Origin of the sequence: Pedobacter psychrotolerans (genome assembly GCF_004340665.1) — a bacterium.
GTDB classification, from domain to species: Bacteria; Bacteroidota; Bacteroidia; order Sphingobacteriales; family Sphingobacteriaceae; genus Pedobacter; species Pedobacter psychrotolerans.
In genome coordinates, this window is record NZ_SLWO01000003.1 from 230,686 (window position 1) to 288,356 (window position 57,671).

A 57,671-nucleotide genomic window follows, 5' to 3' on the forward strand; every position below is an offset into this window, starting at 1 on the left:
AAGCATAAGTTCCATTTCCGCCACTCGGTACAGAACCTGTTAGCAGCGCTGCTGCACCGCCTATACAAATGGTTTGATCTGCAGTAATGGTATTATTGGTTAATGCAGGTAAAACAATAACCTCAACGCTATTGCTTTCTGATGTACAGATATTACTATTAACCAATCTCCGGTAAAAAGCAGAGGCTGTAACATTTAATGTTAAATCTTTATTTGTTGCGTTTGATATATTCGACCATACCATTCCATCAGTACTGTTTTGCCATTGATAATTATACGTGTCATTTCCTCCGGTTGGCACACTGCCCGTAATTGTTGCACTTTGACCAAAGCAAACAGGTGTGGCTGATGTAGAAATACTATTGGTTACAGGTGAAAAATAGGTAACAGTCATCTCAGATACTGATGGCGGACAAGATTGAAATCCACTGATCGTCCATCTAAATCGATAAGTTTGTCCAGGAACTAATCCTGTTACAGTGGTATTAAATAAGGTTGGGTCTGAAATGATCACATCACTTTGCCCGGAAACCAAAATCCATAAGCCAGTATTGGGCGCTGGATTGTTCCCGCTTAAGGCAACGGTATTGCCACTACATAAATTTTGATTTGCACCTGCATTTGAAACTACAGTAGCTGGATTAATGGTAATAGTGGTTTCTGATGATTGAACTTCCGAACAAGGAAAACTTTGAACAATAGCCCTGAATTTAGAGGTTACCGTAAGATTTGAAAAAACATATGGGTTTGCCCTTGAACTTAAGCCTGCCCATGTTACGCCATTATCTATAGACATTTCCCATCTTAAGATATCACCAACTTGCCCTGTTAAATTTATAGTGCCATTATTCGCTCCGGCACACAATGTTAAATCATTACCTGTTGTGCCGCCAACACTTGGGAGATTTACCCTGATCACTACATCATCACTGCTATTGCTACAAGTCTGATCACTGATGGTCCACCGTAAAGTATAACTGTTACCGGCAACTAAATCAGATATCACTGCGTTGTTTTTGGTATCGTCATCAAAAGTAATGGGAGTCGGCGCAGAAACCACTGTCCATTTTCCTGATCCAACCACCGGAATATTCCCTTTTAAAGTATAGGTTGAAGCATTACAAATGGATTCATCCGGTCCGGCACTGGCTAAAGTGGCATTTGGTAAAACGGTGATGGTAATGGATGTTGATGCTCCGGTACAACCGCCAGCAGAAACCGGAATAATGGTATAGGTTACCGTTCCAGAAGTTGTTCCTGTATTGATTAAAACATCATTAATCTGATTGGCTGCTGTGGCAACTGTGCGATTGCTGTTTCCTGTAATGGTACCTGTTGCTGTGCTGGTATAAGTATAATTAACATTGGTTAATGCTGAAGTTAAGGTGATGGCAGATGAGGTGCTACTACAAATGGTTTGATTTGCAGCTGTAGCAACTACATCAGGATTTGGTGTAACAGTAACTATGAAGTTAAATGGAACGCCATCACAACCATCTTTTTGGGGTGTAATGGTATAAGTTACCGTTCCATTGGAAACCGGATCATTATTCACCAGTACATCATTGATCATGCCCGTTCCGGATGGCGTAACTCCGGTTACATTAGCAGATCCAGTAGCTGTCCAGTTAAATGTTGTTCCAGATACTAATCCCGTGGGGATATAATCAACATTTTTTCCGGTACAGATTGACTTCCTGGATGCACTTGTTACACTAATATCTGGTTTTATGGTTAATATGATTTCATCATCAATCTGGTTACAAGGCGGTGCCAATGTAGTGGTTGCTCTTAAGATCAGGTTTACTGTGCCATTGGCTTTCTCTGCTGCCGTTGGGGTATAAACTGCATTTAAGTCATTTCGGCTAGGTGTAAAATCACCTGTTCCACCTACCCATGTTTGGGTGCTTACCGTACCCGTAATGCTTCCGGCCAGATTAAAACTGGTGCCCGTAAAACATAAACTTTGATCTCCTCCTGCATTAATCACCGGTGCGGTACTAAAGGTTAATTTTTGTGTTTTTGATACTGTTCCGCAGTTATTCTTGTGAGTTACGGTAATATTGTACTCATCATAACTATCAAATTTTATGGAAGGGTATTTGGAGTTTGCAGTTGTTCCATTGGTGAAGCTGTATGTTCCAGATCCGGCAGGTGTAACCGTCCAGGTATATGTATCTGCCAGATCCTGATAAGTTCCCGAAATTAGTGTTCGGGTTGGTCCAGTGGTGGTATTATTAAAATCATATGTGGCCAGGTTACAAAGGGTAATATCAGGAGAAAGTGAGGCTGTTGGTAACTCATTAACAATAACGGTTTGCGGTGCTGATGATACTAAACCACATGATGGGGTAGAAATATTTAAAGTGATGGTGTAAATACCTGGATTTGTAAATATAAACGCAGGCTCTTTGCTTGATGCATTGGTTCCATTCGCATAAGTTACAGCCGGAGAAACAATCCATGAATAGGTATTGGCTGCTTCACAGATATTATCCAGCACTGATAAATCAGTAGCAGTTAACGTAGCGCCTGCGCAAATGGTGGTCTGCGGCAGTGAAAATTCAGGTTTTGGAGGATCCTGAATACAAATTTGCATTTCTACAGGATCGGCATTACAGGCACCAGAACTGTTCGACTCCAGTCGAATAGTATGCACACCATGTGTTAAAAATCTGGTGACAAGATTGTATGAACGTGGCTTATTTGCTTGTTCAATTACCCCATCAACAAACCAGTTGTAGGTAACATTATTGGGTGCACATGCTGGCGTATTGGTATCCGGGTTTTCTCCTAGAATTGAAGTGTTATAAAAAGTAACATCTGTATTGGTACACGATGGTGTTTGAAAAGTAAAGGCGTTCATTGGTTTGACCACTACTTTTGCTGATGAAGAAACCGGGGTTCCAACGGTACCACAAAAATCATTTGATACATTTATGGTAACAGGGAATGCATTGTATATGGTTCCTGCGCTGGTTACAGAGTTACTTCCGCATGATGATCTGGTATACGGATGCGTTACTTTTCCTGAACTATTGATAATGTCGCATAAAGTATAAGCCGTCTGACTTCCATCTCCCCAGCTAATGGTGTAACGGTTACCCGGAAAGTTGTTCTGAATACCTGCAGGAGAAGTATAATCAACATTGAACTCCAACGCCCCTAGTGGCAAGCATACGATATTATTGCCTGAAGTACCAAATGCAGTGATGGTTCTATTATTTACCAGCAAATAGGCTTTAGTTCCGATAGTTCCATCAGGCATAGTGGCTGTAGCCACAATGGTATAGTGGGTCTGATCGGCAGTGAAATTTTGGTTAGGCGCAGAAAAAGTTAGGGTTGATGTACTTCCGGCTGATTCATTTTTAATGGCTGCAGTAACTGCTGCTGTCGCAGTAGATTCATTACTAATAATAAATGAATTATTAGGCCTGCTTGTACAAGTACCGAAGGTTTCAGTATTTGAAGGATTAAGATACGAGGTAATTAACTTAGCTTGTACCGATGGTCCGGCTTTAATTTCAAAGGCTGCAGATGCAGTGCTGACAGAAACAGGTTGTGTCGTTTTAACCCTTACCTTATACCCCACACCTGGAACAATTCCTGTGGTAGGGATGATCCCATTTACATAAGTACTGTAAAAGCCGGTGTAAGTCCCCATCAATTTTTCAGCACTAAAGTCTCCATTTTGATCAGATAAGTAAAGTTGAAATGTATTACCCTGTCCGGTACAACCATTAGCAATGCTAAATGGAACTGCTATGGTACTTCCGGGTGTATATGGCCCTGTATTGATCGTGCCAATATTGACTTGGGAAAAACAGACTGACGTTATAAGAGACAACCCAAAAAATAGGGCAGAAATCGTCCATTTCCGTTTCAAACAGGTCTTCATAATCGCAACACGTAGGGGAATGATTAATTAAGTTTATTCAAAAAAACCAGGCAATTCGCATTACTTGATAACCTATCCACAATGGAGTAGACATTTTTCAAATATTCAAATGTAAAGTACGATTTTTTTACCTTAAAATTACAACTTTCTACACTACACGAACAAAATGAATAAATTTAAATACCGCATAAACTGCACTATTACAGATAAATAAGACATAAAAAAACCCGGACGCTATAAAGCGCCCGGGAATAATTTTACACGAAGTGATTTCGCTATAAGTGATATTACATCATACCACCCATACCACCACCACCCATAGGCGGCATTGGTGCACCACCTTCTTCAGGCTCGTCTGCTAAAACAACTTCGGTAGTTAATAACATGGCTGCAATAGATGCTGCATTTTCTAAGGCTACACGACTTACTTTAGTTGGATCGATTACACCAGCACCAATTAAGTTTTCGTAAACATTAGTACGTGCATTGTAACCGAAATCAGCTGTACCTTCTTTAACTTTTTGAACTACGATAGAACCTTCAATACCTGCATTTTCGCAAATTTGACGTAAAGGCTCTTCAATCGCACGACGGATGATTTGAATACCTGTATTCTCATCTTCGTTAACACCTTTAAGGTCTGCTAAAGCTTCAACTGCACGGATGAAAGCAACACCACCACCCGCAACAATACCTTCTTCTACCGCTGCACGTGTAGCATGTAAAGCATCATCAACACGGTCTTTTTTCTCTTTCATCTCAACTTCTGAAGCTGCACCTACGTAAAGGACAGCAACACCGCCAGCTAATTTAGCTAAACGCTCTTGTAATTTTTCTTTATCGTAATCTGAAGTAGTTGTTTCGATTTGAGATTTGATCTGGCTAACACGAGATTTAATATCTTCTGAATTACCAGCACCATTGATAACAGTTGTATTGTCTTTATCAACAACAACTTTCTCAGCAGAACCTAAATAAGTTAAATCAGCATTTTCTAATTTATAACCTCTTTCTTCTGATACCACGATACCGCCAGTTAAAATTGCGATGTCTTCTAACATTGCTTTTCTTCTGTCGCCGAAACCTGGAGCTTTAACAGCAACCACTTTCAATGAACCACGAATTTTGTTCACTACCAATGTAGCTAAAGCTTCGCCATCTAAATCTTCAGAAATGATTACCAATGGTTTACCAGTCTGAACAGTTTTTTCCAAAACTGGCAACAATTCTTTCATGTTGCTGATTTTCTTATCATAGATTAAAATGTAAGGATTTTCTAATTCTGCTTCCATTTTATCTGCATTGGTAACGAAGTATGGAGATAAATAACCTCTGTCAAACTGCATACCTTCAACTGTTTTTACCTCAGTTTCTGTACCTTTTGCTTCTTCAACAGTAATTACACCATCTTTACCCACTTTGCTCATTGCTTCAGCAATTAGAGAGCCGATAACCTCATCATTATTAGCTGAGATAGATGCAACTTGTTTAATTTTGTTATTGTCTTCACCAACTGTTTGAGATTGCTCTTTTAAGTTAGCTACAACAGCCGCAACAGCTTTATCAATACCGCGTTTTAAATCCATTGGATTTGCACCAGCAGCAACGTTTTTAATACCAGTTGTAATGATTGCCTGAGCCAATACAGTTGCAGTAGTTGTTCCATCACCAGCAATATCTGCTGTTTTAGATGCAACTTCTTTAACCATTTGTGCACCCATGTTTTCAACCGCATCTTTCAATTCGATCTCTTTTGCAACGGTAACACCATCTTTAGTGATTGCTGGAGAACCGAATTTTTTATCAATGATTACATTACGTCCTTTTGGACCTAAAGTTACTTTTACGGCATTCGCTAAGATATCAACACCACGTTTCAGGGCGTCACGTGCTTCCACGTTATATTTTACTTGTTTTGACATTACTTTTAAATTTTGAAGATTGTATGATAGAATGATTAAATCTGGATAGTGGATGAATCTATCATTCAATCCATTAATCCCTCACTCATTTTTATTTACCCAACAACAGCGTAAATATCTGTTTCACGCATAATAAGGTAGTCTTTACCTTCATAAGGGAATTCAGTACCACCATATTTACCATAAATTACAACATCGCCAACTTTTACGCTCGCTTTTTTACCGTCAGCATCTTCTTCGGAAACCGAAACAACAGTTCCTTTAGATGGTTTTTCTTTTGCAGTATCAGGGATATACAAACCCGATGCAGTTTTTTCTTCCGCCGCAGCTGGTTCAACAATTACTCTGTTCGAACTGCCAGCAATTGGTTTTAGGTTTAACGCCATAACTTTTATTATTTTTTATTTTGATTTAAGTTTTTTTACTGTACTTACGAGTACACTTTTTATGCCAAGCAGTTTTGGGGGACAAATTTACACCTGTACTGTCAAAATATAAACGATCACATAATATAAGGTGTCAGCTTGGCAGGAAGGTTGAGATGCTTCCCTTTTAATCTGGAATAAGGGTAAAGCTTTGGTTTTCTTTAATTGAAATGGCATGTTGATTTTACCTGATTTCAATCAAGAAATAACTATAGTGACCAATACTTATAAAACTATTTCAGTGTCGCTGTAGGATCCATCCCTTTGTTCACCAACATTTTAATATGACCATCTAAATCTGAAACGTAAATTTTACTCTGGGTATAGGGTTTTTCAGCCCCACTGTAAAATATCCGGTCATCAGCCGTAACAAAAACATCCGGTGCGTTCATGCCATCAGGAGAAATCCTTTTTACCTTTTGGGTATTTAAATCCAAAGTAAAAACAGCATTAGCCATATCATTTAATTCAGTTATGGCATTCCCATATTTGGCATTAAAAACCAGTGTTTTTCCATTTTTTGCATAAAAGAAACGATTGCTTTCAGCAATATGGTATGCTGTACCTAATAAATCAACAATGGACTTTGTATCCAATAGTTTTCCATTCAGATTAAAGGTGTAAATATTCTTCAAATCATGCGCCACCAGTTCGGTTTCGGTTTTCCAGACAGGTGAAAAAACGCCAATTGCTGATTTACTATCAAGTATCAGAAAGCCCGTGTTATCAGTTTTGATTATACCTACTTTCCAAATTTGCTTATCATTCAAGAAATTAAAAGCAATGGTTTCACCGTTTGGCGACCACACCGCATGATCATAATTTTTGCTATTTACCTGTAATTTCAACTGGCTTTTGCTTTCCATATCTGCAATCCAGATGCTATTATTCCCGGCACTGTCTTTCACCGTATAGGCAAGCTTGTTACCATCAGGAGAAATAGCGGGATGGGTTGCACCACCGAATGAAATTTGCTTCATGGTATCAATACTGGTGGCTACGATTTTATCCCCATCCTGATAAGCCAATGCAAAGCGCTTGCTCCTTAAAGAAACAGTATCTAAAACTGCAGCTGATGTAGGTTGTTCATTTTTATTTGAATGACAAGCGACCAATAAAGCCATGCAAGAAACGAAACATGTTGCTAAACTTATGTTAAATTTAATCATGTACAATTCTACGAATTGTTTCAAGCAAAAAAGATCCGGTTGCTTTACAAACACGGATCTTCTTTACTTTATGATTTTAACAAGACAACTCCATGGCTGGTGGCTCACCCTCCATTAATATGAATAATAAAACCCAAACTGATTGGTGAGACAACAGACCGAGGGCTCATTTTAACCTTTTTTCTTATCTGCGTAACCAAATACCTTTTGCAGTAAGGTTGTGCTACGGGAATTAATATTCCCTCTGATTTTAAGTTCCTCTTTTGCTACCTCTATAAATAAACCATCTATTGCCTTTTGTGTAACATAACCTGTTAAATCTGTGCTCACAGGTTTAACTAATGGCAAGCGATTATATTGAGTGGTTAAGTCTGAATAATATTTACTGGCATTTACTTTACTTAAACTATTAGTTACAATAGGGCTAAACTTCTGAAGCAATTGCGCAGTAGTCACACGCTTAAAATAAGAAGTCGCAGCATCATTATTTCCAAGTAAAATATTGCTTGCATCAGCTAAAGTCATTTGCTTAATTGCAGAAATAAAAATAGGCTTTGCTTCTTTTGCGGCATCTTCAGCAGCACGATTTAAGCTCACAATAACATTATCACAAAGACTGTTTAAACCAATGCTGCGTAATGTTTTTTCTACTTTCTGCGCTTCAGGAGGCATTAAAATTTTAACAGCTAAATTACCAAGAAACCCATCCTTTGCCGATAATCGATCTGCACCAGCTGAAACACCAAGTTGTAAGGCTTCCTTTATCCCCTGGCCAATCTCCAGGCTACTAGGTGTTCCGGTTGTAGAAGTAGTGCTTTGTTTCTCAGTAACCTTTTTAAAAATATCGCTCAACTTAATTTGAGCATCTGCTTTCAGGTTAGTAAATAAAATAAATGCAAGGGATGCAGATAAAATAATTTTTTTCATTTTGCGTGTTTAATCTTTCATGAGCAAAAGAACTGCCATAAACTAAATTTTGAATTTGTTTTTCAAAGATAACACTTTGACGGACTGATAAATGTTAAATTTAATTGTAGTAAGGTTTTTTAAAAAGTTAAGGTAGTTCCTTAAATCATGAGTTTATTCCATATCACTCAGAAATATTTTTTATACTTGAAAGATTATTTGATATAGCGACCCAATTTTTTGAAGTTTATAAAAAACACAGCTGGAAACCATCAGCAAGACGATGCCAAATTAATTGCCGAGTATAAAAACACCGGCAATTTAGATGCATTGGGTACGCTTTATAATAAATACATGCATTTGGTTTTTGGGGTTTGCTTAAATTATTTTAAAGATGAAGAGCAGAGCAAAGATGCGGTAATGCAAATCTTTGAAGAATTGGTGACCAAGCTGAAAGTGCATGAGGTGCAGAACTTCAAAAGCTGGCTTCATGTTTTAACCCGAAACCACTGTTTAATGGCGTTACGGAAATCTGCGAAGCAAAATAACGTTTCTATTGATGATACTTTTGTGGAAAACAGCGAGCTGGTGCATCTAGATATCGACAACACAAAAGAAACGCAGCTTACCATTATGGAAAAGTGCATGGAAACCTTGCCCGAAGAACAGCGAAAAAGCGTAGATTTATTTTATTTGCAAGAGAAATGCTATAAAGAGGTTGCTGATATTACGGGCTACGATATGCTGAAGGTAAAAAGTTATATTCAAAATGGTAAGCGCAATCTGAAGATTTGTATAGAAAAAAATAGTGGTGAATAACGATTGGTTAGATATTGATGTACTGGAGGATTACCTGGATGGTAAGCTTGATGCTAAAGCCATGCACTTTGTAGAAAGGCAGGCTTTGGAGGATCCTTTTGTGGCTGATGCACTAGAAGGGCTGAAACAATCACCAAAACGCAAACAAACACTCTCTATTCTACAAAAACAACTTCATGATCGCGTATCGCAAAAACCCATTAAACGCAAGCTTTGGGGGGTTACCACGCAAAGATTAAGTATTGCAGCCACGGCCACTGTAGCTTTTATTGCGGTAAGCATTCTTTTCTTTATGCGTGAAACTAATCGAAGAAATGCTGAAACTGCTGCCCGGAGGGCAAAAGGCGTTATCGTAAATTTAGATACCAGCAATGCGCTTGCTACAACATCAAAATCAAAGGATACGGCATCAAAATCTGCTGACCAGATTAAATCAACTTTAATTGATCAGGCAATTGCTAAAGCTAAAACAGGAGATTTAGCCAAAAACACAAAATCTGCTCCAATAGTTAAGGCCGCAGAAAGGGCTGCTTCCACACCGCAACTAGCTAATCAATATGAAAGGTTTAGCCAAACTAAACGGGCACCACTTTCTGCTGCACGTCAAATGGAAACCATGTCTGAACCGCAAAATGATGCGATGGCTTCCGCTACGCCATCTGTTGCTGCAGATAAAATCATTTTTAGTGGCAATGTTGTCGATCAAAGAAGTGGACTACCCGTTCAAGGTGCGGTAGTTAAAATTGCTGGCTCAGATAAAATTACCGCAACCAATGCCAATGGTTATTTTGCTTTACCTGCAGATAGCAACGCTAAAGATAAAGATTTAGTGATTAATGCCTTAGGCTACAAGGAAACTCCGGTTTCTGGCACTCAGGATCCAAATATGATTCGCGAGGCTTTAAGCGGAAACAAATCAATCAACGAGATCGCTTTGATTACCGGATCAAATGGTAGAAAAAAAGAAAATATACCTGCGCCTAAAATCGTACTGCGAGCTGAGCAAAATTTAGACGGAAAGATCATTGGAGAAATCTCTAAACCTGTTCCTGTTTCTACTATTGATTATACTCAGTATTTAGCGCATAGCAATAAGCTTTATAATCCTAAAGGGCCTGCTCAATTTGTCATTTTAAGTTTTAAAGTTAAAAAGAACGGAAGGCCAACCGGTGTTAAGATTGTAAAATCGCTAAATAAAAAGGCAGACGCTGAAGCTAAGCGACTAATCGAAACTGGTCCGGATTGGGTGTTACCAAAACAAGGGACTGACCTGGTTGAAATGAGTGTGAAGTTCTAATCATTTCATTGGCGTTGATGATTTAATCATAAAGCCTTTGTGTTTAATAGTTTCCCGCTGATTTAAAAAGATAAACGCCAATTTTATAAAGGCTCTGCGAAAATCTGTGCAATCAGCGGGAGAAATTTAGCGTCTATGATATTCCGACTCTATTTTTAATCCTACATACACTTTCCGCTCTTTGCGAAAAACTTAGCAACCTTTGCGGTACAAACGACCACGCTAATCATAAAAAAAGACCAAAGCTTTATTGCCTTGGTCTTTTCTATTTTAAAAGATGATCAGTTATTTGAAGTAATAGATACCAGCATAAATTATGGCTGCCAGTGTTGCTGAAACCGGGATGGTTAATACCCAAGCCCAAATCAGGTTAATGGTTACACCCCAACGTACTGCAGATACACTTTTCACTAAACCTACACCCACAATTGAACCTGTTATGGTATGTGTAGTAGAAACCGGAATAGCGAAATGTTCTGTAATCCCTAAGGTTACCGCACCTGCCGTTTCAGCAGCAACACCTTCCAATGCTGTTACTTTCGTGATTTTAGAGCCCATTGTTTTCACAATTTTCCAGCCACCACTCATGGTACCTAAAGATATTGCCGAATAACAGGCAATCGGAACCCAAGTTGGTAATGCTTCAAAATCAGGAATCACCTTTGATGCAATTAAGGCCGTAGCAATAATACCCATTACTTTTTGGGCATCGTTACCGCCGTGGAAGAAACTTAAAGCTGCAGATGAGAGTAATTGTAAACGCTTAAACCATTTTTCTGCAGTGGAGGGCTTTGCATATCGACAAATGTTGATAATGATTAAGGTGATGACTACCGAAATAACCATACCAATAATCGGTGCCAATACAATAAATGAAACAATTTTAACCACATAACTCATATTTACTGCATCTAGCGGACTAGCGCCTGTAAGTAAAGCATGTGTCATACCTGCGCCGGCGAAACCACCAATAAGTGTATGCGACGAACTGGAAGGAATACCATACCACCAGGTTAAGAGGTTCCAGATAATTGCGGCTACAAGACCCGCCAGAATAACTTCTAAAGTAATATAATTTTCGATTACCGTTTTAGCAACCGTATTGGCTACCTTATGATCGGTAAAATAAAAGTAAGCTGCAAAATTAAAAAGTGCAGCCCATAAAACCGCCTGAAAAGGCGTAAGAACTTTTGTAGAAACAACCGTTGCAATCGAATTAGCGGCATCGTGAAAGCCGTTAATGTAATCAAAAGCAATGGCCAGAATTACAACAACAACCAATAAGGTAGTTACCATGTTTGTTTTTTATTAAGCGTTTTTAACCAGGATAGTTTCAAGCACATTCGCCACATCTTCACACTTGTCTGTCGCTTTTTCTATCGTTTGTAAAACCTCTTTTTGTTTAATTAATTCAATCGCATTGGTTTCATACTCAAACAAACGCGCAACCGCTAGCGTAAATACATAGTCGGCCTGGTTTTCACCACTGTTAATACGGATACAGGCATCTGCAATTACGCGAATATTTTTAAAGCTTCGCAATTCTTTAATCGCCTTGTCAATGTCGGTACACATTTCTACCAAAAGCTCAGCAATTTTAACGATTGGTTCATTAATGGTATTCATATTGTACATCTGCATACGATTTGCAGTGCCATAAATATAATCTGCAACATCATCAACAGCTGTCGCCAACTGATGGATATCTTCACGATCAAACGGTGTAATAAAGTTTCTACTTAATTCCAGAAAGATGGAGTGCGTAATATCATCACCCACATGCTCCAGGCGTTCAATTTCTTTAAAAATAGTTTTTCTGCTTTCAGCATCAGCTGTGCTAACCATCTCTAAAAGAGATTCTGCAATTTTTAAAGCGTTACTGCCAGCTTGCTCAAAAAGAGGGTGGAATTTTCTATCTTGAGGGGTAAAGAACTTAAAAATATTGTTCATGTTAATTCTTAATATGGCACAAATCTACAAGCCCAATGTTAAGTTAATGTTAATTTACATATTATTATTAAGGATTGGATTGAAATAAGCTAAGTTTCTGTTATTCTGCGCTTACCACCACATTAATTTAAACCAAATTCTTTTTAACCCGATACACAATCATACAGGATAATTAATAGTGACGCAAACCAGGAAAAAACCTTTCTAACACAGAATTGTTTAACTGCGATAAGGCATAATCATGACAGCTCAAAACAGAACTAAACTTTGGATTTGGATCGGAAGTATTTTCGGCGTTTTAATTTTAGTCCTTTCATTTGGCGCCATGTTTTTAAGCGCAAGATGGAAACCGATACTAAGCGAAAAAATTAAGGAGGGTGTGTATAACGGCTCCAGCCATCTTTATACTATAGATTTTAAAAGCATTAACTTAAATGTCATCACCGGAAGTCTGGCCTTAAGAGAGGTAACATTAAAAGCCAACCCATCAGTTTACGATAGCTTAAAAAAGAAAAGCCTTGCTCCTGCACATGTTTTTGATATTAAACTCAAAAAATTGCAGATCACAAGAGCAAGCATATTGACGGCATACTTTAAAAAACGCTTGGATATCAATGCCATCATACTTGATCGTCCATCTATTAATGTAACTTTTAATAAGGTTCCAAAGCCTATTGATGATAATAAAGAGGAAAAATCGCTTTATGAGCAAATTTCTAAAATTTTTAAATCGGCGCGGGTTCATGCCATCAAGATTATCGATGCTGATTTCAGCTATGTTAAAAGTGGTGCACCAAAGAAAACCCGAAATGCCATTAAACATCTTGATATTAATGTAAAGGATTTCCTGTTGGATTCTCTCTCGGGAAATGATACTTCGCGATTTTATTATACGAAAGATATTTCATTTGAGATTGCCGGTTACAAATCGACCACAGAAGATAAAATGTATAGCATGAGGGTTGATACCATAAAAGGATCTACCTCGTCGAAAAACGTATCAATTAAAGGTTTAAAGCTTATTCCTTTATATGCTGAACTGGCTTTTTCTCGTAAATATAATATCCAGAAAGACCGCTACAACCTGAATTTTAACGCAATTGAATTCGATGGAATGGATTTTGCCAGTTTTAACACTGACGAAAAAATTCATGCCAGGGCAGTCACCATTGGCCCAGCTCAGGTAGAGGTTTTTATGAGTCGGGAATCTCCCCCACCTCCAGGGTTGGACAAAGGGCAAAATTATCCCCATATTGCACTGAAAAGGTTAAATACACCAATTATCATTGATACGGTGAAACTAAATCAGGTTGATGTTAAGTATTCTGAATATAATCCAGCCAGTAAGAAAACGGGTTCAGTAAATTTTAAATCTCTTAATGGCACCATTGTAAATGTAACTAATGATAGTTTAAGATTGACCAAAAACAACCATGCACTGGCTAATCTGAACACATTGTTAATGGGTACCGGAAAAATGAACGTTAAAATAGATTTTAACCTCACCGATAAAAACGGTTCATTTAGTTACAGCGGAAACCTAAATGCGTTCAACATGAAAAATCTGAATCCTTTAGCCACGGCTTTAGGACTCGTAGAAATAGAAAGCGGAAATATTCAACAACTGAATTTTAAAGCCAATGGAAATCTTCGTACAGCTTCAGGCTCGATGAATATGCTTTACAGCAACTTGAAAGTGAAGTTGCTATCTGATAATATTGATGGTGAAGGAACAAAAGAAAAAGGTTTCTTATCTCTTTTGGCCAATGCCATTTTAATTAAGGATGCTAATCCAAGTAAAGGAGAAGCGCCACGCAGGGCAATCATCACCAGTACGAGACTTAATTCTGGTTCCTTTTTTAACCTGATGTGGAAAACCGTTTTTGTTGGAATAAAGGATATTGTTGGTGTGGGTATAGTGCCCGAGAAAAATCCGGTAAAGCAGCAAAAAGCAATTGCTAAAAAAATTCGGAAGCAGAAAAGGGCTGATAGACGGGAAGCCCGACAAGCGAAGCGAGAGAAAAATTAATGGCTGGCATTTAAGAAATACGTTTATAAACGTATATTGCTGTTGAATCCAGTTCATTCGTTAAATGCCAGAAACAAGGAGACGTCAATATAAAATTATAAAATGGATTGCAGCGACAATAATCATCGCTTTTGGTCTTTTAGCGGCCACGGCTTGGTTTTTAAATGTTAAATCCCGCCCCTTGCTAACTGAGCAGATAAAAACGCTCCTCTATAAATCAACAGATAGTTTATATACCATTAGCTTTTCCAATGTTTCTACCAATGTACTCACAGGGAGTGCAACCTTGCAAAATGTAAAGATCACCGCCGATACCATCCGGTTTAAAGAATTAATTCGTTTAAAAAGGGCGCCCAATAATCTTTACACGGTAACGCTAAAAAAGCTGGTGGTGAAGCATTTTCATCCAATAACGCTTTATAGACAAAAAAAACTTCAGATTGAAGAGGTAATTTTTGATAAGCCGGAGGTATTGATGATGAATAGACAGTTTGATTTTAATGAGAACAGACCTCCTCGCCCTATTAAATCGCCCTATTCATTTATTTCTAAAAACCTGGAGGAATTTCGTATCGATGCCATTCGCTTTCAGGATGCCAGCTTCAAATACATCAATAAAAACGTTAATAAGTTAAATGTTTTTGCCATAGATGACCTCAATATTACCCTAACAGATTTATTGGTAGATTCTACGTCTGCTGATGACCCAACAAGATTTTATTTACTGAAAGATGTGATCATTAACCTCAATGATTATCAATATACCACACCAAATAAACTATACAATATTAAGCTGAGTAAGCTTGATTTCAGGGCATCGACTGGCAAGCTAAGGGTAAATAAGTTTGAATTGGAGCCGCGCTACGATGAGATGAAATTTGCAGAAATTGCAGGGCATGCTACAGATAGATTTCATATCCAGATGAGTGACATATTAATGAACGGTATTGATTTACCTGTTTATATTAGTAAGCAAGAGTTGCGGACAAAAGAGATGGGGATCACTAATGGCTTCATCTCCGTTTTTAATAATGGCAGTACTCAAAAACAGGAAGGTGAAATTAAAAAAGGTAGGTTTCCACATCAGTTACTGCAGAAACTGGCTCCTCCTGTGTTAATCCAGAAAATTAAGCTTAAAGATGTTAATATCAGTTATACCCTTTACAACGATGAGAGCAAGCAACGCGGTAGAATTTCTTTTGAACACACTTCTGGTATATTTAAGAATGTAACCAACTTGCCCAAAATTAAGGCGATAAACCCTAAAATGGAGGTGAGCCTGAACACCTATCTATTAGGTCAGGCTAGTTTAGATTTAAATTTCAGATTTGATCTAAACTCGCCCAAAGGATATTTCGAATATAAGGGCATACTGCATAATTTTAATGCACGAATATTGAATCAGATTACAAAACCTTTAGGCCTGGTTAGAATAAACAGAGGAATTGTAGATAAGTTACAGTTCGATTTTAAAGCGGATAATACGGGCGCACAGGGAAAGGTAGATTTTTACTATTATGATTTATCTGTCGCACTGATGCGCAATGACCCATCTAAAGATCATTTGGTAACCCGTGGATTGATTTCTATTCTTGCCAATGCGCTTATTATCAATTCAGAAAACCCAAATCGTCATAATCAGTTTATTTCATCTGACGTAAATTATAAGAAACCGGATAGTTCATCTTTTTTCAGCCTGATTTGGCGAAGTTTATATACAGGGATTAAAAACAGTATTGGCATTACAGAAGAGAAGCAAAATGAAATTAAGCAACATATTGCTAATTTCAAGGAAATGCGGGCAAACCATGAAATTAGAAAGCGAAACCGCCTGAAGCGCAGACAGCAGAAAGAAAAGCTTAGAAAGCTGAATGAGCGGAGATAGCTTAAAGTTTTGTAACGTTTTATTATATTTAAAATCTAAACCAAAAAACGATAACCATGATCATTGTAATTATTCTCATTGTACTCTTACTTTTTGGCTTTTTCTTTTACAACAACATCATTGGAAAGAAAAATCAGGTAACCAATGCTTTTTCTGCTATTGATGTGATGCTAAAAAAACGTTTCGACCTGATTCCAAATCTGGTTGAAGTAGTAAAACAATATACCACTTACGAGCAGGGTACTTTAAGTAAAATTGTCGAATTAAGAGCAAAAGCTACCTCAGGCAATATTTCCGGAGCTGAAAAAGCCTCGATAGATGCAGAATTAAGCAGCAGTATGAAAGGCTTAATGGTTAATGTAGAAAATTATCCTGATTTAAAGGCAAATACCAACTTCATTAACCTTCAAAGCACCTGGACAGAGAGTGAAGAACAAATTGCCGCAGCCAGAAGAACATATAATGCAGCCGTTACGGATTATAACAATTCAATTATGATGTTTCCTGGAAATTTATTTGCAGGCTTGTTTAACTTCTACCCGGTTACCGTACTAACCACCCCTGAAGAGGAACGAAAAAACATCAATGCTAAAGAACTTTTTAATCGTTAATGCAAAACTATTTAAATGACAACGTGGCTTTGCAAAACACCATAGCCACCATGGAAGTAGAGCGAAAGAAGGTTGCCGCCGAGCAAACTAAAGGCTTTACTTTTATTGGAATAGGTGTTGGCGTTGCCATTATTGGCCTTTTATTTGGATTGCTTTTCTGGGCTGTGCTTGCAGGCCTGATTCCGGTGGTGTATGGCGGTATTATTTTATATCGAATAAATGATGCCTTGAAAGCTTACCAACAAGCTTATAAACAAAACATCATTGGTGAGGCATTAAAATTTTTAGACCCAAGTTTAACCATAAGCCCAAAAGAAGGTATCTCATCTGATGAATTTAGATATACTCAGCTTTTTAATAAATCTATTGATCGGTATAAAACAGAAGACCTTGTTAGTGGTAAAGCAGATAAGACAAGTTTTTACTTTGCAGAGGTTCACGCAGAACATAAAACAGAAAGGCAAACTAATAAAGGAACCGAAACCAGCTGGAGTGATATTTTTAAAGGCATTATTTTCGTAGCCGATTTTAATAAACACTTAAGCAGCGTTACTATTGTGAAGCCAAAAGATCTTGGAAATGCTATTGGTTCCTGGTTTTCCAAAAATGTTTTTTCTTTCAGTGATCGGGATGTGATACAGTTGGAAAATCCTGATTTTAGTCGTGCCTTTGTTACTTATGGTAGTAATCAGATCGAGTCCCGGTACATCTTAACTCCTTCCATGATGGAGCGAATATTGTACCTGAATGCCAATTCAGAAGCAACCATCTCCTTATCTTTTATAGAGTCAAGAATGTATATTGCTTTTCCTTTGGATAGGAATTGCTTTGACGCCCCAATTTTTGAATCCTTACTTAATCCCGCTACGCTCAATACAGACATCAACACCATTCGTTTTATGTATGATATTGTGAAGGAACTTGATTTAAATACCAGAATTTGGGGGAAGGCGTAATTAGCTTAAGTGTTTTTTAACGATGTCTTCCAATGCTGCAATATCAAAAGGTTTTGATAAATAGCTATCCGCACCAGCTTCATCTGCAAGTGAAGAAATATCATTATTAGCAGAAAAATAAATTACAGGAATGTGTTTTAAATCAGGGTTGCTTTTAATGGCTCTTGTTGCCTGTATACCTCCTAAATCTGGTAGCCAGTTATCCATAAAAATGAGATCTGGCATAAAAGCCGATACTTGTGTCTCTATATCATTTGCACTTTCAGATGTTTTGATTTCATATCCTGCATCTTCTAAAATGAATGTACACAGATCCAGTATATCCCTGTTATCATCAAAAACAAATACTTTTTTCGTATCAGCCATAAGTCTTTTTCCTGAGGCAAATTTAACTACTATTTATGAATTAATCCGTTAATATAGCCTGCCATTTTATAGCTATCTAAAATAATGTGGGGTTTTACCTCATTTACAGCTTGCTGCGGCATGTAGGCCATACTTGCCGTTTCAGGATTTTGTATAAGCACTAAACCGTCATACTTGTTTACCGTTTTTAAACCTTCAACCCCATCTGCATTTGATCCTGACAATAAAATGCAGACCAATTCATTTTTAAAAATCTCTGCCGCAGATTGAAAAGTCACATCGATTGATGGACGCGAATAGTTTACCTTTTCTGAATAATCAAGTGAAATGGTATGATCATTCTCTACCAGCAAATGATAATCAGCCGGAGCAATATAAACATAACCGGGCAATAATTTTTCCTTTTCTTCGGCTTCTCTTACTGTCAAACTGGTCCGGTTTTTTAATAATTCTGTGAGGAGAGAATCATTACCGGCTTTACGATGGGTAACTAAAATAATTGGGAAGTTAATGTTCACGCTTAAGCTTGGGAAAATTTCCAGCAGTACATCCAAACTCCCTGCAGAGCCTCCAATAACCAAGGCGCTACATTTGCCCTGAGTTAAAGTTTCCGCCATATCTTTTCATTTCTTATGCGCTTGTAATCTTTTGCATTTGCCCAAAAATCAAGGCTTTCTTTACTTCCCAATGCCAGGTAACCTAATTTTTCGAGACTGTTATCAAACAAATTAAAAACCTTATGTTGCAAATCCTTATCGAAATAGATCAATACATTTCTACATAAAATGAGTTGAAACTCATTGAACGAATGATCTGAAACCAGATTATGCGTAGAGAAAATCATTTTACTATTTAAAGATTCATCGAATTTAACGAGTGAATAATTTGCAGTATAATAGGATGAGAAATCTTTCACTCCGCCAGATTGAACATAGTTTTCAGAATATCCCTTAAGATAATTTAAAGGAAACATACCTTTTTTTGCCTTCTCCAAAACTGATGGATTAATATCGGTGGCATAAATAAGTGATTTATTAAGCAGGTTAAGTTCCTTTAATAAAATGGCTAAAGAATAAGCTTCTTCTCCGGTAGAACAGCCTGCTACCCAAATCCGGATGAAGGGATAAGTACCTAAAACCGGCAATACATCATTTCTAAGCGATTTATAGAAAGTAGGGTCACGAAACATTTCGGTAACGTTCACTGTGATTTCTTCTAAAAATCTTTTAAAATATTGTTTATCTGTTTTTATAGCATACCTGAATTCTGCAAAACTCACAAAACTATCCAGCGAGTATAAACGGGTAATCCGTCTTTTAATTGATGCGTGAGAATATTCCAGGAAATCATATCCATGAGCTTCTAATACATCATTCAGCAGCATTTCTACCTGTTCATTATCTATCGCGTCGATTATCACCTTATTTCGTTACTTCTTCAATCTGTTCTAATAATTCATCTACATTAATCGGCTTTGAAACATAACCAGCAGCTCCTGCACTTAAACAACGTTCTTTATCGCCCACCATTGCCTGTGCGGTAACTGCAAGTACGGGTATATTCTGCATTTTCAGCGATTTCTTCATCGTAGCCATGGCTTGATAACCGTCCATCTCGGGCATCATCATATCCATTAACACTACAGAAATATCTGCTCTTTCTTCTATGATGGAAAAACCATCTTTTGCACTAATTGCCGATAAGCATTCATAACCTTTGGCCTTTAAAACAGCTTTTAAGGCAAAAATGTTTCGATTGTCATCATCAATTATCAGAATTACTTTTTGAGGCATATGAGGTAAACGTACTAAGATTTATAATGATTTTCGTATAGCCATACGCGTAAAAGTGAAACCAGTTGATCCATATCTACGGGTTTACTAATGTAATCTGAAGCGCCCGCAGCGATGCACTTTTCGCGATCACCCATCATGGCTTTTGCAGTTACAGCCAAGATAGGCAGATTTCTATATTTCAGATTTTGTCTAATCGCCGTAGTGGTTTCGTAACCGTCCAACTCAGGCATCATCATATCCATTAGAACCACATCAATATTTGAATTCTCCTCCAATAACTTCAAAGCTTCCTTACCATCTATGGCAGCCAGCACCTTCATTTGATGTTGCTCTAAAATTTTTGTCAGGGAGAAAATATTTCTGACATCATCATCAGCGACCAGCACTGTTTTTCCCTTTAATACGTCCTGTAGCTCAGAAAATTTTTGAGGTACTTTTGTTTTTTCTTTACTTTTTTCTTCTATCAGATGAAGGAATAAGCCTGCTTCATCCAATATTCTCTGATAGGAATGAGCCGTTTTAACCACTATCGAATCAGCATATTGCTTGATTCTGTTTTCTTCACCCTTTGATAAATTCTTGCCGGTAAAAATAATAATCGGAAGGTTTTCCAAACCTGGTGTTTTCTTTACCACTTCGAGTGTTTCGTAAGCATGTTTATCCGGAATACCCATATCAAGAATAACACAGTTTACTTCTGGCTTATGCAAGGCTGAAACACTTTCTCCCACTTGATTAACGATTTCGGTTTGAATGTCGAAATTACTTAAGAAATAGCTCAGCGCTTTAGCATGCTGTTCATTTTCCTCCACAATTAAAACTTTTTTAGGGTGGCGACTCAGGGCGTGCTCCAGTTTTGTAAAGATTTCCTGCATGTGCTCAAAAGCAAAAGGCTTATTGATAAAATCTACCGCACCTTTTAGCAAGCTTTCTTTTTTTACCTGAAGGGACGACATAATGTGAACAGGAATCGGACGTGTTTCTGGGTCAGATTTTAATTCTTCCATCACCTGCCAGCCGTCTTTTATAGGCAATTGAATATCCAGTAATATCGCTATAGGCTTATAGGCCTTCGCCATTTCAATACCCACATCTCCACGCACGGCAACCAGCCCTTTGTAATTTCTTTTTCGGGTAAAATCAAGCAGCATTTTAGCAAAAGGTGTATCATCCTCTACAATCAAAATCACTTTATCACCTGCTATAATGCTATCTCGGTCATCTTCAATTTCCTGAGGAATGTTATTTACCGTTAAGTAGTTCACCTTTGAAACAGGAGCTTCTACTGGTGGAGTATAGGGTCTTTCAATTGCTGGAACAGTCCCTTCAAAGCCTTTATTTTTATCTATAGGCAATGTTAAAGTAAATACACTGCCTTCATTTTCTTTACTTTTTAAATCGATAAAACCACCTAAAAGCTTGGCGAGTTCTCTACTGATGGACAAGCCTAAACCTGTACCACCAAATTTGCGGCGGGTAGATCCATCAGCTTGTTGAAAAGCCTCAAAAACCATAGCTTGCTTATCTTGCGGAATACCAACACCAGTATCAGACACTTCAAAAATTAAGGCATTTAGTTTTTCATTCTTGGTGATGTTAAATTTTACAGAACCAGTTGAAGTAAATTTAATCGCGTTTGAAAGTAAATTTTTGATAATCTGCTCCAGGCGCATTTTATCCGTATGAAAATATTCAGGAACATCTTCAGCATTACTGATCACCAATTCAAGAGATTTTTCTTTTGCCAATGGATTAAATAATGACCGCATATTTAAAGCAACATCACTCACTTTAACATTGGTTCGGTCAAGCTCCATTTTGCCCGCCTCAATTTTAGATAAATCAAGAATTTCATCAATCAAACTCAATAAACCCTGTCCTGAACTCTGAATCACTTCGGCATATTCCTGGTGTTCTTTATCCATTTCCTCATTTTCTGCCATTAACCTAGACAATAGTAAAATGGAGTTTAGTGGTGTGCGCAACTCATGCGACATGTTGGCTAAAAATTCTGATTTATACCGGGTGCTTAATTCCAGCGCCTCAGCTTTTTGCTGTATTTCTGCATTTCTTACCTCAATCAGTTCGTTTTTCTCTTCAAGCAAACTGCTTCTCTCCTCGAGTTCCTGATTGCTTTGCAACAATTCTTCCTGCTGAACACGCAGTTCTTCTTCTGAAGCCTGTAATTTTTGAGCTTGCGCTTCAAGTTCAGCATTCATGCCTTCCAGCTCATTGTGCTGTACCTGTAACTCTTCAGATTGTGCCTGGGTTTCTTCTAATAATTGTTGTAGTTTTTGCCTGTTTTGTGCACCTAACAGGGCTGATCCAATATCTGATAAAATTGAGTTTAAGAAATGTAATTGTAAATCAGAAAGGGGCTTAACTGTACCAAGCTCCAAACCTCCGATAGAAATTCCGTTTCGGATAATTGGCAAAACAATCAGCTGTGCTGGCTTTATATTTCCTGTTGCATGGGTAATGGTTAATTCGCTTTGCGGAACATCATCTATAATAATTGCTTTGCCAGACTTTACTGCCTGACCAATTAAGCCTTGCCCCAATTCAATAACAGGCAAAAGATTTTGTCCCTCTAAAGCATATTTACCTTTTAAGTGCAAATATCCATCATCCTTAAATAAATAAACAGCTCCAATCTGGCTTTTAGTATAGGTAACTAAAAACTCAATGATATCATCTGCCAGGTGAAAAACATCTTTCTCACCAACCATTTTCACATTCAGATTGGCAACTCCCGTTTGTAACCATTCGTTTTCTGCGAGGGTATCAAAAGATTTTTTTAGTGATAACGACATCGCATTTAATGACCCTGAAAGTTCACCGATGTCATCACGTGATTGAGCATCCAGTAAAACGCCGTAATTACCTCCTGAGATCTGATGTGCAATCTCTTTAATGGCGATAATACGTTTTTCCATTTCATTTTTCTTGTCTTCAATTTCTTGCTGAAGCTTAACCCGCTCATCAAAATCAACTGATACTTTTCTGTAAAAAAACAATGTAATGAGTATGGCCAAAAAAGCAGCCACCATAATAAGAACAGGCGTATAAGCCGTTAACTTATTAAGCTCTTCTGTGCGTTCATTCAGTAACCGCCTCTCTTCTCTCACCATTTTATTAACTGCAGAACGGGCTTGATCCATATAGATTTTGCCTTGAAGAAGAACGGTTGGATCTATTTTTCCACCCAGAGATTTAATTTCTATGGTAGAGGTAATAATGCTCAAACGTTTAACCAGTATCTCTTTCAGTTCGGTAATGGTTTTCTGCTGCGCAGGATTATCGATGGTAGCACGGGCAATAGTATCGATGGTTCTAACAGCCAGATCACGGGCACCGTTGTAAGGCTCCAGAAATACTTTATTACCGGTAAGCAGGTAACCTCTTTGCCCGGTTTCTGCATCTTTAAGGGTGGAGATAACACCTTCCAGATTCAGGATAACCTGATCACTATGCTTTACAAGTTCGGTGCTCTTGATGAGGTTACGAATACTGACATATGAAGCAAGTGAGCTGATAAAAAGAATAATAAGCGACAGGCCTAAGCCTAAACGTAGATTATTTTTCAGAGTGGTTTTCATTAATATATTTTAGAGATCTTAGATTTGATTGTTGGCCGCAAGTTCTTCGGTGATGGGGATGATGAAATAAAATTCGGAGCCTTCATCCGGCACGCTATTCACGCCAATTTTGCCACCGTGCCTGCTTATAATTTCCGAACAAATATATAAACCAATACCTAAGCCATTGAAACGGTTACTGTGTTCTTCTACCCGATAAAATTTGTCGAATATTTTAGATTGCTGTTCTTCGGAAATTCCTATCCCAAAATCTTTTACAGCCAGGTAGAGCTTGCCATCCTTGATATTTAAGGTAACATTTACCTGATTGGTTCCTGGGGCATATTTAATGGCATTGGTAATAAAATTAATTACAACTTGTTCCAGTCGCATTTCATCACCATAAATATTTTCATTGGTTTTTCCGAGTTTGTTAATGGTGAAACCTGGGTTAGATTGCTGCAGCATTTCGATGGCATTACTCACCATATTATCAGCACAAAAATACTGCATGTTAAACTTCATTTTACCACTTTCAATCTTCGATATGTCGAGTAAATCAACGATCAACTCATTTAACTTCTCTAGTTGAACACTTGCCTTTGCCAGATGACTTTGGGCCATGGTTTTATCATCCTTATTTAAACTGCGTTGCAGCAATTGAATGTAACCCTTTACGCTGGTTAAAGGTGTTTTAAGCTCATGGCTAGCAATACTGATAAATTCGTCTTTTTTATTTTCTGCCTGTTTACGAAACTCTATTTCCTCAAGAAGTTTTTCCTGTACCTCATTAAGCTTTCTGCTTTGCTCATAGATGCGGTAAAATGTTTTGATTTTAAGCAGCAGTACATTAATATCAACAGGTTTGGTGATATAATCTAATCCCCCACTTAAATAGCCCTTAGTAATAAATTTAAGTTCGGTATTAACAGCTGAAAGGAAAATGATGGCCGTATCTTTTGCTTTGCTGAAACCAGAAATGGCTTCTGCAACCTCAAAACCATCCATATCCGGCATCTGCACATCCAGGATAATCAGGACGTAGTTATTTTTTAAAACTTTTTTTAGTGCATCTTCCCCTGATGATGCGGTATCAACCTCAAAATTATGTGCCTGGAGTACTTTTTGTAACGAAATCAGGTTTTCAGGCCTGTCATCAACGATAAGGATCATTTTATATTATACAAATGAATAATGTGTTTGGTTCAGATACAAAATCTTAATGTAAAATGTATACGAACAATTAGAGGCCAAGAAATGTTTTACTTATTTATAAATTATTTGAATTGAATGTATCGCCTTGTTTTATATCTCCTGTTTCAAAACCTTTTTTAAACCAGAACATACGTTGTGCTGAAGTACCATGCGTAAAAGAATCTGGCTGTACATCCCCTGTAGACTGTTTTTGTAACTTATCATCGCCAATAGCGTTTGCTGCAGTTAGGGCTTCCTCAATGTCTCCTTCATCTAGTTTAAAATCTTTTAAATTCTGAGCATGATGTGCCCAAAGTCCGGCAAAAAAATCAGCTTGCAATTCTAATTTTACAGATAACTTATTATATTCTATTTCACTTACCTTACCACGGGCCTGATCCAGCTTTTCGGAAATTCCCAATAAGTTCTGAACGTGATGACCAACTTCATGTGCGATCACATAAGCTTGGGCAAAATCACCGGCGGCACCAAAACGGTTTTTTAATTCATCATAAAATGATAAGTCGATATAAACTTTATGATCGCCCGGGCAGTAAAACGGACCTACATTTGCGCTTGCATTTCCACAAGCCGTTTGAACACCTTCCCTAAACAGTCTTAATTTTGGATATTCATATTGCTTACCCATTTCCTGAAACTGTTTATCCCAAACTTGCTCAGTAGATTCGAGAACACCAGATACAAATTTTCCTTGTGCATCATCTGCCGGCACGCCTTGCTTTACTTCTTCTGTTCCTGCAGACGCGGGAATCTGACTCACAACACCTGAAAGATCCTTTCCAAAGATTAAACCAAGCACAACGATTACGATCCCTATTCCCCCACCGAGAATAGTTTTGCCACCACCTCCGCTTCTTCCATCTTCAACATTGTTACTGCCTTTACCGAACCACTGCATAATTTTATTTTTTATTTATATGAATAACCTTGTATTCACATATTTGTTACGCTAAAATAAAAAAATTTTTGGCAAAATCTTTTACTAACAAATTGGATACAAGAAGAGCCATACTGAATGAGTATAGCTCTTCTTATGTTTTGCATTAAAATTAATGATTAAAAACTTCAATTGCTTTTGAAATTCTGTTTTTTGTTTCTTCCACACCCAATAAAATGGCGATATCAAAAACACCTGGCCCAAATTTGCCACCCACCAACATAATCCGGAAAGGCAACATTAATTCGCCGGGCTTAAATCCCTTTTCTGCCGCCAAAGCTTTAAAAGCTTCTTCTGCTGAAGCTGCATCATTAAGAGATAAGGTTTCAGAAAAAGCATTAAAAAACTCGGCTTTTTCTACCGTCCATTTTGGTTTAACAGATGCCACATCGTATTCTTTCGGGCTTATAAAAAAGTATCCGCTTTGCGCTACAAAATCTGGCAGCAAATTGCAACGGTCTTTTATCAAGTCGATTATGGTATTTAAGAATTTATCATCACTCACTTCAATGCCAGCTTTTTGCAATTCAGCTCTTACGCTTGGCGCTAAACGCTCAGCACTTTGTGTTTTAATCCACTCATGATTATACCATTTGGCTTTTTCGAAATCGAACTTTGCCCCGGCTTTACTGATTCTATCGATAGAGAATTTTTCTTCTAGTTCTTTTAATGAAAATAATTCCTGATCAGTTCCGTCATTCCACCCTAACAAGGCCAGCATATTTACGAAAGCTTCAGGAAGAAATCCCATTTCTTTAAATCCATTGGTGGTGTCTCCAGTTTTAGGATCCGTCCAGTTCATGGCATACACCGGAAAACCTAAACGATCTCCATCGCGTTTGCTGAGTTTACCATGGCCATCTGGTTTTAAAATCAAAGGTAAATGTGCCCAGGCAGGCATATCACTCTCCCATCCCAAATATTTCCATAATAAAATATGTGTTGGTGCTGAAGGCAACCATTCTTCCCCACGGAAAGCATGGGTAATTTCCATGGCCTTATCATCAACCACAACAGCTAAATGATAGGTAGGCATGCCATCTGCCTTTAACAAAACCTTATCATCCACCAATGACGTTTCGAAACTGACATCGCCACGAATTAAATCGTTAAAATGCACAATTTCATTTTCAGGTACTTTGATGCGAATTACATGTGGTGTTTTAGCTGCCAACAAATCTTCTACTTCACTAATGGTCAGTGTTAAAGAGTTGCGCATTTCCATCCTTGTAGCCTGGCCATACTGAAAATTAGGAATGTCTTTCCGTTTTGCATCCAACTCTTCAGGGGTATCAAAGGCATAATAGGCATAACCATCACTAATTAATTGTTCTGCAAATTTTCTATAACTCGGTTTACGTTCGCTCTGGCGATATGGGCCGTAATTACCTGGATTTGCCGGACTCTCATCTGGTGTAATGCCACACCAGTTTAAACAGTTTACGATATATTCTTCTGCACCTTCTACAAAACGATTTTGATCGGTATCTTCCACACGCAGAACAAAAGTTCCGTTGTTTTTTCTGGCAAACAAATAATTGAATAAAGCCGTGCGAACACCGCCTAAATGCAGGCCTCCGGTTGGGCTTGGGGCAAATCTTACTCTAACTTTCTTATCCATAATTGATATGTTGAGCGATAAGCGTGTGGCGTATGGCGTGTGAAACGCTTAACGCCTGGCGCAAAACGCAAGACGGCACAAAGATATGTTTTTCATTCATTTTACCTTGTTTTCATCTACGATGAATCTATTATGCTTTTATAATGATTGCCTCATCGTTTTTGAAAAAGCATAATGGTTTTCTGTTTTTCTCGTTTTGTTATTGTAATTTGGCTACCCAAAGCATGAATCCTTATCAAAAGAAACGCCGCTGGAAGTTTTTCCTTCTCATATTCGCAATCCTAATTGGCATTGCATCAGTGTTTTACACCGATTCTTTTGTGAAAAAGATGGAACGTGAGGAGGCGAATCAATTTCAACTTTGGGTAAAGGTTCAGGAAAGATCCATGTTATTAATGGATAATGACAACTTTCGTGAGGTAGTAGAGAGTGTTAGAAAAAACACCAAAACACCTGTTATTGTGGTCGACTCTTCTCAAAATATCACTACTTATTTTGGTTTAGATTCTACCAAAACAAATTACGAAACGGATACAACTCTCACCTATGACAGTTTATATTTCGTTCATCAGTTACGGCAAATGAGTAGCCAGCACAGGCCATTAACCATGAATATTCTGGGTAGTAGTTATCAAGCATATTATAAAGACTCATTCATACTTACACAGCTCCGCTATTTCCCTTATATCCAAATGGCGGTTATTTTTCTTTTCCTTCTTACTGCTTATGCCGCATTCAGCTCGGCAAGACGGGATGAACAAGATCACGTTTGGGTAGGTCTGGCTAAAGAAACCGCGCATCAGTTGGGCACTCCCATATCATCCCTAATGGCATGGACCGAACTCATGAAATCGAAGTTTGATGCTGAAGATGATCCATTAATTGCTGAAATGGAAAACGACATTAAACGCCTTGAAATTATTGCCGACCGTTTTTCTAAGATTGGCTCCAAACCCATCTTGGAAGACCATACAGTATACATTGTCGTTAGTGATTTTATCAGGTACTTCAAAGTTAGAACATCGGATAAGGTTAAGTTTAGTATTTCTGGCGATGAACAGGTTCGGGCCTTGTTAAATATTCCTTTATTTGACTGGGTGATAGAAAACCTGCTTAAAAACGCGGCTAATGCGATTGAAAATGAAGGATCTATCTCCATCAACATCATCGAAAATTTAGCGAAAGAACAGGTTTTTATCGATGTGACCGATACCGGAAAAGGGATACCACGATCTAAGTTCGATGCCGTGTTCCAGCCTGGATACACCACCAGAAAGCGTGGCTGGGGATTAGGTCTTTCACTAACTAAAAGAATTGTAGAGAATTACCACAGTGGAGAAATCTTTGTTAAAGACTCTGAAGTGGGCAAAGGAACGACTTTTAGAATAATATTAAAAAGCAGCTTAAGATATGAACCGACCACAGCCTAACGAATACCCGATCTGGGCCGAAACTTACATCCACAAAGTTAACCAGAATATTTTTGAATTACTGGAAGAACAGGCGATTAGCATTCCGGCTTTATTTAGAAGAAATAAGGAAAAGGAAAACTATGCTTATGCTGAAAATAAGTGGACAGTGAAGGAAATGCTTGGCCACATCATTGATTGCGAACGTATTTTTGCATTCCGCATTACCTGTTTTTCCAGAAATGAAAAGCAGCCTTTGCCAGGATTTGATGAAAACGATTATGTTGCTAATGCCCGCTTTAGCGAGCGCAATTATGAAGACCTTATCGAAGAATTTGCAACACTACGAAAAGCTAATATTTACTTGTTCAGAAGTTTAAACGATGAGGAAATCCATCGGGCTGGACAAGCATCAGGCCGGGAAATTAATGTGAAATCGATATTATTTGTTACGGGCGGACATATTATGCATCATGTTGAAATACTAAAAGAACGTTATCATGTGGTTTAAAGAATTTACAGTGGAGGATTTGAACAATCGTCCTAAAAATCATATTGGCGGCTTGCTCGACATTAAATTTACTGAAATTGGTGCAGATTTTATCATTGGTACTATGCCAGTTGATGAACGCACTCACCAACCTGCCGGCATTTTACATGGGGGTGCATCTGTGGTTTTAGCAGAAACTTTAGGGAGCATTGCTTCCTACATGTGTATCGACCCGGAAAAACATGTAGCAGTAGGATTAGAAGTAAACGCAAATCACCTTAGGCCTGTAAAAAGTGGGCTGGTGACCGGAATATGCAAAATTATTCATCGTGGCGCTAAAACCCACATCTGGGATATCAAACTTTATGATGATCGAGGTAAAATGAATTGCATCAGTCGTTTAACAGTTGCGATTATTAATAAACCACAATAAAAATTTGCAGATTGTATCTGGCAATCAGCAAATTTTATGTTCAGAAGTTATTTAAGAGGTGGATTGTCTATCGCTTTCTTTTCAATGATGAACGATGTGATTAATCCAAGGCCTCCAAAAATACCTAAAAAGCCAAAGTAAATGGCAACGGCCTGTCCTTCCTCCGCACGAGTGATTCCTTGACCAAAAACGTTTCTTACCGTAATCAGCGCTACTAAAAGGCCAATTCCTAAACCAACCATCAATAAACCGAACTTTAAACTTAAGTAAGGCTTTGGTGCAGATTTTGAAACACCAGGATGAATGCCACGTTCGATCATAGCCATTTTTTCTTTATTTGATAAATAGCGGATTCCAAAAACCATTGCGAATGTGCCAAGGAATATTGAAATTGGGACTAATACTGCTTCCATAATAATATTTTTTTTATATGTTAATTAAGTTTCTTTTATTTTGAACCGTGTTCTGTGTTATATGACAACACTCTTTTAAATCAGGTTACACCATTGCATAAAAAAAAATAGCTTTATAAATCTTGTATCAGCAACTAAAAAATATAGAAATATTTAAATCATTAAGTGATGATTCCCTACATGAATTTGCGAAACATGCTCAAGATATTAATTACCCAAAAGGAACGATATTAATTCGGGCAGACCGGGTAGAGCCACATTTTTATGTGCTGCAAAGTGGCATCGCCAGGGCTTATTCAGACGGCGAAAACCAGCAAATCACTTTTTGGTTTGGCGAAAGCGGCAATGTGCTCTTTTCTTTTAATAGTTACATTAACAATAAACCGGGTTACGAAAACATCGAATTATTGGAAGATTGCAGATTGATTCAAATTAAACTAGCTGATTTATTTAGTCTCTATAACGGTAACACAGAAATAGCAAACTGGGGCAGAAAAATGGCCGAACAGGAATTGATTGCTACAGAAAGACGGTTAATAGACCGATCTTTTAAAGGTGCAGCAGAGCGTTATCAGGAATTTGTAAATCAATCACCAGCACTACTTAAACGCGTTGCCTTAAAGCATATCGCTTCTTATTTAGGGGTTACTCAAGTTACATTGAGTAGAATAAGAGCAGGAAAATAATCCATTTTTTAACAAATGTAAAAGGATGCTTAAAATGTGGCTGGTACCTTTGTTAAAACACATTTAACATGAACTGGATCATTTTAATTATAGCCGGGCTTTTCGAAGTTGGCTTTACCACTTGCCTACAGTTATCTAATAATTTTACGAATATAAAGTGGACCGCAGCATTTATACTCTGCATTGGCTTGAGCTTTCTTTTGTTGAACAGAGCTACACAAACGCTTCCAATGGGAACAGCATATGCCGTATGGACTGGAATTGGGGCTGTTGGAACGGTCATCGTAGGCATTATTTATTTTAACGAGCCGGCTACTTTCTGGCGGATATTTTTTATTTGTACTTTAATTGGTTCTATTGCCGGGTTAAAGTTTTTTGCGGCTCATTAGCTTCATCTCATTTTAAATCTGCGAACCTTTCCTTCCAAATCTGCGGGAGAAAGCGTATGAAATTATCCCGCTGATTTCGGAGATTTCGCAGATCAGCTAAGCATTATCATCGCGAACAGAGAAGCCAACGACGCGTAAATGAATGTAGAAATACTTAAAATCGCACCTCTCCTAACCTAAACCCCTTTAAATCTGCGAACCTTTTCTGCCAAATCTGCGGGAGAAAAACGTGTGAAATTATCCCGCTGATTTCGGAGATTTCGCAGATTAGCTAAGCATTATCATAGCGAACAGAGAAGCCGACGACGCGTAAATAATAAAAATCCCCTGTAACCTCATCATCATTACGGTAGTCTTACAGAAAGAATGACGCAGGAAATTACAGACTTAATGCTGATCGAAAAGATATTGAACGGGCAAACCGATCAATATTCTTTATTGGTTAAACGCCATCAACGGTTTGTATTTACCCTTGCGTTACGCTTTGCAAAAAACAGAGAGGATGCAGAGGAGATTGCACAAGATTGTTTCATCAAAGCGTATAAAGCGCTTGGCACTTTTAAACAGACCTCAAAGTTTAGCACCTGGCTTTATACAATTACTTATACTACAGCCATGACCTTTTTAAGAAAAAAACGGCTGGATACGTTATCGATTAGTGATGATGAAACCTTCTTACAGTTGGAAAATCATACCTCTGCCTTTATGGCGAATGGTTATGAAAGAAAAGATAGCCATCAATTCTTAAATCAGGCAATTACACAGTTGACGCCGGATGATGCGACAATTATTACCTTATTCTATCAAGGTGAACAAAGCCTGGAAGAGATTGGTGTAACCCTACATATGGAGCCCAACACGATTAAGGTAAAGTTGCATCGGGCCAGACAAAAGTTAAAAGAAAAATTACAATATTTATTAAAGGACGAAGTAAAGGAACTGCTATGAACACGATAGATGAACAACTTTGGGATTATATAGATGGAAACCTGGATGCTGCCCAGGCAAGTATCATCAAAGAAAAAATAGATACTGATGCTGAAGTTAAAAATCAGTATGAAGAATTATTACGTTTTAACCTCACTTTTGATAAAATAGAATTGGAAGAACCCTCCATGTCATTCACCAGAAATGTAATGGAAAGTGTTGCCATAGTCCCGGCCCCTGTAGCGATGAAAACACAGGTTGATAAAAAGATTATTTATAGCATTGGTGGCTTTTTCATAATCTCCTTACTGGCATTATTTGGCTATGTACTTTATAATTCAAATCTAACTATGCCTGGTTTTGATCAGAAAATTAATTTCAACTTCAATTTAGATAAATACATCACACCTACCACGGTTTATAGCTTCTTATTTGCGGATCTGGTTATTGGATTAATTTTTCTTGATCGGTTTTTAAGGGATAAGATAGTTCAAAGTAAGAAAATTTAATGTCCCTGCAGATCAAAATGATTTATGCAGATGATATTCATCTGCGCTTTTTCTGAAATCTGCGGGAACTCAGCAAAATAAATTTACCCTAAAGTTTTTAAAATTTCCAGTCCATTTGGCCACTCGCCAAAACCTGCATCGGCATTAATATGCCCTGCATTACCAATGTTAATGAATTCGCTACCCCATTTTTCAGCAAAGAACGCAGCTCTTTTTATACTTACCCATTCATCATTTGTACTGGCGACTACAATGGTTTTAAAACTGATTTTATCCAATGGAACGTGATCAAAGCCAATAGTATCAAAGGTATATTTTGGTGCTTCTAAATCACTTGGGGCTACTAATAAAGCACCTTTAATTTTCTTTTGATAATGTTTGGCCCAATTAGCGATGGCTGTACAGCCCAAGCTATGACCGATTAAAACCACTGTAGATAAATCATAACCTGATAATGCTTCCTCTATGTTTGTAATCCAATCATTTGATGTGGGTGTTTCCCAATCCTGCTGCTCAATTCTGGTGAAATTTTCACCTGAGTTTTCGAAGTGTGTTTGCCAATGATCAGGACCTGAATTGCCCAGACCGGGAATAATAAAGTAATTCGTCATATAAATAGTAGTTATAGGCCCTTCTTTTAAACGATTAATTTTACAAAAATCGTTGGAACAAAAAAAGCCTCGATTGAGATCGAGGCTTTTTTGTAAATATGATAATAAATTAAATTACTTTCACATTAACGGCATTTAAGCCTTTTTTACCGTTAGCAACTTCGTACTGTACTTTGTCGTTTTCACGGATTTCGTCGATAAGACCTGTTGAATGAACAAAAATTTCGCTATCGCCATTAGCAGGTACGATAAAGCCAAAACCTTTAGTTACATTGAAGAATTTTACTGTGCCTTCTTGCATTGTATTAAATATTAAAATTAAGTCTGCAAGGTAAGTTTTAATTTTTAAAATCAAAATAAATTTTAACATTTTTTTAACGTTAAAATTTTGTAAACATCAGATTACTAAGGCTTTTTAATTGCCTTCCCAACAATCATAACCGTAATTTCACTATTATGTGGAATTCCAAGGGTCGTTCCGGGAATAACATTAAAAAGGTTTCTGATATAAATATCTGCTACGCCTTGCATCATTCTTTTTTTCCCTTCTACCGCATCTGGCAAAACGCCATTTACATTTACAATTCTCATTGCTCCGGTGTAATCTACAACTGCCAAACATTCATAAGCAAAATCTTTGTAGGCCCGCTGAATTTCGATCCGGTATTGAGGGAACATATAATCGTAAGCAGCTGTTCTTTTCTGTAGTTTATCTACCGTGCTAAACTTTTCTACTTTTACAATCTTGCTTTTCGGTATAAACTGAACAGGCACTCGGGCAGCAAAGGCTCCTGTTCCAGTGCGATTAACCTCGTCTGATCGTTTTTTAATAAACAGGGTATCTGCCTTTGATGGTTTCTGCAAGGCTGATGCTGTTGTTTTCAACTTATTCTTGATGTAGGTCTGCGCATAAAATGTCATGTTTACATCTGATCGAATATCATCGGCAATTACCCTTCCATCAACCTGAATCCGTTGAAAAACAAGGCTATCTTTACTGATATGCTTCACCTTAAAAAACTCTTCAGCAAAGTTGTACACGTTACCATGATCATATTGTAAATAAAATTTCTGCATTTTTTGCTTCTGCGGGCTCCAGGCCATCATGGTATCTTCTGCTGCCACCTCAATAATCCAGGAAGGTTCCTGCATAAAACCCTCCTTATTAAAAGACAGGTTATTGCTAAAGCGACGTTTTACCTCTTCGAAACGGATTCCTTTCACAGGCGCAAAGCTGAAGTCTCTTAAGGTCGCATCATTTTTTTTAGACCGCGAATTACAGGCAGATAAGATCAGTACGATGAAAAAGAGTTTTAAAATATTTTGAATCATTGGCGCTAAAATAATTATTTCTTTTTAACCAGCACCACATTGGCTACTTTACGCTGCCCTTCATGGTCCCATTTTTTATTATCTGAAGGATAATTAACCACACCATGATCTGGCATTCCATCAACCCACAATGTAGTTGAGCCACCACCATCAAAATTAATAGCATCGGTGCAACCCAGCCATTTCATCAAACTTGTTAACTCCATTAAACTCATACCCGCTGAATTTTCATTTCTCCCATCAACAGTTAACAAAATCACCCGACCATTTGGTTTGATCCCCAGGCAGGTTCGCGGATGGCGAAAACGATTGAAGGAAGTGGTATCCAATACTTCGTTTTGGTTGTTATATCTTAATAACGGACCGTTAAGCAAAACATTTTGTGGTGTTAATTTTGTTTCCCAGTCTTCAGAGCCATCCCACTTTTTAATGTCCAGTATTCCATGATTAATAACCACGGCTGCTTGCTGGTGCTTTGCCCGGTTACCATTCTTATCCAACCTATTGGTATTAATAACCTTTCCATTAAGGCGAACATAATCAACCGACCCACCATCTTTCACGTCAAAAAAATTACCGTTTATGGCAACTATTGCAGTGTCTCTTACACCAAAATCGCTGGTGGTAATTAATTCTTTCTCCTCAGCACCTAATGCAAAAACTATTTTTCTGCCTGAATTCTTGATCTCGACAAAAGAAATATTTTCATTTGATCCAAAAAGATTTTGATGGTTAAAATGATGCCTGAATAATTTTACTTGTCTGGTAATCCTGGTTTTCTGCCATTTGGTTTTAGCAACCGTTAGTGAATCTGTTTCCTGAGCTACACTATATAATCCAAAAAGCAATAAAACGATGGCAAGGGATGATTTTTTCAACATAAGATTCAATTTTCGTAAAAGTATGAATTGTGTTAAAACTCAGATTAAGGCATTAATAATTCTATAATAACTTATTAACCTAAAAAACGGAGCAACCAACTTAATGATTGACTCCGCTTTCTGAATAATTGAATTATAAAATGACTAAATGATCATTCTATAATTATTTTATTTTTTCGGATCTGAAATATCTTTAATCCTGATATTCAAATCTTCATAATGTGCCTTTGATATCTCATCACCTGCAGCTGATCTGGCTTTTGTAGTGGCTAATAATAATTTTAACTCAGCCCTAACCAGTGGCCTGATATCTGATAAACCTACATTAACTGGTGTTAAGCCATATCCCGCAGCATAATCAACAGGTAATCCTACCGGAAGTTCGGCTTCTTTGGTCATCAGGTTTTCCAATTGATCTACATATGCACGTTGCAAATTCCGTTTGAATGCATCGGCTCTGCCTGTGGCAAATACAGAAGCTCTCAAATCGGTAAATAATTGTGGCATAGTATAGGCCTTTGACGGTCCGTTTTTTGTTTCATTATCCAGCAAACGGGCAAGACGTGGCGCAGATAAAAGATTCCCTAAGGTATTCGTCTGAACCGCTTTAATGCGGTTTAACAATACGCCATTATCAAATTTATTTAATTGTTCATTGCTGATTAGCCATAAAGGGGTAGTAAACAATTGTTGATTGAAAAAAGTAATCGCTTCTTTTTGCTTTGCTTTTGGCAGATAGGCATAAACAGGACCTGACTGATCATACGTTTTAAAGTTTTCACTCAAGCCACCAACATTTGTAGTCACATGCCCCATGTAGCGATTAAACTGACCAATGATTTCATTGTAGATTTCTTTTAAGTCGCTGTAATCCTTCCCTTTCTGGTAAGTCCATTTTTCTACATTTGGCAGAATACGTTTGAGGTTGGCAATACCATAAGTACTCGCTTTCATGGCATTATCGCCCAGATCTTCACTTTGTAAACGCGGATCTAAGCTTGTTCCCTGTCTACCGTAGAAATACAATGGATTACCAGCATTTTTCAGCACCCACTGGTTCAAAATTTCTTTTTCCTGCTCGGCAGTTTTATTTCCTGGAATCCATGAATAACCCCATTTGATGGCCCACTTGTCATATTCGCCAATTTGTGGGTGTAATTTTGTTACACCATCACCTGGCTGGGCGATATAGTTAAACCGGGCATAATCCATAATTGAAGGTGCGGTTCCATGTTTATCTGTAAAGGTTTTCGATCGCAATGAATCTACCGGATAAGCATAACTCGAACCGAAATTGTGTGGCAAACCTAAAGTATGGCCAATTTCGTGTGACGACACAAAACGAATTAATTCGCCCATTTGTGCGTCAGAAAATTTAGCCTTACGTACATCCGGGTTTATCGCTGCAGTTTGAACAAAATACCAGTTGCGCAACAGGTTCATCACATTGTGGTACCAACCAATGTGGGTTTCTAAAATCTGCCCGGTTCTTGGATCGCTGATATGTGGCCCATAAGCGTTTGCAATATCGGATGCGAAATAACGTACAACCGAATACCGTGAATCTTCCACGCTAAACTGCGGATCTTCTTGTGGTGTTGGTGCTTGCTTACCTATAATTGCATTTTTAAAACCCGCAGCCTCAAAACCAGCTTGCCAGTCATTAATCCCTTGAATTAAGTAGGGTACCCATTTTTTTGGTGTAGCAGGGTCAATGTAAATAATAATTGGTTTTACTGGCTCTACCAACTCGCCTCGCATGTAAGCAGCAGTATCTTTTGGAACTAAATTCCAGCGGTGAATATAAGCTGTGCGTTCTGCCTTCTGTGCGTCAGTTCCATAATCAAGCTGTGATTGCCCAAAGTAACCTACTCGGCTATCCATAATTCTGGCCTTAACTGGTGTTTTAGGCAATAACAACATGGAGGTATTAAATTCAAAAGTTACTGCGGCATTACTGTTATCTGTCGGTGATTCTGCAGCCTTATAAGTTTTAGCTGTTTTAACTTCAATATTAATCGGAAAAGTTTTAACCGTATCGATGTAAGAACGTGTGGCATCATAGGCAATAACCTTATATGCCTTACGGATCTGGTCGGTAGCACCAATAGCCATAATGTCGCCATTGTAAAAATCGGTTACATCAATTACCACACCTGTAGTATCTTTATTTAAGGCTTTAATTTCAAAGCCCGCTAAAATCTGATCCAGGTTTGAATTTTTAACCGACTCATACATATCACTATTTGGATCTGCTTTTGTAGCATAGCTTGGCACACGGATATAAACCTGTTTGCCTTTACGCTCCCATTTCCAAACCTGTTCATTTAATTCTTCGCCACCATATTGCTGATTGCCCACCTTTATACCTACTGGAGCCTTTGCCAAACGGGTAACCACCAGCATTTCCCGGTTGATTAAACTATCTGGAATTTCAAAATACCACTTATCCTCAACTTTGTGTGTTTTAAATAATCCGTTAGTGGTGATGGCTTTAGCCGTAATCACTTCAGAAAACGGTTTGATACCATCTTTTTTAGGTATCGCTGCTGAAGTAGCTGTTGCCGGAATGGCGGGGCTAGTTGTGCCCTTTTTGTTTTTCTTTTGTGCGTATACTGAATTGGATCCTGCCAAACCAAGCGCAACCATACCTGCAAAAGCAAGTACGCTAAGTTGTTTCTTCATTGATGTGTTATATGATATAATAGAGCCCGAAGTTAGAGGCTTGTTACAGCATAATTCATCTGTAACTAGAAAATTACGGGTCGAATTAAATTCTTTTTTCCAGTTGAACAAATTTAAATAAAATACGATCACCCCGATAGATTTCAAAAAGAAGTCTTCTGCCTGGCCCTGATTTAAAAAGTTCATTAATGTCGTTTAAAGTATAGAATTCGATGGGTTTAAAATCTATACTGATAATTTCGTCATGAAGCATAAAGCCAGCCTTTTCTGCGGGTGAACCTTCATCAACTTCGCCGATTAATACCCTTTTAAATTCATTCTGCTCCAGGTAAACAACCATGCCTACCATATCATGCTGAAACGGCTTTTTACGGTTGGAATTTGGCTTTAGTGATATAAATCCTTGCTGGTAATTAAATTGAATATCAAATTTCCTCAGAATTTCACCACCTAAATTTCCATTCCGTTTACTCAGGTCAATTCTTTTTGAAATGTATTCAAAATCCGGAAAACCGGCAACAACCTGATCAAATGTATAATTACCAATATAAAACTTTGAAATCCGCCCAACATAACCTTTAATTTCTCCACTTAAGCTCATTCCTAAATTTGCTTTTACCTTTTTAGATGGTGTAGGAAAAGCGCCACTACCTAGCATTTCCATAGATAAAGCATGGCTTGCGCCGGTATCAATAAGCAACCTGGCCTTTACCTTTACCGTATCATCAACCACCACTTGTGTTTCAATGTAGGGTTTTTGTTTTTCAATCAGGATTGGAATTTTTGCTCCACGGTATTTCACCTTACTTTTCAAATTATAAAAAATAAGTTTGTTATGGCTATACCTAACGTCTACAATAAAGCTATTGAAGAAATCGAAACCTATCAGCCCATAAATTTTAATCCCCAAATGACCAGATAAATTAAATAGGTCTTCTTCTAAAACCGCAGTAGGAATGTATTTAATTTTTGCTTTTCCCAACTGGGCACTTACATTTTGAGAAACATAGGCCTCAACACTTTCTACTCCAAGACCAGATAACTTGATCTTACGCATGGTGCTAAAGTCCAGCGAATCAATAATAGAGGGTTCTGTAATAATTAAAGGGCCAACTCCGGTGTCCAGAACAAAATCATAGGGCCCTTTTCCATTCACCATCAGTGGAATAATGATGAGGTTTTTAATACACTTAAAGGGAATAGATTGCTTTGATTTATTCTCAGGAAATACAAATTCTTGCCCATAACCTTTAAAAAAAGCCAAACAGCAGGCCAGGCAAATCATTACTTTGCGACATACTGAAAAGGTTACAATGGCATATTTGGTTAACATTAAATTAAATTTAATAAATTAGTTGGCAATTGTCATTTCTAATTCAGCATGATGTTTATTCCCAAAGTCCATTATTTATCTTTTGCAATTATAATTTTTATCGTATCAGGCTTAATTGGCTGTTCTACAGACCAAATGATTGCAAAAAAAGTAGCTAAAGCGTTCAAAAATTCCGAGGTGATCAAGCAATATGAGGTGGGTTTTGCTTTGTATAATATGGAAGATAAAAAAATGATCTTTCAGAAAGATGCTGACAAATATTTCACACCTGCATCCAACACCAAGCTGTATACTTTTTATGCGAGCTTACAAATGTTACCTGAACGGATGCCTGCCTTAAAGTACGTGGAACGAAACGATTCCCTGATATTCTGGGGAACTGGAGATCCCTCATTTTTACAATTTGCGGTTAAGGATCAATCCGCGTATCATTTTCTTCAGAATAGCAATAAAAAGCTCTTTTTTGCGCCAGGTAGATATTCGGGATCTTTCTTTGGAAATGGTTGGAGCTGGGATGATTACGATTATTATTACCAGCCGGAGATTACAGAAATGCCCATTATGGATAATATGGTCACCTCAACCTATATCAGCTCAAACAAAATCAATATCATACCTAAAGTTTTTGCACCTTGTTTTGAAGTTGATTCCACCAAAACCAGCGGAAATTTCCAAGTGACCAGAGATTTTTTAGTGAACCATTTTCGCTATCCGAATGTAGCTGTGAAACCTGGCTATAATCAGCAAAACCCCTATAAAACAAGCACCCAAACCACTGTAGAGCTATTAATTGATACTTTGCATAAGCAAGTTGGTATTATCAAAATGAAAATCCCTGCTGATGCGCAAACATTACCTGGTGCCACAAGAGATTCGGTTTTGAAGCACATGATGTTACCAAGCGACAATTTTATAGCTGAACACCTGCTGCTGGTTTGTTCCAATCAAATCGGAGATACACTTAGCACAACCAAGGCTATTGAGTACGTGACCAAAAAATACTTATCCTTTTTGCCAGATAAAGTACAGTGGGCGGATGGTTCAGGCTTATCCCGTCAGAATTTATTTACACCACGGGATAATATTTATCTGCTAGACTCCATCTATAAATTGGTGAATAATCGAGCGAAGCTTTTTGATATGCTCCCTGCTGGTGGTAAAACCGGCACCTTAAAAAATGCATATCCCAAAACCGATCAGCCATTTATTTATGGCAAAACCGGATCATTAGGTGGTGTACATAATCAAAGCGGTTATGTGTTAACTAAAAAAGGCAAAACCTATATTTATTCCTTTATGAACAATAATTTCATTAAGCCAACAGCTGAAGTAAGAGCTGAAATGGTTAGAATAATGACTTATATTCATGATCAGTTTTAACCTATCAAATCAATTATTAAGGCTGCTAATGATGCGTCTTATAGCAATCACAATCAGGCAATGAATCAAAAATTCCGATCTATCAATCAAGCCCTTTCGAATGAAATGACGATCGATGGTGAAAAATATTTGTACTTTGGCGGAACAGCTTATCTGGGGATTCCACAAAACCAGGCTTTTACCGAGTTATATCTTGAAGGACTGAAAAGATTTGGTTTAAATAATGGTACCAGCCGCAGCAATAATATTCAGCTTGGCATCTATCAGGAGGCTGAAAATGTTGCTGCAGCCCGATACATGGCTCAGGATGGATTGATCACTTCAAGCGGATACTTAGCCGCTCAATTAACCGTTAAACAACTTTCTGCTTTTGGTCATGTAATTTATGCTCCAAATACACACCCTTCACTCTGGATAAATGAAAAACCCGCAACTTCAGGTTCTTTTACAAACTGGAGTAAAGAAATCCTTCAGTTCATCAATACTTCAGCTGAAAAAAACTGGGTATTAATTAGTAATTCCATGAATAACTTAGTGCCTGAGGTTTATGATTTCAGTTTCCTAAATGATATTGATCCTGAGAATAACATCATTCTAATTGTTGATGATTCTCATGGCATAGGAATAAATAATCAAGGCTTAAGTGCATTATCTGCACTACCTAAAAAGAAAAATATAAATAGTGTAGTTGTTGCCTCAATGGCTAAAGCTTTAGGTATAGATGCTGGCTTAGTGCTGGGTACTGAAAAAATGATATCCGAATTAAAAAGCACGAGTATGTTTGTTGGCGCTTCGCCCCCGGCAGCTGCAGGTATGTTTGCGTTTATTCATGCGCAACAGATTTACCAAAGCGAATGGTCTAAACTTCAGCATAATATCAATCGATTTACTCAGAGCCTCCATCACCAGTGGAAATTCGAACCTGGCTTTCCGGCATTTTTAGCTGATACCCCGGGAATTGACCAGCATCTCTTAAATCAGCAAATTTTAATATCATCCTTTCCTTACCTTAATCCAAATAGCATGCCTATTAACAGGGTCATATTATGTAGCTGGCATCAGCCTTCAGATATTGACCATTTAGTAAATACCATAAACACGTTTTCTTAACCAATAAATTTTTCAATCTTTATCAAATGAAAAAGTTCATTCTATTCTTCTTCTTAAGTTTAATCTTCTCTAAAGCTACCTTCGCCCAAACTACCGAAGTATGGATTGTACGACATGCTGAAAAAGACAAAACAAATCCTGAAGATAAGGATCCTAACCTATCTGATGAAGGCAGAATCAGGGCTGGTGATCTGGCTACTTTTCTCAAAAAGACCAAGTTTGATGTAGCTTTCTCTACACCCTATAAAAGAACACATCAAACCTTAGATTCTCTCATCATTCCTAAAGTGGTTAATTACAATGATCCTAAATCACTGGTTGATTCGGTTAAGAAAAACTATGCGGGCAAAACTGTCATAGTAGCTGCTCATTCCAATACCGTTCTCGAAATTATTGAGGCTTTTGATGGCAAAAGACCAAAGGAAATGCTCACTGAAGATGACTATGATTATATTTTTCGTTTAACCGTGAAAGATGATAATGCCAAAGTGAAAATGGATCAGTTTGGGAGGCCACACCACCTTTAGTTCGGAGTTTTCAGTTGGGAGTTATCATGCGTCTCGCCTGGTTAATGGCCCAAACGGATGAACCACTCACTAATGAACTATTAAACCAATTTAAAGTTTTTCGAAAGGAATATTCATGATTGGATAGTTTTGCCAGCCTTCAAAATCGTAGTGCCACCATTCGTTTTCCAGTACATTTAGTCCATATTTTTTCATGGTTGTCATCAGGAATTCACGGTTTTTTCTCACCTCTGCCGTAACTGGTTCATAATTTGCCGCAGCAGATGCAGAAAAACTGTCGTAAGGCGTTGGCATAGGAAGCTCTTTACCTGTTTTTAAGTTAATTAATGTCAGGTCGACCGCGCAGCCCCGGTTATGTTTTGAACCCTTAGCAGGATTGGCGACGAAGTTTTTATCACTTGCTTTTTTATAAAATGCTACTGTGATGGCATAAGGTCGGTAACCATCAAAAATTTTTAATCCATAGCCTTTTTTATTGAGTTCCTTTTGAATTTTCCTTAATGAGGCTACCACTGGTTTCCGTGCAAATGCCCTCGCTTGTCCGTACATAACTTGTTTCATAAAGTTATTTTTCGTCGCATAGCGAATATCTAACGTAATGTTCGGAATGGCTTTTTTGATCTCAACCAACTCATTGTTTGGATTGCTTTTAATGGATGCCAGATATTGATTGTATGAGTTTACGACAACTAACTTTGGTCGCGTGCCTTTTTGAGCCGAAGCAGAAAAAGAAATAAAAAGGAATAAGATGAGGAGTTTAATTTTCATAGTGTCGTTTCTATAAATAGGTCGTCATTGCTGAAGTACAAAGCAATCTTACTCATGAAATAGATTACTTCGTATTTCGAAATGGTGAAAAATAAATTACTGATTCCAAACCACCAATAATTCCTGATCTTTATTCCTTCTATCGGTTGGTGTCTCACCGACCGAAAAAGAAAATGTTTTGGCTGGTTGGTGAGACACCAACCTGTAAGTTCCCTGTCTAATAGATTGCTTCATACCTTGCAATGAATATAAAGGTCGTTTTACTGATTCGAAACCACTAAAAGTTCAAGATCTTTAAAAGGAAGGTTAAACATATCTGCCAGATCTTTATTGGTACAGTTTCCCTGATACATGTAAAGTGCTTCACGAATACCTGGATTATTCCACACCATATTCATTAAGCCACCAAATTCGCCAATATCCAATAGAATAGGCGCAAAAATATTGGTGAGGGCATAGGAAGCAGTACGCGGCACTCTAGACGCAATATTAGGTACACAATAATGGATTACATCATGTTTTCTAAACGTAGGGTTCGTATGATTGGTCACTTCTGAAGTTTCAAAACAGCCTCCCTGATCTATGCTAATGTCTATAACAACGGAGTGAGGTTTCATTCTGGCCACTGTTTCCTCCATTACAATACAAGGACTACGCCCGTGACTGGCACGGATGGCACCAATTACCACATCGCAGGTAACAATTGCTTTATTCAGCACAATGGGCTGCATTACAGAGGTAAAAACACGGCTTCCCAAATTATTTTGCAGCCGCCGTAAACGGTAAATTGAACTATCAAAAACCTTCACTTCAGCTCCAAGGGCCAAAGCCGTTCTGGCGGCATACTCGCCAACGGTTCCGGCACCTAAAATCACGATTTCTGTAGGTGGAACTCCGGTGAATCCTCCAAGCATTAAACCTTTTCCTCCGGTTACATTGCTTAAATACTCCGCAGCAATTAAAATTGAAGTAGAACCTACAATTTCACTCATGGCCCGTACTACACTGAGCACATTTCCTTCATCACGCAGGTTTTCAAAGCATAAAGCATTAATTTTTTTATGCATTAATGCCTTTAAATAATCTTGCTTTAACGTGCCGGTTTGGAGTGATGAAATTAATGTTTGCCCTTTATGCATCAAAGCAATTTCCTCTAGCATAGGAGGCGCAATTTTCACAATGATATCAGAATCAAAAACTTCCTTTTTATCGTAAGCAATCTTAGCGCCTTGCTCGGCATATTCCGAATCAGAAAAATTAGCGGCAATACCCGCACCAGTTTCTAAAATTACCTGATGGCCATTATTAACCAATAAGGCAACAGATAGTGGCGTTAAAGCAATTCTATTTTCCTGAAATGAGATTTCTTTGGGTATTCCGATGTTCAGGCTATTTTTCCTGTTTCTGGTTTCTAGTGTCGCTTCTTGAGTTTGCAATAAACCCTGACGTGCGATATCAGCCATTCCTTCGCGTATTCCTGTAGCCATGCTGCTTTAAAGTATTTCTGTTTAAGGTTGTTCAAGGTACGGAAATTCTGGTAATTATTTAAGATCAAATGTCATACCTTACTGAAATTGAACACCCTCCGGCTTTCATCCACAATGTTAATTTCTGTTTTGATTAAATGATCGGGCAACAATTCGGCTACCCTTTCCGGCCATTCAATTAAACAGATTCCACCACCGTAAAAATACTCTTCATAGCCTAAATCAAATGCTTCCTGGATATCCTTAATGCGGTAAAAATCGAAATGATACACCGGTCCATTAGCGCTATCATATTCATTTACGATAGAATAAGTTGGACTTGATACGACATCATGAACACCTAAAACCTGACAAAAAGTTTTGATGAAAGTGGTTTTACCCGCCCCCATATCACCATCAAAAATGAAAATTTTGTTTTCGCCTGCAAAAGTTAAAAGCTGCGCTGCTACCGAAGGTAAATCTGATAAATTGTTAATGGCTATTTCCATCTTAAATAAATAAAGGCAAAAGTAATACATAATTGCATTGCTTTTGCCTTCTTTGTATGTCATTCTGAGCACAGCGAAGAATCCATAACTTAATGCATACTATTCTAGCTTAACTTACTTTCTTTTTTTGTTGTGCAATATTAAAGTTTGTATTTCAATACTTGCAGATCCTTCCTACGTCAGGATGACAGCCACCTTTATCTTGGCGAATACGTCACCACTGGAATAATCATTTCTTCTAATGAAATTCCACCATGCTGGAAAGTTTCATTATAGTAATTCACAAACTGATTGTAGTTATTTGGGTAAACAAAGTAACTGTCTTCACGAGCAAAAATGTAACTGCTACTGATGTTGATTTTCGGCAGTAATGCATCGTGAGGGTTTTTAATTAAAAAAACCTCTTTTGCATTGAAGTTTAAATTCCGTCCCTGCTTATATCTTAAGTTGGTGTTTGTAGCACGATCACCGATCACTTTTACTGGTTTTTTTACCCGAATGGTTCCATGATCGGTAGTAATCACCACCTTCACTTTTTTCTGAGATATCTTTTTCAATAAATCCCAAAGTGGTGAATGTTCAAACCATGATAATGTTAATGAGCGATAAGCCGCATCATCATTAGCCAATTCACGAATCATTTGCATATCCGTACGGGCATGGCTCAACATATCCACAAAATTGAAAACAATGGCATTGAAATCATTTTGTAATAAGTTATTGGTTTGATCAACCAAATCCTTACCCTGCTCAAAAGTTAAAATTTTATTATAGCTAAACTTACAATCCTTGCGAAGGTTACGTTTAATATTATCAGCTAAAAAAGCCTCTTCATGCATGTTTTTTCCACCTTCATCATCATCATTCTGCCATAATTGAGGGAAACGTTTTTCCATTTCCAAAGGCATTAAACCAGAAAATATCGCATTCCTTGCGTATTGTGTTGCTGTAGGAAGAATACTGGTATACATATCTTCCTCATCTATTCTGAAATATTCGGAGATTAAAGGGTTAATTATTTTCCATTGATCGTAACGTAAATTATCAATCAAAATGAAAAATACTGGTGTGGTATCATTAATATGTGGAAAGGCTTTTTTCTTCAGCAATTCATTAGATAATAATGGCGCAGTATCTTTATTTTTAATCCAGTCCAGGTAATTTTCTTCTATAAATTTAGTAAATTGTGTATTGGCTTCCTGTTTTTGCATGGTTAAGATCTCATGCATCTGTGGGTCATCTAACTTTTCCAGTTCCAATTCCCAGAAAACAATTTTTTTATAAACATCAATCCATTCTTCGTAATTTAAACGATCGCCGAGTGTCATGCCTAAACGGCGAAAATCCTGCTGATAAGCCATGGATGTTTTTTCACTCACTAGGCGTTTATTATCAATTAGCTTTTTGATCGTTAACAACACCTGTTTAGGATTAACAGGTTTAATCAGATAGTCATCAATTTTGCTCCCAATGGCATCTTCCATCAGGTTTTCTTCCTCACTTTTGGTAATTAATACTACCGGAACATCAGGATTTAAATTTTTAATGGCTGAAAGCGTTTCGATTCCGCTCATGCCAGGCATGTTTTCATCAAGAAAAACAAGGTCGAAATGTGCTTTTCCGAAAGCTTCTAAAGCATCATTTCCGTTGGTAAAGGTGGTTACATCATAACCTTTATCGTTTAATAATAATATATGGGGTTTTAGCAAGTCGATTTCATCATCGGCCCACAATATTTTAGTTTCTTGCATGTTTTTGTAAAAATAAATATCTATTGCCTTTTATTTTGGCAGGTAAATCAAACTATAAATAAAAATAGCAATTTTTGTACCGTATCTATCTATTTAACTATTTTTAACGATTGAATAAAAAGAAAATCATAAATGATCCCGTTTACGGCTTCATTAGTATTCCATCTGAATTGGTTTACGATGTCATTTCGCATCCCTATTTCCAGCGATTGCGTTACATTAAGCAACTTGGGATGACGCATCTGGTTTATCCAGGCGCTTTACATACCCGTTTCCATCATGCTTTGGGTGCAATGCATTTAATGGCTTTGGCTATTGAAGTTTTAAGAAGCAAAGGACATGTTATTACTGAAGGTGAAGAGGAAGCAGCTACTTTGGCTATTTTACTACACGATATTGGTCATGGTCCTTTCTCGCATGCTTTAGAGCATTCATTGGTTACGGGCATCAGGCATGAAGATATATCAGCAAAACTGATGGATGATCTGAATCATCATTTTAATGGAAAGCTGACACATGCCATTGAGGTTTTTAACGGAACCTATCCTAAAAAGTTTCTTTATCAATTGATTTCTGGTCAACTGGATTTAGATAGAATGGATTATCTGAATCGCGATAGCTTTTTTACAGGCGTAAGCGAAGGTGTAATCAGTTTCGATCGCATTATTAAAATGTTTAATATTTTTGATGATAACCTCGTGATTGAAGAAAAGGGGATTTATTCTATTGAAAAATTCCTGATTGCCAGGAGGCTAATGTATTGGCAGGTTTATCTGCATAAAACGGTAATTTCTGGCGAAATGATTCTGGTAAAATTACTGGAAAGGGCCAAAGAACTTTCTGCAGCTGGCGAAAACCTTTTTGCATCACCATCATTAAATCACTTTTTACAGCAAAACATTAACGAACTCAATTTCTTTTCTAACCACATCAATCTGGAGCATTTTACCAATCTGGATGATCAGGATATTTATGCTGCTGTAAAAGTTTGGGTAAAACATCCAGACAAAATATTGTCTACGCTTTGTCAAATGCTTACTTCCAGAAATCTTTATAAAGTTGAAATGGGTAATGCAATGGCAGACGAAGATCGGGTTGCATCTTTAAAAAACGCAGCCGTACACCTTTTAGGGATAACCCCTGAAGAGGCACGATACTTTGTTTTTACCAGCGCTATTCAAAACCGGGCCTATAATGCCGGTGTTGGAAACATTAAAATTTTAATGAAAAATAACGATATTGTTGATATTGCAAAGGCTTCAGATTTATCAAACCTGGAGTCGCTACAAAAAACTGTTGAGAAGTATGTTCTCTGCTACCCACGAGGGATTTAAGATTAATTAACAAAATATTTGACTTTTACTGCCGTTTTAAGTCTTACTATTGTGTAAAATATACACGGCTTAACCCTTACAGGTTTTTTTGTTCATATCAATTTAACATATACCTTTGTACGATGCAATTTACTGCAAAGCAGATAAGCGAGTTTTTAGAAGGTTCCATTGATGGCAACCCAGACGTAGCCATTACTGAACTTTCCAAAATAGAAGACGGGAAAGAAGGCTCATTGTCTTTTCTTTCTAACCCTAAATACGAGAACTTTTTGTATTCCACGCAGGCATCAGTGGTAATCGTTTCAAAAGATTTTACGCCTAACCAACCTTTTACCAGTACATTGATTCGTGTGGATAACCCATACAGTTCATTTACCATTTTACTGGATAAGTATAACGAAGCCATGAATGCACAGGGTGCCTTATCTGGAATAGATAAACTGGCCTTCGTTCATCCTACGGCAAAGATCGGATCAAATGTATTTATTGATGCCTTCGCTTATGTTGCTGAAAATGTTGTGATTGGCGACGGTTGTCGACTTAGTGCTCAAACTTTTGTAGGGGCTAATACCAAAATTGGCGAGAACAGCATTTTTTTTCCAGGCGTTAAAATTTATCATAACGCCGTGATCGGAAGCAGGGTAACCATTCATGCCAATACTGTAATTGGCAGTGATGGCTTTGGTTTTGCACCACAAAAAGATGGAACTTATAATAAGATCCCTCAAATTGGAAATGTCATTATTGAAGATGACGTGGAAATTGGGGCCAATACTACGGTAGACCGTGCAACCATGGGATCTACGATCATTAAAAAAGGTGCAAAAATTGATAACCTTATCCAGATTGCACATAATGTTGAAATTGGTGAGAATACCGTTTTAGCTGCACAGTCTGGTATATCTGGCAGTACAAAAATTGGCCCGAATAGCGTTGTGGGCGGACAGGTAGGTATTGCTGGTCATCTAACCTTAGCAAAAGGCACTCAAATCGGTGCACAAGCTGGTATCAACTTTAACATCACAGAAGAAAACAAACAATGGCATGGTAGTCCGGCGCAACCTTTGCGCAACTGGATGCGGGCATCCGTAATTTTTAAACACCTGCCGGATGTGGAAAAAAGAATAAATATACTCGAAGAAGAATTGAAAAAGCTTACGGCTGAATTGGAAAAGAATACAATACACAATGAACGTTAGACAGAAAACGATTAAACAAGAAGTATCAGCATCTGGTGTTGGTTTACATACGGGCGCTAATGTGACTTTAACATTTTGCCCTGCACCTGAAAATCATGGGTTTAAATTTCAACGTATTGATTTAGATGGTCACCCTATTATTGATGCAGACGCAGATAATGTAACAGACACTTCCCGTGGTACCACCATTGCTCAGAATGGAGCCAGCGTAAGTACGATAGAACATGTTATGGCATCTCTTGTAGGTATGGATTTAGATAACATCCTGATCAAACTTGATGGACCTGAAACACCTATCATGGATGGTAGCTCTATTCAGTTTATTGATATATTGGAAGAAGTTGGAACGGTTGAGCAAAATGCAGATCGTGAATATTTCACTATTCCCCATAACATCACTTATACAGAAGAAGATAGAAAGGTAGAAATTGTAGCGATGCCGCTCGATGATTATCGTTTTACTTGTATGATTGACTATAACTCGCCAGTTTTAGGCAGTCAACATGCCGGGATTAATACCATTGCAGAGTTTAAAAAGGAAATCGCTTCCTGCCGTACGTTCTGTTTTTTACATGAATTAGAATATCAACTATCGCATAACTTAATTAAAGGTGGCGATTTAAATAATGCAATTGTTATAGTAGATAAAGAGGTAACAAAGGATGAATTAAGCCATCTTGCCAAGCTTTTTAACCGTGCAGACATTGATGTGGCTCCACAGGGAATCTTAAATAACATGGAGCTACGTTACCAGAATGAGCCAGCCCGTCATAAATTATTAGATATGATTGGCGATTTAGCTTTGGTGGGGATGCATTTAAAAGGCCATATTATGGCTGCCCGTCCGGGCCATGCCGCAAACGTTGCCTTTGCAAAGAAAATTAAAGCAGCCATTAAAAAAGAGAAAAACAAAAAAATTCAAAAGGTGTACGATCCAAGTGCAAAACCATTATATGATATCAATCAGGTAATGGACATTTTGCCTCATCGTCAGCCGTTTTTATTTGTAGATAAAATTTTAGAACTATCCAAAAACCATGTGGTTGGCGTTAAAAACGTCACCATGAATGAGGAGTTTTTCAAAGGTCATTTTCCTGGCGCACCGGTTTTTCCAGGTGTGATTCAAATAGAAGCCATGGCTCAGGTTGGAGGTATTTTAGTTTTAAGTACTGTACCAGATCCGAGAAATTATCTTACTTATTTCTTAAAAATAGATAACGTTCGCTTTAGGGCTCAGGTTCTTCCTGGCGATACGATTGTTTTCCGTTGTGACTTACTAGAACCAATCAGGAGAGGTATTGCTCAAATGAAAGGTGTAGGTATGGTAGGCGAGAAAATTGTTGTCGAAGCCGAAATGATGGCTCAAATTGCAAAAGTTAAACAAACAGAACCATCCGAATCATGATACAACCTTTAGCATATATACACCCACAGGCAAAAATTGCCGAAAACGTAGTAATAGAACCCTTTGTAGTGATACATAAGGATGTTGTGATTGGCGAAGGAACATGGATTGGTTCGAATGTGACCATTATGGATGGCGCCAGGATCGGCAAAAACTGTCGTATTTTTCCTGGAGCAGTAATCTCCGGAGAACCTCAGGATTTAAAATTCGCCGGAGAAGTAACCACAGCAGAAATCGGTGATAACACAACCATCCGTGAATGCGTAACGATTAATCGTGGCACAAAAGATAAATGGAAAACTGTTATCGGCAGTAATTGCTTAATTCAAGCCTATTCTCATATTGCGCATGATTGTGAGGTGGGTAATAACTGTATTTTTTCAAACAGCACCACACTAGCTGGACACATTACGATTGGAAATAATGTTGTTTTGGCTGGCTTAGTAGCTATTCATCAATTTGTTAAAGTAGGTTCTTACGCATTCGTAACCGGTGGATCATTAGTTCGTAAAGATGTGCCTCCATATGTTAAGGCCGCACGCGAGCCTCTTTCTTATGCTGGGATCAATTCTGTAGGTTTGCGCCGAAGAGGTTTTACCAATGAACAGATCGACGAAATCCAGGAAATTTACCGTGTACTTTTTGTAAAGCACAATAATGTAACCAAAGCTTTAGACATGATTGAGGCAGAATTTAAGCCTACGGAGATTCGTGATGAGATTGTAGATTTCATCCGCAATTCTAACCGTGGTGTGATGAAAGGCTTCGGGATGGGTAGCTAAAGGTTTAAGGTTTAGGGTTAACTTGAGGTTTCTAATTAAGTTTGACTATCCCCGAAAATAAAACTAAAGTTTATCGTTAAAATTTAGATGTTCTTAAGAGCTGACATCGTGATCATATCGGATGAGTAATATAACGCTAATTAGAACAAATTCAGATCTAATTGATTTTAGACAGTTGGTGGCTTTGCTAGATAAAGATTTAGCCATAAGAGATGGTGATGACCATGCTTTTTATTCGCAGTTTAATAAAATAGATGCGATTAAAGAAGTTGTGGTGGCTTATCAGAATGAAATTTCTATTGGCTGCGGCGCCATAAAACCTTTCTCTAATACCGCTGTAGAAATTAAACGCATGTTTGTTCATCCCGATTATAGAAACCAAGGCATTGCGGCTAAAATGCTTAATGTGCTTGAAGGATGGGCATTAGAACTTGGATATACTGAATGCGTGCTGGAAACTGGTAAAATGCAACCTGAAGCCATTGCACTCTATCAAAAAGTTGGTTATCAGATTACGCCAAATTATGGCCAGTATATTGGTGTAGATAACAGCGTTTGCATGGCAAAACTGTTAAACACTTCCCAAACGGCATAACGATTAATGAAGATAACTTTAAACAATGTTGGCAGAAGATTTAATAAGGAGTGGATTTTCAGAGGCTTAACTACTGAATTTACATCTGGAAACAGTTATGCCATTTTAGGTCCAAATGGTTCAGGTAAATCAACTTTACTAAGTGTATTAACCGGAAGTTTATCTCCATCGGAAGGCGAAATATTTTTTTCAGCAGATAAAGATATTCCTGTTGAAGACATTTACCAGCAGATTAGTTTAGCGGCACCTTATTTGGAACTGGTAGAGACTTTCACCTTAACTGAAATTATCGATTTTCATTTTAAGTTTAAAAATTTTGCACCAGGTATTAATTGCAAATCACTTATATCCATTCTTGGCCTGGAAAAATCAGCTAATAAAGAAATTAAATATTTTTCTTCAGGAATGAAGCAAAGAACTAAGCTGGCCCTGGCTTGCTGCTCGGACTCTCCTATCCTATTTTTAGATGAACCAACCAGTAATTTAGATGTTCAGGGTGAAGATTGGTATCGGGAGTTAATCAAAAACTTCACTAAAGACAGGTTGACTATTATAGGCTCCAATCAATTTCGCGAATATGAATTTTGCAATATTCAGATACAAATCGCTGATTATAAGTAGTATAATTTAGTTAACACACCCTTCCATAATACCTTTTTTGTCATCCATTTGTATTATAAAATAATTTTTAATAAAATATTTTGTAGTTAAGAAATAGTTAGTACCTTTGCACCACCAAAAAGAGAAACAAATATTAAAATATTCTCTTCCAGGAAATGATTATAATTTCTGTTTTACAGAATTCAAAATATAGCCCTTTAAAGGCAAAGAGTTTTTCATAGTTTAGTTTGAGGTTTAGGTTGATTATGCCTTTGGAGTGGTTCCCAAAGGCATTTCTTTTATATGGTGTTTTTTGGCAAAAAGACAAAACGAAGACCTGGTCATCTTAGCATAAGTTTCCAAACCAATGAACGAATGACTATCGAACCAATGAACCAGTTTTCCTTTCCAAATCAGAAACCATTTTTTAACTTTGATGTTCTTAAAAACATTTCAATATCAAATGGCCAAAGCATCAGAAGTAAAAAGTGGAAACGTTTTGCGTTTTAACGGGGAATTAGTCAGTGTAGAAGAATACATTCACCGTACGCCAGGAAATTTACGTGCATTCTATCAGGCAAGAATGAGAAACGTTAAAACTGGCAAAATTGTTGAATATCGTTTTCGCACAGATGAAGAAGTAACTATTTGTCGTGTAGAAACAAACGATTATCAATATTTATATGAAGATGGTGATTATCTGGTTGTGATGGATAATAACACATTCGAACAATACAATATTCCTAAATTACTTTTTGGCAGTTCGATTAAGTTTTTAAAAGAGGGTATGAATGTTACCATTGCGTTCGAAAGTGATGAACCGATTGTGGCGCAGCTTCCAAACAGTGTTGAGCTTGAAATCACCTACACCGAGCCGGCAGTAAAAGGTGATACTTCTACAAGTGCACAAAAATATGCAACGCTAGAAACCGGAGCTGAAATCAGAGTGCCTTTATTCATTAATCAAGGAGATAAAGTTAAGATTGATACCAAAAGTGGTGATTATATGGAACGGGTGAAATAACCTTTAATGTTACTCAACCCTAAGCCTTATCCCTTAAAGCTTTATAGGTTTTAAATAAAATAATTTTACCTTTGCGATCACAAAAAACTGAAATATAAATCCAATTAAGGATCAAACAATATGGCTAAAGCATCAGAAATTAAAAACGGCAACATCCTTCGTTTAAACGGGGAATTGGTTACTGTTGACGAATGGAATCACCGTACACCAGGTAAAGGTGGTGCATTTTACACTGGTAAATTTCGTAACATTAAATCGGGTAGAATTGTAGAGGCTCGTATGAATACAGATGAGGCTGTAGAAATTTGCCGCGTAGAAACCAGTGATTATCAATATCTATATGAAGATGGCGATTATTTGGTAGTAATGGATAACAATACCTATGAACAATATAATGTAGAAAAATCTTTATTTGGTTCAGCAATCAAATTCTTGAAAGAAGGCATGAGTGTGATCGTTTCAATGGAAAGTGATGAAGCCATCATGGGTCAGTTGCCAAACTTCGCTGAATTTGAAATTACATATTCAGAACCAGCAGTAAAAGGTGATACTTCTACAAACGCATTAAAAGCTGCAACACTAGAAAATGGCGTTGAAGTAAAAGTACCTATGTTCGTGAATCAAGGTGATAAAATTAAAATTGATACACGTACAGGAGAGTATGTTGAGCGTGTAAAATAATATCCAATATAATAACGAAAAGCCTCTGAAGTTAATTCTTTAGAGGCTTTTCTATTTAGTAATCTTTAACTTTGTTATTATGCTAAAAGCAGAAATCAGAAAAAAAGCTTTAAAAGATAGATTAGCAATTAGTGATGAAAAATATAAGCTACTAAACAATGGTTTATTTAATCAATTTACAACACTAGATTTTGGTAACATCAAAACACTTCACATCTTTTTACCCATAACTGAAAAAAAAGAGCCTAATACTTTTTTGTTAATTGAATGGCTGACAGAAAACCATCCACAAATTAAGATCATCGTTCCAAAAGCTGATTTTGAAACAGCTTTGATGACCAATCATGAATATTTAGGTGAACATGATTTACAAAGAAATATTTATGATATTCTCGAACCGCAAAAGGGAACTATTCATCATGGTGAAATAGACTTGGTTTTAATTCCGCTTTTAGCTTTTGATAAAAATGGTTATCGCGTAGGTTATGGCAAAGGCTTTTATGATCGTTTTCTCGAAAATATAAATGCTCAAAAAATAGGCTTATCTTTGTTACCTGCAATTGATAAAATCGATGATGTAAATGAACATGACATCCGTTTAGATTTTTGCATTACACCAACTGATACAATCAAATTTTAAGCTGAATCATCATGCCACAGGAAATCGTGATCAAAACCGAAAAACAATACGAAGACAATATGGTTGCGGTATTTGAACTGCAGGAAAAAGAAGAATTAACAGCGGATGATTTAAAGCAAATTGAGCTGATGTTAAAAGCAGGTGAAAAATACGAGGCAGAACATTTATAATCCATTGTAATAATAAGCCCCTGCTTTAGCTAGACTATTTAAATCAGTCGATTTCCAGCAAAACCGGACAATGATCAGAGTGAATCGCATCGGGTAAGATCCTCACATTTTTCAATCTGCTTTCCATTTGTCTGGTAACCAGATGATAATCAATCCGCCAACCCAGGTTCTTCCCTCTCGAACCAGCCCTATAACTCCACCAGGTATAATGATGCGGATCCTGATTGAAATAACGAAATGTATCGATAAAACCGTTATCTAAAAACAGTTGCATCCATTTACGTTCTTCGGGCAAAAATCCAGATGAGTTAGCATTTGATTTGGGATTGTGAATATCAATTGACGTATGACAAATATTATAATCTCCACTTACAATTAAATTAGGGATTTCCTGGCGAAGCGTTCCAATATACGCATCAAAAAATCGCATAAATTCGTATTTCTTAACCTGCCGCTCATCTCCACTCGAGCCTGATGGCATGTACAAACTCATTAATGAAAAGTCATCAAAATCAGCTCGCAAAATTCTGCCTTCCTGATCAATCCATTCTTCTCCACAGCCAAAAACAACCCTATTTGGTTCGATTTTAGTAAGAATAGCTACACCACTATAGCCCTTCTTTTGTGCCGGAAACCAAAAATGGTGATACCCTAACTGCTCTATTAAAGCAATAATTTCTGTTATTTGTTCTGGCAAAGCTTTTACCTCCTGCAAACAGACCATATCTGCATTTGTAGCTTGCAGCCAGCCAAAAAAGTTTTTGGTGCTTGCGGCACGAATACCGTTTACATTATAGGAGATGATTTTCATTTATTAGGCTCATTTGTGGTGGTAAATTTAGGATTATTAAACGCACTACGGGATATGCTCTTTCCATTTTAAGAAAATTTCAGCCATCTGAAAACATTTTATTTTTCTGAAAGTCCATGAAGATTCAAAAAACCATCATATTCATCTTGAAAATTTTTCTTTCTATGGTGTTCCTTTTGATTTTTAATATATTGATAAACCCGCTCCATTACTGATTCACTAATAGAAAATGAGGCATAACCAGTTTGCCAGGAGAAATTATCAAGAATTAATTTTTCCTGATTTACATAATGTGAAGAACTCCCCTTAACTTGTTTGATAACCTCGGCAATAGATTTATTGGGGCATAATAGAAAAAGACAATGAATATGGTCAGGCATTCCATTTATTATCCGAACGACACAACCTAGATCTTTAAATTGATTATAGATAAATTCATAGACCTTGCGTTCAATCTGATGCGATATATAATGATTTCTATTTTTTGTAGCCCAAATCGCATGTATCCAAATCTTATTATACGAATGAGACATAACTTGATTGTTTAATTAAATCACTTTATGAATCTACATTTTTTCGATTAAATATTTATAACAATTAAAATCATGAAAAATATTGCAAATTACGGGCTTCAAAATTTCTAATTTTTTAACCATGATTGAAATCATGGGCTAATGGAATATCATTTGCATAACCATATATCTATCTCCATGATTGAAATCATGGGCTATATTTTTAATATTCAAGACTAATGGAATATTAATTCACATCCAATTGCACAACCCACGATTAAAATCGTGGGAAACTCAAACCTTAATTTCGATTTGCTCCAACCGCTTTTCCAGCTTCCTTACCGCTCTTCTTTTCAAAACCGTAATATCCATTTTCACATCCTGCTTAGGTCGGTCGTTTTTATCTGTTTCCATAGCAGCAATTTTATCAACCATATCTAAACCCACTACAATTTCGCCATAAACTGTATAATTTCTATCCAGATGTGGCACACCTCCAATGGTTTTATAAATCTGTCTTTGCCATTCGGGAATTTTGAATTTCAAGCGCTTTTCCTCCAGGGCATTCAACTGCTCATCTGTAAAAACTTTTCCCTGCACTAAATAAAACTGGCTACCACTAGATGCCTTGGATGGATTGATAACATCTCCTTCCCTTGCCGCAGCCAATACACCTTTTTTATGAAACAAGCTATCTCTAAATTCTGCAGGGATAGTGTACTTAGGCCCACCTTCGCCCAATAAAGAATCAGGCATGGCATTTCTGGAATCAGGATCACCGCCTTGGATCATAAAAGATTTAATCACCCGATGAAACAATACCCCATTATAATAACCCTTTTTAGCCAACTTTAAAAAGTTATCTCTATGCAATGGGGTTTCATTATATAATTTAATAACGCATTCTCCAAACTCGGTTTTAATCCGGA

Annotated in this window: 55 protein-coding genes (2 of these 55 only partly in view); 26 read left to right on the forward strand and 29 right to left on the reverse strand. The window is 37.4% G+C overall.

The genetic code is table 11. The annotated features are described in order from the left end of the window. From EV200_RS08395 to EV200_RS08415, 5 genes are all read right to left on the reverse strand, one after another. Positions 1-3,898 carry the 5' portion of a PKD domain-containing protein gene (locus EV200_RS08395; protein ID WP_132531074.1) on the reverse strand. The gene continues 2,030 nt to the left of window position 1, outside the view, so only the first 3,898 of its 5,928 coding nucleotides appear in the window; the start codon lies at positions 3,896-3,898; the stop codon falls past the left edge of the window. Positions 3,899-4,185: 287 nt separating this feature from the next. After that, on the reverse strand, positions 4,186-5,820 hold the full coding sequence (groL, locus tag EV200_RS08400; protein WP_132531076.1) for a chaperonin GroEL: 1,635 nt from the start codon (positions 5,818-5,820) through the stop codon (positions 4,186-4,188). Positions 5,821-5,915: 95 nt separating this feature from the next. Further along, a complete protein-coding gene (locus EV200_RS08405; protein WP_029281770.1) occupies positions 5,916-6,206 on the reverse strand; it encodes a co-chaperone GroES in 291 nt (96 codons plus the stop codon). A 272-nt stretch (positions 6,207-6,478) separates the two neighbouring features. Next, the gene (locus EV200_RS08410; RefSeq protein WP_165877894.1) at positions 6,479-7,369 is read right to left on the reverse strand and encodes a TolB-like translocation protein; all 891 of its coding nucleotides are present in this window, start codon (positions 7,367-7,369) and stop codon (positions 6,479-6,481) included. Positions 7,370-7,585: 216 nt separating this feature from the next. Further along, positions 7,586-8,341, reverse strand: a complete 756-nt coding sequence (locus tag EV200_RS08415; protein WP_132531080.1) for a DUF4197 domain-containing protein — start codon at positions 8,339-8,341, stop codon at positions 7,586-7,588. A 219-nt stretch (positions 8,342-8,560) separates the two neighbouring features. Between EV200_RS08415 and EV200_RS08420 the strand changes: the two genes are divergently transcribed. Then, positions 8,561-9,139, forward strand: a complete 579-nt coding sequence (locus EV200_RS08420) for an RNA polymerase sigma factor (RefSeq protein WP_132531082.1) — start codon at positions 8,561-8,563, stop codon at positions 9,137-9,139. Then, positions 9,132-10,436 (forward strand): carboxypeptidase-like regulatory domain-containing protein, encoded by a 1,305-nt coding sequence (locus EV200_RS08425; RefSeq protein ID WP_132531084.1) that lies wholly within the window; start codon positions 9,132-9,134, stop codon positions 10,434-10,436. Before EV200_RS08420 ends, EV200_RS08425 begins: the two co-directional genes overlap by 8 nt. A 285-nt stretch (positions 10,437-10,721) precedes the next feature. Here EV200_RS08425 and EV200_RS08430 read toward each other — a convergent pair whose 3' ends face one another. Beyond that, positions 10,722-11,732, reverse strand: coding sequence for an inorganic phosphate transporter (locus EV200_RS08430; RefSeq protein ID WP_029281759.1), 1,011 nt, complete (start codon positions 11,730-11,732; stop codon positions 10,722-10,724). A 12-nt stretch (positions 11,733-11,744) separates the two neighbouring features. After that, entirely contained in the window at positions 11,745-12,386 is a 642-nt protein-coding gene (locus tag EV200_RS08435) for a DUF47 domain-containing protein (protein WP_029281757.1), read from the reverse strand. Positions 12,387-12,627: 241 nt separating this feature from the next. Between EV200_RS08435 and EV200_RS08440 the strand changes: the two genes are divergently transcribed. The 4 genes from EV200_RS08440 (at position 12,628) to EV200_RS08455 (ending at position 17,867) form a co-directional block, all read left to right on the forward strand. Further along, on the forward strand, positions 12,628-14,415 hold the full coding sequence (locus EV200_RS08440; protein WP_132531086.1) for an AsmA family protein: 1,788 nt from the start codon (positions 12,628-12,630) through the stop codon (positions 14,413-14,415). A gap of 64 nt (positions 14,416-14,479) precedes the next feature. After that, a complete protein-coding gene (locus tag EV200_RS08445) occupies positions 14,480-16,300 on the forward strand; it encodes a hypothetical protein (RefSeq protein WP_132531088.1) in 1,821 nt (606 codons plus the stop codon). Positions 16,301-16,356: 56 nt separating this feature from the next. After that, entirely contained in the window at positions 16,357-16,911 is a 555-nt protein-coding gene (locus EV200_RS08450) for a LemA family protein (protein WP_132531090.1), read from the forward strand. Beyond that, entirely contained in the window at positions 16,911-17,867 is a 957-nt protein-coding gene (locus EV200_RS08455; RefSeq protein WP_132531092.1) for a DUF3137 domain-containing protein, read from the forward strand. Before EV200_RS08450 ends, EV200_RS08455 begins: the two co-directional genes overlap by 1 nt. Here the strand turns inward: EV200_RS08455 and EV200_RS08460 are convergent, their stop codons facing one another. From EV200_RS08460 to gltX, 8 genes are all read right to left on the reverse strand, one after another. After that, entirely contained in the window at positions 17,868-18,233 is a 366-nt protein-coding gene (locus EV200_RS08460) for a response regulator (protein WP_132531094.1), read from the reverse strand. Between the two features lie 29 nt (positions 18,234-18,262). Continuing rightward, the gene (locus EV200_RS08465) at positions 18,263-18,850 is read right to left on the reverse strand and encodes a chemotaxis protein CheB (RefSeq protein ID WP_132531096.1); all 588 of its coding nucleotides are present in this window, start codon (positions 18,848-18,850) and stop codon (positions 18,263-18,265) included. Continuing rightward, positions 18,835-19,617: a CheR family methyltransferase gene (locus tag EV200_RS08470; protein WP_165877912.1), complete on the reverse strand. Its 783-nt coding sequence runs from the start codon at positions 19,615-19,617 to the stop codon at positions 18,835-18,837. The genes EV200_RS08465 and EV200_RS08470 overlap by 16 nt, the downstream gene beginning before the upstream one ends. Before the next feature lie 37 nt (positions 19,618-19,654). Then, positions 19,655-20,026 (reverse strand): response regulator, encoded by a 372-nt coding sequence (locus tag EV200_RS08475; RefSeq protein WP_132531100.1) that lies wholly within the window; start codon positions 20,024-20,026, stop codon positions 19,655-19,657. A 14-nt stretch (positions 20,027-20,040) separates the two neighbouring features. Continuing rightward, positions 20,041-23,628 (reverse strand): response regulator, encoded by a 3,588-nt coding sequence (locus tag EV200_RS08480; RefSeq protein WP_132531102.1) that lies wholly within the window; start codon positions 23,626-23,628, stop codon positions 20,041-20,043. Positions 23,629-23,646: 18 nt separating this feature from the next. Continuing rightward, positions 23,647-24,780, reverse strand: coding sequence for a sensor histidine kinase (locus tag EV200_RS08485; protein WP_132531104.1), 1,134 nt, complete (start codon positions 24,778-24,780; stop codon positions 23,647-23,649). A gap of 97 nt (positions 24,781-24,877) precedes the next feature. Beyond that, positions 24,878-25,720: a KPN_02809 family neutral zinc metallopeptidase gene (gene ypfJ, locus EV200_RS08490; protein ID WP_132531106.1), complete on the reverse strand. Its 843-nt coding sequence runs from the start codon at positions 25,718-25,720 to the stop codon at positions 24,878-24,880. A gap of 151 nt (positions 25,721-25,871) precedes the next feature. Next, a complete protein-coding gene (gene gltX, locus EV200_RS08495; RefSeq protein ID WP_132531108.1) occupies positions 25,872-27,380 on the reverse strand; it encodes a glutamate--tRNA ligase in 1,509 nt (502 codons plus the stop codon). Positions 27,381-27,604: 224 nt separating this feature from the next. Between gltX and EV200_RS08500 the strand changes: the two genes are divergently transcribed. The 3 genes from EV200_RS08500 to EV200_RS08510 are packed head-to-tail and all read left to right on the forward strand — an operon-like array spanning position 27,605 to position 29,712. After that, the gene (locus EV200_RS08500) at positions 27,605-28,810 is read left to right on the forward strand and encodes a sensor histidine kinase (protein ID WP_132531110.1); all 1,206 of its coding nucleotides are present in this window, start codon (positions 27,605-27,607) and stop codon (positions 28,808-28,810) included. Continuing rightward, positions 28,791-29,300, forward strand: a complete 510-nt coding sequence (locus EV200_RS08505) for a DinB family protein (RefSeq protein ID WP_132531112.1) — start codon at positions 28,791-28,793, stop codon at positions 29,298-29,300. The genes EV200_RS08500 and EV200_RS08505 overlap by 20 nt, the downstream gene beginning before the upstream one ends. Further along, positions 29,290-29,712: a hotdog fold thioesterase gene (locus EV200_RS08510; RefSeq protein ID WP_029281726.1), complete on the forward strand. Its 423-nt coding sequence runs from the start codon at positions 29,290-29,292 to the stop codon at positions 29,710-29,712. The genes EV200_RS08505 and EV200_RS08510 overlap by 11 nt, the downstream gene beginning before the upstream one ends. A gap of 47 nt (positions 29,713-29,759) precedes the next feature. Here EV200_RS08510 and EV200_RS08515 read toward each other — a convergent pair whose 3' ends face one another. Continuing rightward, positions 29,760-30,125, reverse strand: a complete 366-nt coding sequence (locus tag EV200_RS08515) for a DUF6249 domain-containing protein (RefSeq protein ID WP_132531114.1) — start codon at positions 30,123-30,125, stop codon at positions 29,760-29,762. 122 nt (positions 30,126-30,247) lie between these two features. On the opposite strand from EV200_RS08515, the gene EV200_RS08520 reads away from it, so the two are divergent. The 4 genes from EV200_RS08520 (at position 30,248) to EV200_RS08535 (ending at position 32,636) form a co-directional block, all read left to right on the forward strand. After that, complete coding sequence (locus EV200_RS08520) at positions 30,248-30,811, forward strand: Crp/Fnr family transcriptional regulator (RefSeq protein ID WP_132531116.1); 564 nt, start codon at positions 30,248-30,250, stop codon at positions 30,809-30,811. 68 nt (positions 30,812-30,879) lie between these two features. Next, positions 30,880-31,200: a DMT family transporter gene (locus EV200_RS08525; RefSeq protein ID WP_132531118.1), complete on the forward strand. Its 321-nt coding sequence runs from the start codon at positions 30,880-30,882 to the stop codon at positions 31,198-31,200. Between the two features lie 366 nt (positions 31,201-31,566). Beyond that, the gene (locus tag EV200_RS08530; RefSeq protein WP_132531120.1) at positions 31,567-32,148 is read left to right on the forward strand and encodes an RNA polymerase sigma factor; all 582 of its coding nucleotides are present in this window, start codon (positions 31,567-31,569) and stop codon (positions 32,146-32,148) included. Further along, complete coding sequence (locus tag EV200_RS08535; RefSeq protein WP_132531122.1) at positions 32,145-32,636, forward strand: anti-sigma factor family protein; 492 nt, start codon at positions 32,145-32,147, stop codon at positions 32,634-32,636. Before EV200_RS08530 ends, EV200_RS08535 begins: the two co-directional genes overlap by 4 nt. An 83-nt stretch (positions 32,637-32,719) precedes the next feature. On the opposite strand, the gene EV200_RS08540 is transcribed toward EV200_RS08535, so the two are convergent. The 6 genes from EV200_RS08540 to EV200_RS08565 all read right to left on the reverse strand — a co-directional run bounded on the left by EV200_RS08540 (position 32,720) and on the right by EV200_RS08565 (position 39,478). Further along, positions 32,720-33,247: an RBBP9/YdeN family alpha/beta hydrolase gene (locus EV200_RS08540; protein ID WP_132531124.1), complete on the reverse strand. Its 528-nt coding sequence runs from the start codon at positions 33,245-33,247 to the stop codon at positions 32,720-32,722. Between the two features lie 109 nt (positions 33,248-33,356). After that, positions 33,357-33,548, reverse strand: coding sequence for a cold-shock protein (locus EV200_RS08545; RefSeq protein ID WP_025141747.1), 192 nt, complete (start codon positions 33,546-33,548; stop codon positions 33,357-33,359). Between the two features lie 104 nt (positions 33,549-33,652). Continuing rightward, positions 33,653-34,579 (reverse strand): hypothetical protein, encoded by a 927-nt coding sequence (locus EV200_RS08550; RefSeq protein ID WP_132531126.1) that lies wholly within the window; start codon positions 34,577-34,579, stop codon positions 33,653-33,655. Between the two features lie 14 nt (positions 34,580-34,593). Next, positions 34,594-35,460, reverse strand: coding sequence for a phosphodiester glycosidase family protein (locus EV200_RS08555; RefSeq protein ID WP_132531128.1), 867 nt, complete (start codon positions 35,458-35,460; stop codon positions 34,594-34,596). A gap of 168 nt (positions 35,461-35,628) precedes the next feature. Next, positions 35,629-38,145 (reverse strand): zinc-dependent metalloprotease, encoded by a 2,517-nt coding sequence (locus EV200_RS08560; RefSeq protein ID WP_132531130.1) that lies wholly within the window; start codon positions 38,143-38,145, stop codon positions 35,629-35,631. An 85-nt stretch (positions 38,146-38,230) separates the two neighbouring features. Further along, a complete protein-coding gene (locus EV200_RS08565) occupies positions 38,231-39,478 on the reverse strand; it encodes an aspartyl protease family protein (protein WP_132531132.1) in 1,248 nt (415 codons plus the stop codon). Between the two features lie 135 nt (positions 39,479-39,613). Here EV200_RS08565 and EV200_RS08570 point away from each other — a divergent pair, with 135 nt between their 5' ends. The 3 genes from EV200_RS08570 to EV200_RS08580 are packed head-to-tail and all read left to right on the forward strand — an operon-like array spanning position 39,614 to position 42,495. After that, complete coding sequence (locus EV200_RS08570) at positions 39,614-40,858, forward strand: D-alanyl-D-alanine carboxypeptidase (protein WP_229676810.1); 1,245 nt, start codon at positions 39,614-39,616, stop codon at positions 40,856-40,858. Positions 40,859-40,918: 60 nt separating this feature from the next. Beyond that, positions 40,919-41,968 carry an aminotransferase class I/II-fold pyridoxal phosphate-dependent enzyme gene (locus EV200_RS08575; protein WP_132531134.1) on the forward strand — a complete coding sequence of 350 codons (1,050 nt, stop codon included), beginning with the start codon at positions 40,919-40,921 and terminating at the stop codon, positions 41,966-41,968. Positions 41,969-41,994: 26 nt separating this feature from the next. Further along, entirely contained in the window at positions 41,995-42,495 is a 501-nt protein-coding gene (locus EV200_RS08580; RefSeq protein ID WP_132531136.1) for a phosphoglycerate mutase family protein, read from the forward strand. 90 nt (positions 42,496-42,585) lie between these two features. On the opposite strand, the gene EV200_RS08585 is transcribed toward EV200_RS08580, so the two are convergent. From EV200_RS08585 to porX, 4 genes are all read right to left on the reverse strand, one after another. Continuing rightward, on the reverse strand, positions 42,586-43,263 hold the full coding sequence (locus EV200_RS08585; RefSeq protein ID WP_132531138.1) for a M15 family metallopeptidase: 678 nt from the start codon (positions 43,261-43,263) through the stop codon (positions 42,586-42,588). Between the two features lie 260 nt (positions 43,264-43,523). Continuing rightward, the gene (locus EV200_RS08590; protein ID WP_132531140.1) at positions 43,524-44,750 is read right to left on the reverse strand and encodes an alanine dehydrogenase; all 1,227 of its coding nucleotides are present in this window, start codon (positions 44,748-44,750) and stop codon (positions 43,524-43,526) included. 71 nt (positions 44,751-44,821) lie between these two features. After that, positions 44,822-45,238: a tRNA (adenosine(37)-N6)-threonylcarbamoyltransferase complex ATPase subunit type 1 TsaE gene (gene tsaE, locus EV200_RS08595; protein WP_132532197.1), complete on the reverse strand. Its 417-nt coding sequence runs from the start codon at positions 45,236-45,238 to the stop codon at positions 44,822-44,824. Between the two features lie 197 nt (positions 45,239-45,435). Further along, a complete protein-coding gene (porX, locus tag EV200_RS08600) occupies positions 45,436-46,989 on the reverse strand; it encodes a T9SS response regulator signal transducer PorX (RefSeq protein ID WP_132531142.1) in 1,554 nt (517 codons plus the stop codon). Between the two features lie 110 nt (positions 46,990-47,099). On the opposite strand from porX, the gene EV200_RS08605 reads away from it, so the two are divergent. From EV200_RS08605 to EV200_RS21745, 10 genes are all read left to right on the forward strand, one after another. After that, positions 47,100-48,323: an HD domain-containing protein gene (locus tag EV200_RS08605; protein ID WP_165877895.1), complete on the forward strand. Its 1,224-nt coding sequence runs from the start codon at positions 47,100-47,102 to the stop codon at positions 48,321-48,323. 122 nt (positions 48,324-48,445) lie between these two features. Further along, positions 48,446-49,522, forward strand: a complete 1,077-nt coding sequence (gene lpxD, locus EV200_RS08610; protein WP_132531144.1) for a UDP-3-O-(3-hydroxymyristoyl)glucosamine N-acyltransferase — start codon at positions 48,446-48,448, stop codon at positions 49,520-49,522. Continuing rightward, a complete protein-coding gene (locus EV200_RS08615) occupies positions 49,512-50,927 on the forward strand; it encodes a bifunctional UDP-3-O-[3-hydroxymyristoyl] N-acetylglucosamine deacetylase/3-hydroxyacyl-ACP dehydratase (RefSeq protein ID WP_132531146.1) in 1,416 nt (471 codons plus the stop codon). Before lpxD ends, EV200_RS08615 begins: the two co-directional genes overlap by 11 nt. After that, on the forward strand, positions 50,924-51,709 hold the full coding sequence (gene lpxA, locus EV200_RS08620; protein WP_010599175.1) for an acyl-ACP--UDP-N-acetylglucosamine O-acyltransferase: 786 nt from the start codon (positions 50,924-50,926) through the stop codon (positions 51,707-51,709). The genes EV200_RS08615 and lpxA overlap by 4 nt, the downstream gene beginning before the upstream one ends. Before the next feature lie 121 nt (positions 51,710-51,830). Then, positions 51,831-52,304, forward strand: coding sequence for a GNAT family N-acetyltransferase (locus tag EV200_RS08625; RefSeq protein WP_132531148.1), 474 nt, complete (start codon positions 51,831-51,833; stop codon positions 52,302-52,304). A gap of 6 nt (positions 52,305-52,310) precedes the next feature. Further along, entirely contained in the window at positions 52,311-52,925 is a 615-nt protein-coding gene (locus EV200_RS08630; RefSeq protein WP_132531150.1) for an ABC transporter ATP-binding protein, read from the forward strand. 442 nt (positions 52,926-53,367) lie between these two features. After that, on the forward strand, positions 53,368-53,928 hold the full coding sequence (gene efp, locus EV200_RS08635) for an elongation factor P (RefSeq protein WP_029281675.1): 561 nt from the start codon (positions 53,368-53,370) through the stop codon (positions 53,926-53,928). Positions 53,929-54,048: 120 nt separating this feature from the next. After that, a complete protein-coding gene (gene efp / locus EV200_RS08640) occupies positions 54,049-54,609 on the forward strand; it encodes an elongation factor P (protein ID WP_132531152.1) in 561 nt (186 codons plus the stop codon). 79 nt (positions 54,610-54,688) lie between these two features. Then, positions 54,689-55,249 (forward strand): 5-formyltetrahydrofolate cyclo-ligase, encoded by a 561-nt coding sequence (locus tag EV200_RS08645; protein ID WP_132531154.1) that lies wholly within the window; start codon positions 54,689-54,691, stop codon positions 55,247-55,249. Positions 55,250-55,260: 11 nt separating this feature from the next. Beyond that, positions 55,261-55,419, forward strand: a complete 159-nt coding sequence (locus tag EV200_RS21745) for a hypothetical protein (RefSeq protein ID WP_165877896.1) — start codon at positions 55,261-55,263, stop codon at positions 55,417-55,419. Between the two features lie 43 nt (positions 55,420-55,462). Here the strand turns inward: EV200_RS21745 and EV200_RS08650 are convergent, their stop codons facing one another. The 3 genes from EV200_RS08650 to EV200_RS08660 all read right to left on the reverse strand — a co-directional run. Continuing rightward, positions 55,463-56,230, reverse strand: coding sequence for an exodeoxyribonuclease III (locus tag EV200_RS08650; RefSeq protein ID WP_132531156.1), 768 nt, complete (start codon positions 56,228-56,230; stop codon positions 55,463-55,465). Between the two features lie 98 nt (positions 56,231-56,328). Next, complete coding sequence (gene tnpA, locus EV200_RS08655) at positions 56,329-56,763, reverse strand: IS200/IS605 family transposase (protein ID WP_132531158.1); 435 nt, start codon at positions 56,761-56,763, stop codon at positions 56,329-56,331. Between the two features lie 273 nt (positions 56,764-57,036). Then, on the reverse strand, positions 57,037-57,671 hold the 3' portion of the coding sequence (locus EV200_RS08660; RefSeq protein WP_132531160.1) for a peptidylprolyl isomerase. It continues 76 nt past the right edge of the window; 635 of the gene's 711 nt are visible here — the last part of the coding sequence; its start codon lies beyond the right edge, outside the window; the stop codon is at positions 57,037-57,039.

What these genes read in the sequence shown, in the direction of transcription:
- groL (WP_132531076.1), bottom strand. Translation starts at nt 5,820, where the DNA reads ATGTCAAAACAAGTAAAATATAACGTGGAAGCACGTGACGCCCTGAAA.
- EV200_RS08405 (WP_029281770.1), bottom strand. Translation starts at nt 6,206, where the DNA reads ATGGCGTTAAACCTAAAACCAATTGCTGGCAGTTCGAACAGAGTAATT.
- EV200_RS08410 (WP_165877894.1), bottom strand. Translation starts at nt 7,369, where the DNA reads ATGGCTTTATTGGTCGCTTGTCATTCAAATAAAAATGAACAACCTACA.
- EV200_RS08415 (WP_132531080.1), bottom strand. Translation starts at nt 8,341, where the DNA reads ATGAAAAAAATTATTTTATCTGCATCCCTTGCATTTATTTTATTTACT.
- EV200_RS08430 (WP_029281759.1), bottom strand. Translation starts at nt 11,732, where the DNA reads ATGGTAACTACCTTATTGGTTGTTGTTGTAATTCTGGCCATTGCTTTT.
- EV200_RS08435 (WP_029281757.1), bottom strand. Translation starts at nt 12,386, where the DNA reads ATGAACAATATTTTTAAGTTCTTTACCCCTCAAGATAGAAAATTCCAC.
- EV200_RS08440 (WP_132531086.1), top strand. Translation starts at nt 12,628, where the DNA reads ATGACAGCTCAAAACAGAACTAAACTTTGGATTTGGATCGGAAGTATT.
- EV200_RS08445 (WP_132531088.1), top strand. Translation starts at nt 14,480, where the DNA reads ATGCCAGAAACAAGGAGACGTCAATATAAAATTATAAAATGGATTGCA.
- EV200_RS08450 (WP_132531090.1), top strand. Translation starts at nt 16,357, where the DNA reads ATGATCATTGTAATTATTCTCATTGTACTCTTACTTTTTGGCTTTTTC.
- EV200_RS08455 (WP_132531092.1), top strand. Translation starts at nt 16,911, where the DNA reads ATGCAAAACTATTTAAATGACAACGTGGCTTTGCAAAACACCATAGCC.
- EV200_RS08460 (WP_132531094.1), bottom strand. Translation starts at nt 18,233, where the DNA reads ATGGCTGATACGAAAAAAGTATTTGTTTTTGATGATAACAGGGATATA.
- EV200_RS08465 (WP_132531096.1), bottom strand. Translation starts at nt 18,850, where the DNA reads ATGGCGGAAACTTTAACTCAGGGCAAATGTAGCGCCTTGGTTATTGGA.
- EV200_RS08470 (WP_165877912.1), bottom strand. Translation starts at nt 19,617, where the DNA reads ATGCTGCTGAATGATGTATTAGAAGCTCATGGATATGATTTCCTGGAA.
- EV200_RS08475 (WP_132531100.1), bottom strand. Translation starts at nt 20,026, where the DNA reads ATGCCTCAAAAAGTAATTCTGATAATTGATGATGACAATCGAAACATT.
- EV200_RS08480 (WP_132531102.1), bottom strand. Translation starts at nt 23,628, where the DNA reads ATGAAAACCACTCTGAAAAATAATCTACGTTTAGGCTTAGGCCTGTCG.
- EV200_RS08485 (WP_132531104.1), bottom strand. Translation starts at nt 24,780, where the DNA reads ATGATCCTTATCGTTGATGACAGGCCTGAAAACCTGATTTCGTTACAA.
- ypfJ (WP_132531106.1), bottom strand. Translation starts at nt 25,720, where the DNA reads ATGCAGTGGTTCGGTAAAGGCAGTAACAATGTTGAAGATGGAAGAAGC.
- gltX (WP_132531108.1), bottom strand. Translation starts at nt 27,380, where the DNA reads ATGGATAAGAAAGTTAGAGTAAGATTTGCCCCAAGCCCAACCGGAGGC.
- EV200_RS08500 (WP_132531110.1), top strand. Translation starts at nt 27,605, where the DNA reads ATGAATCCTTATCAAAAGAAACGCCGCTGGAAGTTTTTCCTTCTCATA.
- EV200_RS08505 (WP_132531112.1), top strand. Translation starts at nt 28,791, where the DNA reads ATGAACCGACCACAGCCTAACGAATACCCGATCTGGGCCGAAACTTAC.
- EV200_RS08510 (WP_029281726.1), top strand. Translation starts at nt 29,290, where the DNA reads ATGTGGTTTAAAGAATTTACAGTGGAGGATTTGAACAATCGTCCTAAA.
- EV200_RS08515 (WP_132531114.1), bottom strand. Translation starts at nt 30,125, where the DNA reads ATGGAAGCAGTATTAGTCCCAATTTCAATATTCCTTGGCACATTCGCA.
- EV200_RS08525 (WP_132531118.1), top strand. Translation starts at nt 30,880, where the DNA reads ATGAACTGGATCATTTTAATTATAGCCGGGCTTTTCGAAGTTGGCTTT.
- EV200_RS08530 (WP_132531120.1), top strand. Translation starts at nt 31,567, where the DNA reads ATGACGCAGGAAATTACAGACTTAATGCTGATCGAAAAGATATTGAAC.
- EV200_RS08535 (WP_132531122.1), top strand. Translation starts at nt 32,145, where the DNA reads ATGAACACGATAGATGAACAACTTTGGGATTATATAGATGGAAACCTG.
- EV200_RS08540 (WP_132531124.1), bottom strand. Translation starts at nt 33,247, where the DNA reads ATGACGAATTACTTTATTATTCCCGGTCTGGGCAATTCAGGTCCTGAT.
- EV200_RS08545 (WP_025141747.1), bottom strand. Translation starts at nt 33,548, where the DNA reads ATGCAAGAAGGCACAGTAAAATTCTTCAATGTAACTAAAGGTTTTGGC.
- EV200_RS08550 (WP_132531126.1), bottom strand. Translation starts at nt 34,579, where the DNA reads ATGATTCAAAATATTTTAAAACTCTTTTTCATCGTACTGATCTTATCT.
- EV200_RS08555 (WP_132531128.1), bottom strand. Translation starts at nt 35,460, where the DNA reads ATGTTGAAAAAATCATCCCTTGCCATCGTTTTATTGCTTTTTGGATTA.
- EV200_RS08560 (WP_132531130.1), bottom strand. Translation starts at nt 38,145, where the DNA reads ATGAAGAAACAACTTAGCGTACTTGCTTTTGCAGGTATGGTTGCGCTT.
- EV200_RS08565 (WP_132531132.1), bottom strand. Translation starts at nt 39,478, where the DNA reads ATGTTAACCAAATATGCCATTGTAACCTTTTCAGTATGTCGCAAAGTA.
- EV200_RS08570 (WP_229676810.1), top strand. Translation starts at nt 39,614, where the DNA reads ATGATTGCAAAAAAAGTAGCTAAAGCGTTCAAAAATTCCGAGGTGATC.
- EV200_RS08575 (WP_132531134.1), top strand. Translation starts at nt 40,919, where the DNA reads ATGAATCAAAAATTCCGATCTATCAATCAAGCCCTTTCGAATGAAATG.
- EV200_RS08580 (WP_132531136.1), top strand. Translation starts at nt 41,995, where the DNA reads ATGAAAAAGTTCATTCTATTCTTCTTCTTAAGTTTAATCTTCTCTAAA.
- EV200_RS08585 (WP_132531138.1), bottom strand. Translation starts at nt 43,263, where the DNA reads ATGAAAATTAAACTCCTCATCTTATTCCTTTTTATTTCTTTTTCTGCT.
- EV200_RS08590 (WP_132531140.1), bottom strand. Translation starts at nt 44,750, where the DNA reads ATGGCTACAGGAATACGCGAAGGAATGGCTGATATCGCACGTCAGGGT.
- tsaE (WP_132532197.1), bottom strand. Translation starts at nt 45,238, where the DNA reads ATGGAAATAGCCATTAACAATTTATCAGATTTACCTTCGGTAGCAGCG.
- porX (WP_132531142.1), bottom strand. Translation starts at nt 46,989, where the DNA reads ATGCAAGAAACTAAAATATTGTGGGCCGATGATGAAATCGACTTGCTA.
- lpxD (WP_132531144.1), top strand. Translation starts at nt 48,446, where the DNA reads ATGCAATTTACTGCAAAGCAGATAAGCGAGTTTTTAGAAGGTTCCATT.
- EV200_RS08615 (WP_132531146.1), top strand. Translation starts at nt 49,512, where the DNA reads ATGAACGTTAGACAGAAAACGATTAAACAAGAAGTATCAGCATCTGGT.
- lpxA (WP_010599175.1), top strand. Translation starts at nt 50,924, where the DNA reads ATGATACAACCTTTAGCATATATACACCCACAGGCAAAAATTGCCGAA.
- EV200_RS08625 (WP_132531148.1), top strand. Translation starts at nt 51,831, where the DNA reads ATGAGTAATATAACGCTAATTAGAACAAATTCAGATCTAATTGATTTT.
- EV200_RS08630 (WP_132531150.1), top strand. Translation starts at nt 52,311, where the DNA reads ATGAAGATAACTTTAAACAATGTTGGCAGAAGATTTAATAAGGAGTGG.
- efp (WP_029281675.1), top strand. Translation starts at nt 53,368, where the DNA reads ATGGCCAAAGCATCAGAAGTAAAAAGTGGAAACGTTTTGCGTTTTAAC.
- efp (WP_132531152.1), top strand. Translation starts at nt 54,049, where the DNA reads ATGGCTAAAGCATCAGAAATTAAAAACGGCAACATCCTTCGTTTAAAC.
- EV200_RS08645 (WP_132531154.1), top strand. Translation starts at nt 54,689, where the DNA reads ATGCTAAAAGCAGAAATCAGAAAAAAAGCTTTAAAAGATAGATTAGCA.
- EV200_RS21745 (WP_165877896.1), top strand. Translation starts at nt 55,261, where the DNA reads ATGCCACAGGAAATCGTGATCAAAACCGAAAAACAATACGAAGACAAT.
- EV200_RS08650 (WP_132531156.1), bottom strand. Translation starts at nt 56,230, where the DNA reads ATGAAAATCATCTCCTATAATGTAAACGGTATTCGTGCCGCAAGCACC.
- tnpA (WP_132531158.1), bottom strand. Translation starts at nt 56,763, where the DNA reads ATGTCTCATTCGTATAATAAGATTTGGATACATGCGATTTGGGCTACA.